55 protein-coding genes (2 of these 55 cut by a window edge) are annotated in these 56917 nt (G+C 62.7%); 28 read left to right on the top strand and 27 right to left on the bottom strand.

What is annotated here, in order from left to right:
- Window positions 1-2318: the 3' portion of a carboxyl transferase domain-containing protein gene (locus ABX74_RS17815; protein ID WP_020905703.1), read on the top strand. It extends 880 nt beyond the left edge of the window; 2318 of the gene's 3198 nt are visible here — the last part of the coding sequence; the start codon falls outside the window, past its left edge; its stop codon occupies window positions 2316-2318.
- 57 nt (window positions 2319-2375) lie between these two features.
- Window positions 2376-3746 (top strand): sulfatase, encoded by a 1371-nt coding sequence (locus tag ABX74_RS17820; RefSeq protein WP_020905704.1) that lies wholly within the window; start codon window positions 2376-2378, stop codon window positions 3744-3746.
- On the opposite strand, the gene cysC is transcribed toward ABX74_RS17820, so the two are convergent.
- The 8 genes from cysC to ABX74_RS17860 all read right to left on the bottom strand — a co-directional run bounded on the left by cysC (window position 3743) and on the right by ABX74_RS17860 (window position 10834).
- Window positions 3743-5623 carry an adenylyl-sulfate kinase gene (gene cysC / locus ABX74_RS17825; protein WP_020905705.1) on the bottom strand — a complete coding sequence of 627 codons (1881 nt, stop codon included), beginning with the start codon at window positions 5621-5623 and terminating at the stop codon, window positions 3743-3745. The genes ABX74_RS17820 and cysC overlap by 4 nt on opposite strands.
- A complete protein-coding gene (cysD, locus tag ABX74_RS17830; RefSeq protein ID WP_019746328.1) occupies window positions 5623-6537 on the bottom strand; it encodes a sulfate adenylyltransferase subunit CysD in 915 nt (304 codons plus the stop codon). Before cysD ends, cysC begins: the two co-directional genes overlap by 1 nt.
- Window positions 6534-7343: a trehalose 2-sulfotransferase gene (gene stf0, locus ABX74_RS17835; RefSeq protein ID WP_019746329.1), complete on the bottom strand. Its 810-nt coding sequence runs from the start codon at window positions 7341-7343 to the stop codon at window positions 6534-6536. Before stf0 ends, cysD begins: the two co-directional genes overlap by 4 nt.
- A gap of 122 nt (window positions 7344-7465) precedes the next feature.
- On the bottom strand, window positions 7466-8407 hold the full coding sequence (locus ABX74_RS17840) for a copper resistance D family protein (protein ID WP_019746330.1): 942 nt from the start codon (window positions 8405-8407) through the stop codon (window positions 7466-7468).
- Between the two features lie 4 nt (window positions 8408-8411).
- On the bottom strand, window positions 8412-8930 hold the full coding sequence (locus ABX74_RS17845) for a copper resistance protein CopC (RefSeq protein WP_047889358.1): 519 nt from the start codon (window positions 8928-8930) through the stop codon (window positions 8412-8414).
- Complete coding sequence (locus tag ABX74_RS17850; protein ID WP_020905708.1) at window positions 8930-9598, bottom strand: YcnI family protein; 669 nt, start codon at window positions 9596-9598, stop codon at window positions 8930-8932. The genes ABX74_RS17845 and ABX74_RS17850 overlap by 1 nt, the downstream gene beginning before the upstream one ends.
- A gap of 52 nt (window positions 9599-9650) precedes the next feature.
- Window positions 9651-10166, bottom strand: a complete 516-nt coding sequence (locus ABX74_RS17855; protein WP_019746333.1) for a hypothetical protein — start codon at window positions 10164-10166, stop codon at window positions 9651-9653.
- A gap of 14 nt (window positions 10167-10180) precedes the next feature.
- The gene (locus tag ABX74_RS17860) at window positions 10181-10834 is read right to left on the bottom strand and encodes a DUF6474 family protein (protein ID WP_003944178.1); all 654 of its coding nucleotides are present in this window, start codon (window positions 10832-10834) and stop codon (window positions 10181-10183) included.
- Window positions 10835-10958: 124 nt separating this feature from the next.
- Between ABX74_RS17860 and ABX74_RS17865 the strand changes: the two genes are divergently transcribed.
- Complete coding sequence (locus tag ABX74_RS17865; RefSeq protein ID WP_031330991.1) at window positions 10959-12515, top strand: TM0106 family RecB-like putative nuclease; 1557 nt, start codon at window positions 10959-10961, stop codon at window positions 12513-12515.
- A gap of 138 nt (window positions 12516-12653) precedes the next feature.
- Window positions 12654-14981, top strand: a complete 2328-nt coding sequence (locus ABX74_RS17870) for a putative bifunctional diguanylate cyclase/phosphodiesterase (protein WP_041814456.1) — start codon at window positions 12654-12656, stop codon at window positions 14979-14981.
- Window positions 14982-15036: 55 nt separating this feature from the next.
- Here ABX74_RS17870 and ABX74_RS17875 read toward each other — a convergent pair whose 3' ends face one another.
- Window positions 15037-15804, bottom strand: a complete 768-nt coding sequence (locus tag ABX74_RS17875; RefSeq protein ID WP_020905712.1) for an SDR family NAD(P)-dependent oxidoreductase — start codon at window positions 15802-15804, stop codon at window positions 15037-15039.
- A 158-nt stretch (window positions 15805-15962) separates the two neighbouring features.
- Between ABX74_RS17875 and ABX74_RS17880 the strand changes: the two genes are divergently transcribed.
- From ABX74_RS17880 to ABX74_RS17890, 3 genes are read left to right on the top strand one after another with little or no spacing between them, the layout of a single operon-like run.
- Entirely contained in the window at window positions 15963-16553 is a 591-nt protein-coding gene (locus ABX74_RS17880; RefSeq protein WP_020905713.1) for a hypothetical protein, read from the top strand.
- Entirely contained in the window at window positions 16546-17196 is a 651-nt protein-coding gene (locus ABX74_RS17885) for a DUF6308 family protein (protein ID WP_020905714.1), read from the top strand. The genes ABX74_RS17880 and ABX74_RS17885 overlap by 8 nt, the downstream gene beginning before the upstream one ends.
- A gap of 35 nt (window positions 17197-17231) precedes the next feature.
- On the top strand, window positions 17232-18689 hold the full coding sequence (locus ABX74_RS17890; RefSeq protein WP_047889359.1) for an HNH endonuclease signature motif containing protein: 1458 nt from the start codon (window positions 17232-17234) through the stop codon (window positions 18687-18689).
- On the opposite strand, the gene ABX74_RS17895 is transcribed toward ABX74_RS17890, so the two are convergent.
- Together ABX74_RS17895 and ABX74_RS17900 are read right to left on the bottom strand one after the other, a co-directional pair.
- A complete protein-coding gene (locus ABX74_RS17895) occupies window positions 18667-19218 on the bottom strand; it encodes a GNAT family N-acetyltransferase (protein ID WP_047889360.1) in 552 nt (183 codons plus the stop codon). The genes ABX74_RS17890 and ABX74_RS17895 overlap by 23 nt on opposite strands.
- A complete protein-coding gene (locus ABX74_RS17900; RefSeq protein ID WP_020905717.1) occupies window positions 19215-19898 on the bottom strand; it encodes a TetR/AcrR family transcriptional regulator in 684 nt (227 codons plus the stop codon). The genes ABX74_RS17895 and ABX74_RS17900 overlap by 4 nt, the downstream gene beginning before the upstream one ends.
- Window positions 19899-20000: 102 nt before the next feature.
- Between ABX74_RS17900 and ABX74_RS17905 the strand changes: the two genes are divergently transcribed.
- From ABX74_RS17905 to ABX74_RS17925, 5 genes are read left to right on the top strand one after another with little or no spacing between them, the layout of a single operon-like run.
- Window positions 20001-21191, top strand: a complete 1191-nt coding sequence (locus ABX74_RS17905; protein ID WP_007735955.1) for a lipid-transfer protein — start codon at window positions 20001-20003, stop codon at window positions 21189-21191.
- A gap of 42 nt (window positions 21192-21233) precedes the next feature.
- On the top strand, window positions 21234-21665 hold the full coding sequence (locus ABX74_RS17910) for an SRPBCC family protein (RefSeq protein WP_019746343.1): 432 nt from the start codon (window positions 21234-21236) through the stop codon (window positions 21663-21665).
- Between the two features lie 7 nt (window positions 21666-21672).
- Window positions 21673-22548 (top strand): MaoC/PaaZ C-terminal domain-containing protein, encoded by an 876-nt coding sequence (locus ABX74_RS17915; RefSeq protein ID WP_019746344.1) that lies wholly within the window; start codon window positions 21673-21675, stop codon window positions 22546-22548.
- A 41-nt stretch (window positions 22549-22589) separates the two neighbouring features.
- Window positions 22590-23456 (top strand): SDR family oxidoreductase, encoded by an 867-nt coding sequence (locus ABX74_RS17920; protein WP_007735961.1) that lies wholly within the window; start codon window positions 22590-22592, stop codon window positions 23454-23456.
- Window positions 23457-23460: 4 nt separating this feature from the next.
- Complete coding sequence (locus ABX74_RS17925) at window positions 23461-25659, top strand: acyl-CoA dehydrogenase (protein WP_020905718.1); 2199 nt, start codon at window positions 23461-23463, stop codon at window positions 25657-25659.
- 20 nt (window positions 25660-25679) lie between these two features.
- Here the strand turns inward: ABX74_RS17925 and ABX74_RS17930 are convergent, their stop codons facing one another.
- The 6 genes from ABX74_RS17930 to ABX74_RS17950 all read right to left on the bottom strand — a co-directional run bounded on the left by ABX74_RS17930 (window position 25680) and on the right by ABX74_RS17950 (window position 30906).
- Window positions 25680-27092: an amidase gene (locus ABX74_RS17930; RefSeq protein ID WP_047889361.1), complete on the bottom strand. Its 1413-nt coding sequence runs from the start codon at window positions 27090-27092 to the stop codon at window positions 25680-25682.
- A gap of 90 nt (window positions 27093-27182) precedes the next feature.
- Window positions 27183-27341, bottom strand: coding sequence for a hypothetical protein (locus ABX74_RS30450; RefSeq protein WP_020905720.1), 159 nt, complete (start codon window positions 27339-27341; stop codon window positions 27183-27185).
- 144 nt (window positions 27342-27485) lie between these two features.
- On the bottom strand, window positions 27486-28136 hold the full coding sequence (locus ABX74_RS17935) for a sterol desaturase family protein (protein ID WP_019746348.1): 651 nt from the start codon (window positions 28134-28136) through the stop codon (window positions 27486-27488).
- The gene (locus tag ABX74_RS17940; RefSeq protein WP_019746349.1) at window positions 28133-28855 is read right to left on the bottom strand and encodes a FadR/GntR family transcriptional regulator; all 723 of its coding nucleotides are present in this window, start codon (window positions 28853-28855) and stop codon (window positions 28133-28135) included. Before ABX74_RS17940 ends, ABX74_RS17935 begins: the two co-directional genes overlap by 4 nt.
- A 54-nt stretch (window positions 28856-28909) precedes the next feature.
- A complete protein-coding gene (locus ABX74_RS17945; protein WP_047889362.1) occupies window positions 28910-29881 on the bottom strand; it encodes an ABC transporter substrate-binding protein in 972 nt (323 codons plus the stop codon).
- Window positions 29882-29934: 53 nt separating this feature from the next.
- Window positions 29935-30906: a helix-turn-helix domain-containing protein gene (locus ABX74_RS17950; protein WP_053062045.1), complete on the bottom strand. Its 972-nt coding sequence runs from the start codon at window positions 30904-30906 to the stop codon at window positions 29935-29937.
- A gap of 71 nt (window positions 30907-30977) precedes the next feature.
- Here ABX74_RS17950 and ABX74_RS17955 point away from each other — a divergent pair, with 71 nt between their 5' ends.
- Window positions 30978-31991: an ABC transporter substrate-binding protein gene (locus ABX74_RS17955; protein ID WP_019746353.1), complete on the top strand. Its 1014-nt coding sequence runs from the start codon at window positions 30978-30980 to the stop codon at window positions 31989-31991.
- A gap of 12 nt (window positions 31992-32003) precedes the next feature.
- Here the strand turns inward: ABX74_RS17955 and ABX74_RS17960 are convergent, their stop codons facing one another.
- From ABX74_RS17960 to ABX74_RS17970, 3 genes are read right to left on the bottom strand one after another with little or no spacing between them, the layout of a single operon-like run.
- A complete protein-coding gene (locus ABX74_RS17960; RefSeq protein ID WP_047889363.1) occupies window positions 32004-33455 on the bottom strand; it encodes an amidase in 1452 nt (483 codons plus the stop codon).
- 33 nt (window positions 33456-33488) lie between these two features.
- On the bottom strand, window positions 33489-34751 hold the full coding sequence (locus tag ABX74_RS17965) for an amidohydrolase (RefSeq protein WP_047889364.1): 1263 nt from the start codon (window positions 34749-34751) through the stop codon (window positions 33489-33491).
- A gap of 27 nt (window positions 34752-34778) precedes the next feature.
- Complete coding sequence (locus ABX74_RS17970) at window positions 34779-35987, bottom strand: MFS transporter (RefSeq protein WP_047889365.1); 1209 nt, start codon at window positions 35985-35987, stop codon at window positions 34779-34781.
- A 99-nt stretch (window positions 35988-36086) separates the two neighbouring features.
- Here ABX74_RS17970 and ABX74_RS17975 point away from each other — a divergent pair, with 99 nt between their 5' ends.
- Window positions 36087-37106, top strand: a complete 1020-nt coding sequence (locus tag ABX74_RS17975; protein ID WP_047889366.1) for an Lrp/AsnC family transcriptional regulator — start codon at window positions 36087-36089, stop codon at window positions 37104-37106.
- Window positions 37107-37109: 3 nt separating this feature from the next.
- Here the strand turns inward: ABX74_RS17975 and ABX74_RS17980 are convergent, their stop codons facing one another.
- Complete coding sequence (locus tag ABX74_RS17980; RefSeq protein WP_019746358.1) at window positions 37110-37823, bottom strand: TMEM165/GDT1 family protein; 714 nt, start codon at window positions 37821-37823, stop codon at window positions 37110-37112.
- 292 nt (window positions 37824-38115) lie between these two features.
- A complete protein-coding gene (locus ABX74_RS17985) occupies window positions 38116-38643 on the bottom strand; it encodes a hypothetical protein (RefSeq protein WP_019746359.1) in 528 nt (175 codons plus the stop codon).
- A 165-nt stretch (window positions 38644-38808) separates the two neighbouring features.
- Here ABX74_RS17985 and ABX74_RS17990 point away from each other — a divergent pair, with 165 nt between their 5' ends.
- From ABX74_RS17990 to ABX74_RS18005, 4 genes are all read left to right on the top strand, one after another.
- Entirely contained in the window at window positions 38809-40158 is a 1350-nt protein-coding gene (locus ABX74_RS17990) for a DUF1254 domain-containing protein (RefSeq protein WP_046377720.1), read from the top strand.
- Between the two features lie 156 nt (window positions 40159-40314).
- The gene (locus tag ABX74_RS17995) at window positions 40315-40887 is read left to right on the top strand and encodes an HdeD family acid-resistance protein (RefSeq protein ID WP_019746361.1); all 573 of its coding nucleotides are present in this window, start codon (window positions 40315-40317) and stop codon (window positions 40885-40887) included.
- Window positions 40877-42025, top strand: coding sequence for an AI-2E family transporter (locus ABX74_RS18000; RefSeq protein WP_020905730.1), 1149 nt, complete (start codon window positions 40877-40879; stop codon window positions 42023-42025). The genes ABX74_RS17995 and ABX74_RS18000 overlap by 11 nt, the downstream gene beginning before the upstream one ends.
- Before the next feature lie 44 nt (window positions 42026-42069).
- A complete protein-coding gene (locus tag ABX74_RS18005) occupies window positions 42070-43416 on the top strand; it encodes a membrane protein (RefSeq protein WP_047889367.1) in 1347 nt (448 codons plus the stop codon).
- Here the strand turns inward: ABX74_RS18005 and ABX74_RS18010 are convergent, their stop codons facing one another.
- A complete protein-coding gene (locus tag ABX74_RS18010) occupies window positions 43417-44040 on the bottom strand; it encodes a superoxide dismutase (RefSeq protein ID WP_003944189.1) in 624 nt (207 codons plus the stop codon).
- A gap of 260 nt (window positions 44041-44300) precedes the next feature.
- On the opposite strand from ABX74_RS18010, the gene ABX74_RS18015 reads away from it, so the two are divergent.
- From ABX74_RS18015 to ABX74_RS18025, 3 genes are all read left to right on the top strand, one after another.
- On the top strand, window positions 44301-45479 hold the full coding sequence (locus tag ABX74_RS18015; RefSeq protein ID WP_020968085.1) for an acyltransferase family protein: 1179 nt from the start codon (window positions 44301-44303) through the stop codon (window positions 45477-45479).
- Window positions 45418-46131, top strand: coding sequence for a peptide-methionine (S)-S-oxide reductase MsrA (gene msrA / locus ABX74_RS18020; RefSeq protein WP_020905733.1), 714 nt, complete (start codon window positions 45418-45420; stop codon window positions 46129-46131). The genes ABX74_RS18015 and msrA overlap by 62 nt, the downstream gene beginning before the upstream one ends.
- Before the next feature lie 111 nt (window positions 46132-46242).
- Window positions 46243-46839 (top strand): hypothetical protein, encoded by a 597-nt coding sequence (locus ABX74_RS18025; protein WP_223257952.1) that lies wholly within the window; start codon window positions 46243-46245, stop codon window positions 46837-46839.
- A gap of 15 nt (window positions 46840-46854) precedes the next feature.
- Here the strand turns inward: ABX74_RS18025 and ABX74_RS18030 are convergent, their stop codons facing one another.
- Window positions 46855-47784, bottom strand: a complete 930-nt coding sequence (locus ABX74_RS18030; protein ID WP_020905735.1) for an LLM class F420-dependent oxidoreductase — start codon at window positions 47782-47784, stop codon at window positions 46855-46857.
- Between the two features lie 16 nt (window positions 47785-47800).
- The gene (locus ABX74_RS18035) at window positions 47801-49582 is read right to left on the bottom strand and encodes a hypothetical protein (RefSeq protein WP_047889368.1); all 1782 of its coding nucleotides are present in this window, start codon (window positions 49580-49582) and stop codon (window positions 47801-47803) included.
- A gap of 415 nt (window positions 49583-49997) precedes the next feature.
- Between ABX74_RS18035 and ABX74_RS18040 the strand changes: the two genes are divergently transcribed.
- From ABX74_RS18040 to ABX74_RS18055, 4 genes are read left to right on the top strand one after another with little or no spacing between them, the layout of a single operon-like run.
- Window positions 49998-50957: a DUF4328 domain-containing protein gene (locus ABX74_RS18040; RefSeq protein ID WP_047889369.1), complete on the top strand. Its 960-nt coding sequence runs from the start codon at window positions 49998-50000 to the stop codon at window positions 50955-50957.
- The gene (locus ABX74_RS18045) at window positions 50954-51718 is read left to right on the top strand and encodes a glycerophosphodiester phosphodiesterase (protein WP_020968088.1); all 765 of its coding nucleotides are present in this window, start codon (window positions 50954-50956) and stop codon (window positions 51716-51718) included. Before ABX74_RS18040 ends, ABX74_RS18045 begins: the two co-directional genes overlap by 4 nt.
- Before the next feature lie 11 nt (window positions 51719-51729).
- A complete protein-coding gene (locus tag ABX74_RS18050) occupies window positions 51730-52644 on the top strand; it encodes a DUF5926 family protein (RefSeq protein WP_024487903.1) in 915 nt (304 codons plus the stop codon).
- 53 nt (window positions 52645-52697) lie between these two features.
- Window positions 52698-53516 (top strand): alpha/beta fold hydrolase, encoded by an 819-nt coding sequence (locus ABX74_RS18055; protein WP_020905739.1) that lies wholly within the window; start codon window positions 52698-52700, stop codon window positions 53514-53516.
- On the opposite strand, the gene ABX74_RS18060 is transcribed toward ABX74_RS18055, so the two are convergent.
- On the bottom strand, window positions 53513-54058 hold the full coding sequence (locus ABX74_RS18060; protein WP_024487904.1) for a ferritin: 546 nt from the start codon (window positions 54056-54058) through the stop codon (window positions 53513-53515). The genes ABX74_RS18055 and ABX74_RS18060 overlap by 4 nt on opposite strands.
- A gap of 154 nt (window positions 54059-54212) precedes the next feature.
- A complete protein-coding gene (locus ABX74_RS18065) occupies window positions 54213-55139 on the bottom strand; it encodes a cation diffusion facilitator family transporter (RefSeq protein WP_019746373.1) in 927 nt (308 codons plus the stop codon).
- 179 nt (window positions 55140-55318) lie between these two features.
- Between ABX74_RS18065 and ABX74_RS18070 the strand changes: the two genes are divergently transcribed.
- The 3 genes in view from ABX74_RS18070 to ABX74_RS18080 are tightly spaced (at most 28 nt apart) and all read left to right on the top strand, a layout consistent with a single transcriptional unit that may run on beyond the window.
- Window positions 55319-55948, top strand: coding sequence for a M23 family metallopeptidase (locus ABX74_RS18070; RefSeq protein WP_021342425.1), 630 nt, complete (start codon window positions 55319-55321; stop codon window positions 55946-55948).
- A 28-nt stretch (window positions 55949-55976) separates the two neighbouring features.
- Window positions 55977-56336 carry a BlaI/MecI/CopY family transcriptional regulator gene (locus tag ABX74_RS18075; RefSeq protein ID WP_019746375.1) on the top strand — a complete coding sequence of 120 codons (360 nt, stop codon included), beginning with the start codon at window positions 55977-55979 and terminating at the stop codon, window positions 56334-56336.
- On the top strand, window positions 56333-56917 hold the 5' portion of the coding sequence (locus tag ABX74_RS18080) for a M56 family metallopeptidase (RefSeq protein ID WP_047889370.1). The gene runs 363 nt beyond the window's last position; only the first 585 of its 948 coding nucleotides appear in the window; its start codon is at window positions 56333-56335; its stop codon lies off the right edge, out of view. The genes ABX74_RS18075 and ABX74_RS18080 overlap by 4 nt, the downstream gene beginning before the upstream one ends.

Here is a 56917-nt window from a genome sequence, read left to right on the forward strand (position 1 = left end):
AGCACACGGTGACCGAGGAGGTCACCGGAATCGACCTCGTCGCCGTGCAACTCGCGATCGCGGACGGGGTTCCGTTCGAGGACCTGGACCTGCCAACCGGAATCACTGCTGTCGAGAAGGTATCGGAGACAGTCGGATCCGTGGCAAACGCTTCGGGGATTGCGATACAGGCCCGCGTCAACATGGAAACCATGACGCCGGACGGCAATGCGCTGCCGTCCTCCGGCACGCTCGACAACTTCACTCCTCCGGGCGGACCCGGCGTGCGAGTGGACACCTTCGGTACGGTCGGACTCTCGCCGAGTGCGCGTTACGATTCGCTGCTGGCGAAGGTCGTCACCCACACGCGTCGATCGGATTTTCCTGCCGCTGTGCGCAAGTCGATTGCTGCTTTGAGTGAGTTCACTATCGACGGCGTGGCGACCAACCTCGAATTCCTGCAGGCAATACTGTCGGACAAGGACTTCCGCGACGGCCTGGTCGACGTCGACTGGTTGGGTTCTCGATTGGCGGAGCTCGTTCCCGAAGCGGACCCACAAACACCCTCCGCGAGTGTGGACATCGCGCCGGACGAGGACGTGGTTCGTGCGCAGATGGCGGGAATCGTCGTCGAACTTGCCGCAGTCGGTGACGGCGTCCATGCGGGTGGCCAGGTTGCCGTCCTCGAAGCGATGAAAATGCAGCATGTTCTCTCGGCGCCCGGTGACCTCGAAGTGGTCCGGGTTCTGTCGTCGCCGGGGAGATCGGTGAGTGCGGGCGAACCGTTGCTCGTCGTCCGTAGCGCGAGCGCGGGATCGAAGCTCGCCGAGGTCGACGAGGTGGACCTCGACGACGTACGTCCCGATCTGGCGGAGATCATCGCTCGCCACGAGGTGACCCTGGACGCGGCGCGGCCCGCGGCAGTGGCGAAGCGCCACAAGCTGGGGCGGCGGACTGCTCGCGAGAACGTCTACGACCTGGTCGACGACGACAGCCTGGTCGAGTACGGCGCTCTCGCACTGGCTGCGCAGCGCAGTCGGCGAAGCGAGGAAGACTTGATCGCCAACACTCCTGCTGACGGTCTGATCGGCGGAGTGGCGACCATCAGCGGCGGCGAGAGCGTCGTGATCTCGTACGACTACTCGGTGCTCGCCGGTACCCAGGGCATGCGCAATCACGCCAAGACCGACCGCCTGCTCGAGATCGCCGATCGCAAGCGAGTTCCGGTAGTGCTGTTCGCGGAAGGCGGCGGTGGTCGCCCCGGTGACACCGATGCAGGGGCGGGAGCGGGCCTGGAACTGGGAACCTTCCGTGCCATGGCGGCGCTGAGCGGCCGCGTACCCATGGTCGCTGTCGTGTCCGGCCGCTGCTTCGCGGGCAACGCGGCCCTGGCCGGCGCCTGCGACGTACTGATCGCGACGCCCGACGCCAACATCGGCATGGGCGGCCCTGCCATGGTCGAGGGCGGCGGGCTCGGAAACTTCCGCCCCGAGGACATCGGCCCCATCGACGTGCAGCGCCGTAACGGCGTCGTACACCTGGTGGCTGACGACGACGCTCATGCGGTGGCGCTGGCCAAGCAGTACCTCGGTTATTTCCAGGGTGCGAGCGGAGAGTGGACGGCTCCGGATCCGCGGCTCTCCCGGCACGTGGTCCCGGAGAATCGCCTGCGCTCGTACGACGTTCGTGGAGCGATCGAGGCGATCGCGGACGTCGACAGCGTCCTGGAACTGCGTCGAGATTACGGTCGCGGTGTAGTGACGGCACTCGTTCGTGTCGAAGGAGTTCCGTACGGTGTGCTGGCGAACAGCAGCGAGCATCTCGGCGGAGCGATCGACGCGGAAGCCTCGGACAAGGCTTCGGATTTCCTGGAGCTGCTGGAAGCGCACCGCATTCCTCTGGTGACCCTTTGCGACACACCGGGATTCATGGTGGGCCCGGACTCGGAGGAGGAGGCGACGGTCCGAAGGTTCGGCAGATTCTTCGTTGCCGGTGCTCGCCTCACGGTGCCGTTCGGAACGATCATCCTGCGCAAGGGTTACGGGTTGGGCGCCATGGCGATGGCCGGTGGTTCCTTCCACGCACCCGAGTTCACGGTGGCGTGGCCGACCGGCGAGATCGGGCCGATGGGTCTGGAAGGTGCCGTACGCCTCGGTTTCCGTAAGGAACTCGAATCCGTCGAAGACCCGGAGGCTCGGGAAACTCTGTTCGGTCAGTTCGTGGAACTGGCCTACGCACAGGGCAAGGCGCTGATGGCGGCGACCACGTTCGAACTGGACGATGTCATCGATCCCGCCGACACCCGCGCCTGGATCAGGCAGCTCGGCAGAAACAGTTGAGATCCTGCTGATTCGAGCTGTTGCCGCACGTGGGCAGGGGCAACTAGCCTTGCCCACGTGTCGGCTGCGCGAGATAACGTCCTGATCATTCATTGGCACGACCTGGGCCGACACCTCGCGAGTTACGGTGTCGCCGGGGTCAACAGCCCCAACCTGGACCGGCTGGCGGCAGAGGGCATCCGGTTCACCGACGCACACGCGACGGCGCCGCTGTGCTCACCTTCGCGCGGTTCTCTCTTCTCGGGCAGGTATCCGCACAACAACGGTCTGATCGGGTTGGCGCACCACGGCTGGGAGTACCACGCTGAGGTGCAGACGCTTCCGCAGATCCTCTCCGACAACGGTTGGTACACCTCGCTCTTCGGCATGCAGCACGAGACTGCGTACCCGAAGCGACTTGGCTATCACGAGTACGACGTCACGAACTCGTTCTGCGACTACGTGGTTCCGCGTGCCCAGAACTGGCTACGACGCTTCCCGCCCGAGCCTTTCCTTCTCACCACGGGGTTCTTCGAAACGCATCGGCCGTACCCGGCCGATCGCTATACCCCGGCGGACACCGCAGCGCTGGAGGTTCCCGGATATCTTCCCGACGTGCCGCAGGTACGCGAGGACCTGGCCGAATTCCACGGCAGCGTAGAGGTAGCGGACGCCGCGGTGGGTGATCTGCTCGGGACGCTCGAGGAAGAGGGGCTCGACGAGAACACGTGGGTCTTCTTCCTCACCGATCACGGCGCCGCGTTCCCACGTGCCAAGTCGACGCTCTACGCACCGGGCACCGGCATTGCGTTGATCGCTCGGCCTCCGGCTCGGTATCGCAGTGGCGGAAAGGAATACGAGACACTGTTCAGCGGTGTGGATCTTGTTCCGACCATTCTCGATCTCCTTGGTATCGATGTCCCCACCGAGGTGGAAGGGCGCTCGCACGCCGATGCCCTCGTCGATCGTGGAACCGAGCCGTCCGAACCTGTCCGAACCTCCTTGTTCACGGAGAAGACCTTTCACGACAGTTTCGATCCCATTCGCGCGGTGCGCACCAAGGACTACAGCTACATCGAGAACTACGCTGTCCGCCCCGCTCTGGATCTTCCGCTCGACATCGAGGACAGTCTTTCCGGAAAGGCGCTCGGCACCGAGCATCTGGCGGTACGCGCACCCCGGGAGCTGTACGACCTTCGTGCCGACCCCGACGAGAAGATCAATCTGATCGATCGACCGGAAGTCTCGGCAATACAGGCGGAATTGTCCTCGCAGCTTCACACGTGGCGCGCCGAAACGGATGATCGTCTCCCGGACGAGGCATTGGGAAGCGCGATGGCGGTGCATCGCATGGCGGCGTACCTCGAGAAGATCGGTGTCCGACCCAACGTGCGGTCCGCCTACAGTGCGGACCGCGGTTACCTCGAGTCGGACACCGAAAACCCCTAGGGCCTAGCGGTTTCGCGCTCCTCCAACAATGCGATGACCCGCCCGACCAGTTCGTTGATGTCAGCGCCTGTCGTGTCGAAAGCCAGGTCCGGGTCCTCCGGAGTCTCGTACGGTGCGTCGATTCCGGTGAGCCCCTTCAGTTCACCGGCCCGCGCACGCGCGTACAGGCCCTTGGGATCTCGGCGTTCGCATTCTTCGACGGGAGTGGTGACGGCAACTTCGAGGAAGGTGAGCCCGGCAGCTTCGTTGAGAGCACGCGCAATTGCTCGATCCGAACGCAGCGGTGAGACCATCGACGCGATGGCCACGACGCCGGCATCGGCGAACAGCCGAGTGAGATGCCCGACGCGCCGGATGTTCTCGGCCCGGTCTCCCGGCGAGAACCCGAGATCGTCGGAGATACCGTGGCGGACGTTGTCACCGTCCAGGAGATACGCGGTTCGTCCCGCGTCGACCATCGCACGTTCGACAGCCACAGCGACGGTGGATTTTCCGGAAGCAGGTAGGCCGGTCAACCAGATCGTCGCGCCCTTCTGGGTGGTAGACGCCCACCGCCGCTGACGTTCGAGTGAAGACGGATGCCACTTGATGTCGTTGCGGGTCTGCTCACCGGGAACGACGACGCGTGGCTCGAGAATGGTGCCGGCGCCGACGGTGTCGTTACTCTGCTCGTCGATCAGAATGAAAGCGCCGGAGTCCCGATTGTGGTCGTAGGTGTCGGCGACCACCACGGAACTGGTTCGGAGCGTGACCGTTCCGATGTCGTTGAGCCCCAGTTCGACTGGGCTGTCCTGCTCGTCGAGCGTCTCGGGGTCGAGTCGGGTGTGCAGTTCTTGAACGGTCGCGCGCACGGTCCGGGAAGTATGTTTGAGCGCTATCCGATCGCCGGCTCGCAGTGGAGTGTTCGACAACCAGCAGATCGTGGCTTCGAGTTCTCGGGCCAGAACCGGCAAATGGGCCTGCGCACCGCCGCTGACCAGAACGTCGCCACGTCCGACATCGATGTCGTCGGCCAGTTCCACCGAAACCGACAGTGGTGCAACGGCAGTACTGCGGTTGTCGTCGAGAGTGTCCAGACTGATCACGGTGCTCTTCGATCCGGACGGCAGTACCACTACCTCGTCTCCGACGCTCAGTGTGCCCGCCGAAATTCGGCCGGTGTACCGGCGCCGATTCTGCGGATCGGGGCGCGAAACCCACTGCACGGGAAGCCGAAGTTCCTCGATGTGGGTCGCGGGCGCATGGAGTTCGACGCCTTCGAGATATTCGAGAAGTGTCGGCCCGTTGTACCACTCGGTGTTCTCCGAGCGGGTCACGACATTGTCGCCGGCTTTCGCGGAGACAGGGATGGCAAGTACGTCGCCTCGCCCGAGCTGGCGTGCCAATACCCGCAATTCTTCCTGTACCTGCGCGAATCTCGCTTCGTCGAAGCCCACCAGATCGATCTTGTTCACCACGGCCACAAGGTTCGGAACACCCAGTAGCGCTGCGATTCTGGCATGCCGACGCGTCTGACGCAGCACACCGGTTCTCGCGTCGACCAGCAGGACCGCTACGTGAGCGTTGGACGCGCCGGTGAACATGTTGCGCGTGTAGCGCTCGTGTCCCGGGGTGTCGGCAAGTACGTAACTTCTGGTCGGAGTGGAGAAGAATCGGTACGCGACGTCGATCGTGATGCCCTGTTCGCGCTCGGCGCGCAATCCGTCGGAGAGTGCAGCCAGGTCGGCGACACCGTCCTCGTCGGTCACGGAATCGAGGTGATCGGTAGGCAGACTGTCGGTGTCGTGCAACAGTCGGCCGATCAGCGTGCTCTTGCCGTCGTCGACGCTACCCGCCGTGGCCAGCCGCAGGAGTTGGCGAGTGATGGTGGTGGTCATCAGAAGTAGCCCTCACGCTTTCGGTCTTCCATCGCGGCGACCGAGGTTCGGTCGTCTGCGCGAGTCTCGCCTCGTTCGGAAACCGTCGCGGCCGAGATCTCGGTGACGACGTCGTCGATGGTGGTGGCGTGCGATCGAACGGCGCCGGTGATGGTCAGATCGCCGACGGTTCGATATCGCACCCACTCGGTCGTTGCCGCGGCGTTCTCGGCGTCGGTGCTGAATTCCGAAGCAGCGAGGAGCATTCCGTCGCGCTCGAATACCCGCCGTTCGTGCGCGAAATAGATGGGCGGCAACTCCAGTTCCTCCTGGGCTATGTAGCGCCAGATGTCGAGTTCTGTCCAGTTGCTCAGCGGGAAGACACGAACGGACTCTCCGCGTCTGATCCGACCGTTGTAGAGCGACCACGGTTCGGCCCGTTGCGCCCGAGGGTCCCACTGGCCGAACTCGTCACGGAAGCTCAGGACTCGCTCCTTGGCTCGCGCACGTTCCTCGTCCCGGCGGGCGCCGCCGAATGCGGCGTCGAATCGCCCGCCTTCGAGAGCGTCGAGCAGAGTTCTGGTCTGCAGGCGGTTTCGCGATCCGCTGGTCTCGGTCGACTCCTGTACTCGACCCTGGTCGATCGAATCCTGAACGGAAGCAACCAGAAGTGTGTGCCCGCCCTCCTTGATTCGGCGGTCGCGAAATTCGATGACTTCCTCGAAATTGTGACCGGTGTCGACGTGTAGGACGGGGAAAGGGAGTGGGGAGGGTCGAAACGCCTTCTCGGCGAGTCGAAGCAGGACTATCGAGTCCTTGCCGGCTGAGAAGAGCAGTACCGGTCTTTCGAGTTCTGCCACCACCTCTCGAATGATGTGAACCGCTTCGGATTCGAGAACTCGGAGTTCGTCGACAACATCGGTGACGGTGCTCATGTGACGGGGTATCCGTTCTGTTCGGCGTCGATGCGATAACGCTGCACCCATTCGCGGGAGCGTCCGTCGCTCTGACGACGCAGCGGCGGTGGTGGGGCCAGTTGTCCGTCGAGACCGAGGGAAATGAGGGTTTTTGCGACCACGGACTGCGGGTCTTCGGTGAGATCGCGGAACCCGATCTCGATGGGGGAGATGTCCTCTTCCTCGAACCAGCGCTTCCACTGTCGTTCCTGCTCACCGAGAATCGTCACCAGGTGTGCGATTCCGAGCGCGTTGTACTGCGCACCGTCCGAGAGATTCGGTGGGGTCGCGTCGTCGCGCCAGACCTGCGTCTGCACGGCTCGCCACATCGATACAGCCTGAGCGACAACATCTTCTCGATAGACGTGGATGAACTGCAGGTCGTGATCGAGAGTGTCGTGGAGTGCGGAACGTAGATCTGTCCCACTGCGCCACGGCAATCCGGCTGCGCGATCGAGCAGGAGCGGTGTCTGATTCCACATCAGCTTGCCGCCCCAGACTCCGTTGGGTGTTCGGCCGAGTTCGAGAAGTTGTGTGCGCCACTGCTCGGAGGTGCGGGTGTCCGGCGTACCCGGGTGGAACGGCGCGAGCAGACCCAAGACGGACTCGTCCGTGACGTCTTCGAACCACTGCCTCGGTTGCGGCGAACGCGAGGTCTCGGGGAGGTACTGGAAGAACTCTTCCGGCTCACCCGCGACCCCTGTTGCTCGCAGGGATTCGACCAGCAAAGTACTGCCACTGCGCTGCGAAGCGCAGACGAGAAACGAGCGTTGGGCCTCCGTCATGCGAGCAACGCTAAGGGTGGCCGGAAACCGCCGCAAGCTGGGAAAATAAACTCACGTAGAGGTTAAATCTCGACGTGAAACGTTAAATGTGCGGGTCACGAAATCTTGTGCTGAGGCACGTCTTACGCAGTTGTCGCAAGGGCCGCGGCGAGCCCGAATGCGATGGCCATGAAGACAACTTCACCGATGGCGCGGCGCAGGGATCCGTCCGAACTCATGCGGTGTGCAGCACTTGCGACCACCCATGTCCGGCGCCACCACCATCCCAGTGCGACGAGCATTGCGATCGCCACGATCTTGGCGAGGATCACCCGGCCGTAAGCGGTGTCGTAGAAGGCGGAGAGCGAGTCGAGTCGCACGACGGCGTTGACGATACCGGTGACGACCAACGCGAGGACACATCGCCAGGCGAGGGCGGAGTACCTGGGCAACCAGATCGCCCAGGCACCGCGCGACGGTACGGCAAGCGCGAGTGCGGCGAGCACGCCGAACCACAAGGCCGCAGCGAGGACGTGAACGGCGTCGAGGATCGATCCGAAGCTCTGCTGCGCCATGTGCCCGGTGATCGGGCGGGCAGCGAGCGCCAACGCGGAGACGACCAATGCCGGTGCGACGGGCACCGTCTCGGGATTGGTGAACCCGTAGATGCCGTAACAGACCACGGCAAACGCGCACGCGATGATCGCGACACCGACGCGGCCGACGTTGACCTCGGAGACGAATGCGCCGAAGTGCCCGATGGTCAGTGAGGTGACCGGGGCGCCGTCTGCCGCTGCGGCATTGAGCACGAGGAGCGTGATCTCGGCGACGAGCCAAACCGCTGCCGCCGCGGTGAGCTGAGTCCACATGATCGCAGGGGTTGTTGCCGGACGGCGTTCACTGCGGCCCATCCAGGCAAGCGTCGCGATGCCGAGCGTCAACGAGCCGCATCCGATCGCGAGAACGCGGACAGTGCTCGACGATTCGGGTCCCGACGGACTCGCGAGGCCCCAGGCGATGAGGACTCCCAGCAGAGCTGTGGGTACGGCAAACAGCAACCACCACCTGTTTGCCGTACCCGTCACGCGATCAGCTCGACTTCGGCTTACGCAGCACGAAGAACAGCGCACCGCCGAACACGACGACGCCGGCGACGATGAAGATCCACACCGGCATGCTGCCGGACTCCGACTCACCCGTACTCGACGCAGCGGCAGCGCCGGGAGTGCCCGACCCCGCCTCGGTGAGGGTGAAGGTCAGAGTTCCGTTGACGGGGTGACCGTCGGCGGAAGTGACGCGGTACGCGATGGTGTAGACGCCGGTCGGCCCGAGATCGCCGAGGTCTGCACTGACAGTGGGTCCTTCGACGGACGGATCGCTCTTGGTCCAGAGGTTGCCGTCCGGGCCGGTGACCGTCAGTGCCGCGAACTGCGCCTGCAGAGCCTCGTTGAACGTGACCGAAACCTTGTCAGGCGCAACCTGAATGGACGCGCCGTTTTCCGGGTTGGAGCCGACAACCGCGGAGTGCGCACTGGCCGTGCCCATTCCGAGCATCGTGGCCAGTATCGCGAGCATGCCGACGGCGATGACCTTGATCCGGGTACTCATCAGCGCTTGCTCCTGACCAGTGCGCCGAGGCCGAGTGCAGCGCCCAAGGCGCCGAGCACCAGGCCGACGCCGCCGAGCCAGCGCGCGGTGTTGTCTGACGAAGAAGATTCGGAAGCAGCGGACGTCTCGGCAGTGTTATCGGCAGCAGGCGCTCCGTGAGCATCGCCGGTGGATGCGGCGAGAGTCAGCGTCGGCGCGGGCTTGTCCGGCTCGCTGCCGTCGGCAAGTTCTTCCTGATCCCAGTTGACGACGTTGCCGTCGCTGTACGTCTGCACGGCCTTGAACTCGACCTCTTCCTGCTCCGGCAGCGGGCCGGCGGAAAGAACGAACTGCTGGAACTGGCCGGGGGCGATTCCGACGCCGGGGTCGGCCGTCCAGGTCACGGACTTCGCGACCAGCGAGGTGGGGTCCTTCTCGACGACGGCGGTCCAACCGGGCATCGGTTCGGTGCGTGCCGACTTGAGGTCGGGGAGGGCCACCGTCAGCTTGGTGGTCGAAGCGGTGTCGGATTCGGTGGGCACGCGGAACGTGAGAACGGAGTATCCGCCCTGCGTAGCTCCTGGTGCGACGACGCTGACGTGTGCTGAAGCAATTCCGGCGGCCAGCAGCACAGCGCTGCCGGTAGCGACGGTCGTGACAACCGCACGCGAAATCAGGGTGTTCTTCATGTCGGGAAGTGTCCTCTTGGTCTGGTGAAGGGGTGGGGAGTTCTACGAATCTTCAGACCAGGGCAGGAGGACCGCGCCGCGAGATGCTGGCGCGAAGAAGGGCGTCGACGGGTCCGTGATGGATTCCGGTCGAGACGGTGTGGCCGCGGGAAGTGACGGCGGCGGGAGCCAGGGACGCCAGGACGACGTGGAGAGCGTGGGTGACAACGCGGTAGAGGCGCTCGGCGGCCAGGACCGCCACCGCACAGGCGACGGTGGCACCGGCGTGAGCACCGAGCATCACCAATCCCGGAGCGGGCGAATGAGCGTGCTCGGAGAGCGTCATGGTGGTGTGGGCGGCAAGCTGACCCAGGCCAAGAGCCACGATCAGGGCAGCGGGCCCCCGGGAGAGGGCGGGAAGGGTGGCCGTCACGGCGCCGACGGTTGCGCAGACGGCGAGCAGCAGGGTCAGCGACGACGACTGTGGCAGCTCGCCTCCGCCGATTCCATGCGCGGCGACAGCGAGAGCAGCCGAAGCGGAACCGACAGATATCCCCCGGAGGGTCGCGGTCTGCTCGGCTGCTCTCACTGGCGTTCTCAGGTCTAGCGCACGCCGAGACGTGCGAGCAGATCTGCTTCGACGCCGTCGAGTTCGGAAGAAATTGCCTGGTGAGCTGCCTTACGGCGAGCCTGAGGCATCTGCTCGGCAGCGCGAACTGCCGTGCTGAGATCGCCGAGGCGCTCACGGATGGCGGCGGCAAAACGCTGCGTCTCCGCGTCGTCGGGCTTGCGGCTGAGGATCTCGGTGACCGAGCTCTCGGCGCCGGCGATACGAGCGCTCAACTTCGCGCCGTGACCGGTGTAGTCACCGAGCTGGTCGACGGCGATGCCCATCTTCTGCGCGCGCGTGGTGTCGAGCTGGGCGCGCACAGCCGTGGCAGCGCGGTAGGCGATCGGCAGGAGAACGGGGGCAAGCAGACGTGCCACACCCAGGTACTTACGCACCTTGGCGACAGTCAGGCCCTGATTCGCAGCGGCTTTCTCCTGCGCCTTCAGGGTCGCGATCTGCGCCTTTTCGATCTTGTGCTGTGACTCGATCTCGGCTTTCTCCAGCTTCTTGAGCGACTTGGTCTCGACCTTGTCGCGCTTACGCTGGCTCTTGGCGTTGAGCTTCGCCTCGACCTCAGCCTTGTGCTTGAGAGCCTTTGCCTCCGCCTTGCGGGTGGCACGAGACTTTCGCTTCTTGAACAACCCCATCGAAAAGGACCCCGTTTCCAGGTGTTTGTGTGTTGCCAGGTACCTGCGCTTCGGCTTCAGCCTAGGGGAGCACATAATCTTCGTCATCGTGTGTTCCGTTAACAACCCCGCGCCCCAGCTCCCGATCATCGATTCGGGGGCGTTGACCCGATGCCGTCATCGGGTGCGTCTGGACGGGTTGTTTCCCGGGAAATCGGCTTCGGAACCCGTCGACACCGGCGTCAAGCAGCGCCAGGATGCCGCGATCGCGAAGCGCGCGGAGATCGCCGAACTGGTGATCGGTGCTGCTCCCGAGCGTTGGGTGAAGATCAACCCCGATCAATCGGCGTCGGCTCAGGCTCGTGACACTCTTGCTGCCTGTGAGGCCGGCGCGGACCGGATCTGGGGCGCGGTCTTGCCCGTCGAGCGCGACACCGGACGCAAGGGCCGCTGCGAAATGCTCGTCCGTGACGACGAGGGCGGCGGGTACATCCCCGTCATTGTCGTCAATCACAAGGTGACCGATCCCGGCCAGGGCGCGATCACCTCGGGGCTCCTCGAATGGGAGCCCGCGGTCGATCCCAAGCGCAAGGTCCGCAGCCAGGTCCGCGATCAGATGCGCGTCGCGCAGGTCTATCGGATGCTCGAGCGTCGTGGGCTGGCGAGCCCGTCGCTCACGGCAGGCGCGATCGGATACAACGGAGACTGCGTCCTCGTCCACGACCTCAGTGCGATTCTCGACGACTACGACGAGCGTTTCGCCGACCGTATCGCTGTTGCCCGCGGCGAGGTGCTGACGTCTCCGTCACAGGTGAGCGAGTGCAAGTCGTGCCCGTGGTGGACCGAATGCAAGCAGGAGTTGGTTCGCAACCGCGATGTCAGCCTGGTGGCTGTCGGATCGCGCGCGGAGCTTCTGCGCGACGTCGGCTGCAACACGATCGATCAGCTGGCCGCCTGGGACGGTGAGCCGCTCGAGGACTGGCCGCACGGAAATTTCGACGACGCAGTCGTGATCGCCAAGGCGTGGTTGGCAGATGCTCCGTTGGTGCGGCGGTTCGAGAAGATCTCGGTGACTCGGGCGGACATCGAGATCGACGTCGACATGGAGAGCTATCAGGAGCACGGCGCCTACTTGTGGGGAACGCTGCTCAATGTCGGTGGCTTCTCGATGTATCGAGGATTTGCGACGTGGGATCCGCTGCCGACGCGTGACGAGGCGCGGTCTTTCGCGGAGTTCTGGGGCTGGCTGATGGCGGAACGTGCCGCAGCCGCTGCTTCGGGTAAAACCTTTGCTGCATACTGCTATTCGCGTTCGGCCGAGGACAAGTGGTTGTTGGACTCGGCGCGCAGGTTTGCCGGTGAGCCCGGGATTCCGAGCAAGGACGAGATTCGTGAGTTCATCGACAGTCCGCAGTGGGTCGACATCTATCAAGCGGTGAGTGATCAGTTCATCTGCCCGAACGGCAAGGGACTCAAGAAGATTGCCCCCGTCGCCGGGTTCAACTGGCGTGACGCCGAAGCCGGTGGTGAAGCGTCGATGGCGTGGTACCGCGAGGCGGTCGGCTACGACGGTGAGCCGGACGAGACGCAACGGACACGCATCCTGCAGTACAACGAGGACGACGTCATTGCCACCAAGGTTCTACGTGAGTGGATGACGGACCGTGCGGAGAAGGAAATTCCGCTGGCTTCCGAGTTGTAGCGCTGATCCGTTCTGTCGCTATTGTCTGAAACATCCTATTTAACAGTGTGTTTCAATTCGTAGTTTCTCGTCATCGTGTGCCCCGAACCCGCATCCGCGCTACCTTCATCTGGTCGGCTCCACGATGGAGGGTGTTGCATGCTGAGCAGGCTGACTTCGAGTGCGAGCGACGCCGATCTGTCTGACGTCGAGCGGCGCGACCTCTTCTCTCGCCAGGTCCGTCAAGTGACAACGGTAGCTCCGCTGGCCAACGTCGCGAATTTCTTCAGTGCGTGCGCTTTGTTGGCCTATGTCGTGCCGCCGGCACACGAAGAGTTCCGCCTGATCTGGGGAGCGGCAGCGCTCGCAGTCATCCTCAATTCGGTGCGTGTGTGGCTGCCGAGGGCCATTCAGGGAGAGAGGTATTCGCCCAAGCACACGACCCGGTACGACTACTGGGCACTCATGCTCGAAGTGGTACTGCTGGGTGTTTTGTACACGATCCTCGCGGCCGAGATGCTTCCGGTGATAGACGGTTCACGAAAGCTGGTTCTGATCGCGACCATCGCCGGTGTGGTGGGTGCCGGTGCAGTTGCGCTGTCGACTGTTCGGTCGCTGGGTTTGGCCTGGATTCTGGTGCACGGCCTGGGATTGTTATTCGTCATGCTTGCCGGGGCGACGGCCGAGTACTTCGTCCTTTCGTTTCAACTCGTTGTCTACATCAGTATTCTGTGCGTCGGCGTCGTGTACCTCTGGGCGTCGTTCCGAAGTCGTTGTCTTGCCGAGTTCGAGGCTGCTGCCGAGCGCCAGACGGTCAGTTTGCTTCTCGACGATTTCGAGGGCGGGTCACGCGATTGGCTGTGGGAAGCCGACACCACCGGGACGTTGTCGCACACCTCCGCTCGGCTGTCGCAGATCTCGGGAGTCTCTGTCTCCGACCTGCGAACCCTGTCGCTGCGCGGATTGTTGGATCGGCTCGACGTCGGTTCGACGAAGAGTGGACGAGCCGCGGTCCACGTCATCGGAGATCACCTCGACCGCCTCATGCCGTTTCGAGAGGTCGTCATTCCCGTTCGTGTCGGCGGCGTCGACCGATGGTGGTCTCTGTCGGGTCATCCCAGGCTTTCCGAGGCCATGGAGTTCGTGGGTTGGCGAGGCGTGGGCTCGGACATCACCGAGAAGTACAACTACGAGCGGCGAATTCTGTGGCTCGCTGCAACCGACGGACTGACCGGGCTCCCGAATCGCCGGACGTTCGGCACGGAGCTGTCCGACGCGCTCGGCGCTGTCCGGACCGGCGAGCAGGTTCTTGTCGGCATCCTCGACCTGGACAATTTCAAGTCGGTGAACGACACGTTAGGACACCCCGTCGGCGACAAATTGCTGATTTCCGTTGCTGCACGGCTCAATCGGGTGGTCGACGGTGCCATGTGTGCCCGAATCGGTGGCGACGAATTCGGCGTCGTCTTGCGGGGAACAGGGGACGGCGGCGAGGTGTTTGCTCGCTATCTGGGCGCACTGCGTGAGCCGTTTTTCGTGCGGGGGAATCGCATCGAGGTTCGTGCATCGATCGGTTATGCCAGCTCGCCGGCAGATTCCGAAGACGCGGACACGCTTGTCATGTCCGCGGACCTGGCGCTGTATGCCGCAAAATCCGCCGGCAAGAACCGGGTCGGAAAATACTCACCGGCGCTGCGGGCGCGGGCCAGGGAACGAGCATCGGCCCTGCAAGAGCTTGGGCTTGCGATCGAGTCTCGGCAGTTCGAGCTGTACTACCAACCGCAGGTTCGTGCGGATACCGGCCGCGTCGAGGGATTCGAGGCACTGCTTCGCTGGAACCATCCGGTGCGGGGAGTGCTTGCGCCGCGTATTTTCATCGATGTCGCGGAGGAGACAGGCTTGATAGTCCCGCTGGGGCTCCAGGTACTGCACATGGCGTGCGCCGAGGCGATGACGTGGCCCGATGACACCTACGTGACCGTGAACGTCTCTCCGGTGCAACTGATGTCGTCCGGCTTCGGATCAGCAGTCAACGATGCGCTGGAGGCATCCGGTCTGTCCAGCAAACGGCTTCAGCTGGAAATCACAGAGACGGGAGCGGTAGAGGAGCTTGCCGTCGCCGAGCTGGATCGTCTGCGTGCCACCGGAATTGCGATTGCCCTGGACGACTTCGGAACCGGCTATTCGTCTTTCGAGAGTTTGAAGAAACTGCCGTTGGATATTCTCAAGATCGACCGGTCGTTCATCACCGAACTGAGCGAGGGTGATTCGGCAGTTGTCACTTCGGTGGTCGAGGTGGCGAAGGCGCTCGGTATGCAGTCATTGGCGGAAGGCGTGGAGACGGCCGACCAGCTGAGGCTCTTGCTCACCGCGGGTTGCGAATTGGTTCAGGGTTACTACATCAGCCGACCGATGCCGGCGACGGAAGTGGCCGAGTACCTCAGCGCAACTGCCCAATCCAGTGGTGGGTATTTTCATTCGTTCTGACAACCGTGCGCCTTTATTAACCGCGGGCGGTTAATAAAGGCGCACAGCAGGGAGGTTAGCGCGGCGCCATGCGGAGAGCGCCGTCCATGCGGATGGTCTCGCCGTTGAGGTAGTCGTGCTCGACGATCATCTGCGCGAGCTGCGCGTACTCGGACGGCTGGCCCAGGCGGGACGGGAACGGAACGCCGGCCTCCAGGCCCTTGCGGTACTCGTCGGTGACGCCTGCGAGCATCGGGGTGTCGATGATGCCGGGGGCGATGGTGTTGACGCGGATGCCGAACTGCGCGAGGTCGCGGGCAGCCGGAACAGTCATGCCGTGCACGCCGCCCTTGGAAGCGGAGTACGCGATCTGGCCGATCTGTCCTTCGAAGGCAGCAACGGAAGCGGTGTTGATGACGACGCCACGCTGGCCGGACTCGTCGACGGCCTCGGTCTTGGAGATGGCGTCGGCCGCGAGGCGCATGACGTTGAAGGTGCCGAGCAGGTTGACGGTGATGACCGTGCGGAACAGCTCGAGGTCGTGCGGACCCTTCTTGGACAGGATGCGTCCGGCCCAGCCGACACCGGCACAGTTGACGACGATACGCAGCGGGGAGCCCGACTCGACGATCTGGTTGATCGCTGCTTCGACGTCTTCGCCGCTGGTCACGTCGGTGGGGATGAGGGTGACGCCGGCGGGGACGTTGTCGCCTGCGCGCTCGATCGACGCGGGCAGATCCAGGCCGAAGACGGTAGCGCCGGCGTCGGCGAGGCGCTTGGCTGTTGCGGCGCCGAGGCCTGATGCCGCTCCGGTGACCAGTGCTGCGGTTCCCTTGATTTCCACTTCGTGTGCTCCTCGAGTTAGCGATCGGTAAGGCGGTGGTGCGTGTCGAGAACCATAACGCGAGGGTGTATGTGAGGGCGAACGCGCGAGACCCGCGTAGGGCTGGGTACCTTGGACGCGAGGTCTGAGAGCAAAGCACCGGACGAGAGGGGACCTGCGTGAGCAAGGCGCCTGTGCGTCCCGCCGCTTCTGTCGAGAATTTCGAGCGGTTGCAGCGCGACCCGCTCTTCGAAGATCTTGCCGAGCTGATTGCAGAGGTTCTCTCCTACGCGTTCGACGCTCCGGCCGCCGTCGAGATCGAACAGTGGACGATCAGTTGCCTGCCGTCGACAAATCGATCGGCGGAGCGCCATCGCTTGTTCACACTCAACATCGGTCCGATGGAGATTCTGAGCGTCGAGTGCCATCTGGTCGGCGGTAAGCCGATCGAGCACGTCATGTCCGTGTACGTATCCAGTTCGGCACTGGAATCGCGAACCGGCTGCAGCATCGAAGAACTCGATGAGAAGCACGATCTGGTCGCCATCAGACGCACCGAGTTGGCGTCCGCCGACGGCGACGGGACCGTGATCGACTGCAGTCTCGAGGACTCGGATGCGTTGGAACAGTTCGCCCTACTGCCTGTCGATGTGACGACGGTACGTCCACTCGCGGAGCATCTTGTTGCCAAGGGCAAGGGCCCATTTCGGCAATATCACAACTCCGGGTTCGCCAAATATGTACTGGAAAGGTCGCTCGACCATGGTTGATCAGTTGCCCATCCGCCTCCCGCGTGTGCTGCGAGACGGGGACGATGCCGGCGCGGTCGACGTGCTGCAGGAATACTTCACGAGGCCGCTCCGAAAGACGGGCTATCTCCGTACCGGTGCGCTGTGGGATTCCTGGGATCCCAGTGGCAACCGCGATCGTGATGCGAACATCTTTACCGCGGAAGATCTTGTTGCGGTGACGCTTCTGTCGGTTCAGGTTCCGGCGCAAGGGGCCTTCTTCCTGCTCGGGGAGAACAATGCCGAACTGAACCGACTCCTGGCCGACGTGGGCCCCGATCGCGACCTGTCGAACGAACCCGATCCCTTCACTCCGGAATCTCCGGTGTGGCGGTTGGAGACGGCGCTTCGAGAGATTCACGGTGTCGGGCGAACCATGGCGTCCAAACTGATCGCACGTAAGCGTCCGCGGCTTCACCCGATTTACGACGACGTCATCGGGCGGGAGTTGGGAACGAAGGCTGCCCATCTGGAACCGGTACGAGAGGCCTTGCACGACGGAGAATTACACGTGCGATTGCTCGACTTGCGAGTTCGGGCCGGACTGGACGATGCCATTCCGGCGATCCGGGTGCTGGATGTGCTCGCCTGGATGCAGGGTAAGGGATACAAACCGGCACTCTAGCTTTCTTGTCGGTGGGCAGGTCTAGTCTCGAATGTATGTTCGATAATGGATCGACGGGCGGTGTGGGCGCAGTCGTAGATGACGGCCGTCCTGTCGTCGATCCACTCGTGCTGCCGGACATACTCTTTGCAACGGCGCAGAGCGAGAACATGCTGGCCGCACAGAAGGTGCTCGGTGCATCGATGTTGTCGGAGTCGAGATTCAATGCGGAACTCGACGTGTCCGGTGATGTCGACAAGGCGTGGCGGATCGCGTGCAACGAGATCGCGGTCATGCTCACGTGTTCGCGGCGCACAGCCGAAGTTCACATCGAGATCGGTGACGCCTTGCGCGAGTTCCTTCCGCTCACCAAGGCTGCATTTGCTGCCGGCGAGCTGGACTATGCGCGTGTGCGCAAGATTGTCGACGGACTCACCGGGGCCGCCCCCGAGGCGATCGCAGCACTCGAGCGCCGAGTACTTGCCTCCGCGCACCGTCTTCCGCCCGGGCAACTGGAGCGCGACATTGAACGTCAGCTCTTTGCCTACGATCCGGACGCTGCCGCCGAACGTCGCCGGAAAATGCTGGAACACCGCGATGTTCGCACGCGTGCAGACCGTCACGGACTCGCCCAGTTGCAGGCAACACTCAGCGCGAACGAGGCTGTCGAAGCGCTTGGCCTGATCAACGAGGCCGCCGGAAGCGTCTGCAACCACGATCCACGAAATGCCTCGACGCGCCGGGCCGACGCGCTGGTTGCTCTCCTGCACGGTGAGAACGGGCTGACTTGCCAGTGTGGCAGCGAAACGTGCGAGGCAGTATCCCCAGCAAGTCGATCAACTGCGCCCTCACGTCGGAAGCCGTTGCTGCACATCGTGTGCGATCTAGCGACGCTCCTCGGGTTGACGTCAGATCCCGCGAGCATCGACGGGTACGGGCCAATCGATCCCGACTTTGCTCGCGAGCTTGCCGCCGATTCCACTTGGCAGGCACTGTTTGTCGACTTTCGCTCTCAGGCCGCCGGGAATCGACCGCGTCGGCAACATGCTCCGACTGTCCTGCCGCTTGTTACCCGACGTGATCACCCAAGTCGCGAACCGAAAGGCTGCGGAGATCGGATTCGGGCGATGCAACGGTTGGTCGCGCGAGCCCCGGACATAGTTCGAAGATCGGATGGGCACGGCGCCCAGCCCGATCCAACTCCCGGCGCGCTGACCTATGCTCCGGGAGCGGCTCTGGCCGCATTGGTGCGGGCCGTCGACGGTCACTGCCGGTTCCCTGGTTGTTCGGTGCCCGCGAGCAGGTGCCAACTCGACCACATCACCGAATTCGATCCTTCCGATCCGAGACGCGGTGGGTGGACCATTGCGAGCAACCTCCAATGCCTGTGTCGTCATCACCATCAGGTGAAGACCTACAGGTTGTGGACGCCGGTAATGCTCGTGGATCGTGCCATTCACTGGACCGATAAAACCAGCGGGTTGACGACTGTCACGGTTCCGGAGAGGCGCTGACTTCGAAGATGGTCTCCAGACCGTCTTCTTCGTCCCACTGCTCACCGACTTCGCTGAAACCGTACTGGCTGATCAGATTTCGCGATGCGATGTTGTCCGGGCTGATGGTCGCTCGAACGATGTGCACTTCGGATTGGCGACTCGCGACGTCGAGAAGTATCTCGAGGGCAGTTCGTGCGTAGCCATGGCGCCGGAATGCCGGGTCGATGCGATATCCGATCTCCACCATCCCGCGCGCGTCGGGGCGACCGTGGAATCCGGCCAGCCCCACCGGCTTCGAGGTGCGGGCATCGACGGCGATGCGGGTGATCCACGCGCTGTCGAGTGGGTTCCCGGTTATCTGCGTGCTCCGGTAGCGCCACAAGCCCTGGCATTCTTCGCCGAGGAGATACGGGGTCAGGAGGTTGGGTTCGAGTTCCATTGCGAGAGTGGCGTTGTCTTCACCCAGTGCGTGTAGGGCGAGTGATGGAGCCCGGATCAGTTGAAGTCCACGTCCGTCGAGTGCCCAGGGTAGTTCGGTAACTGTCACAGGTCGGCGATCGGAGTCGACAGAGTTATGTCAACGCCGATGCTCCGAAGATTGCCGTCCAGAACCTGCCAGATGGAGCGCCCGAGGAACTCGGCCAATTCCGCACTGGTCACATCGGAACCCGGCTGGCTGAGCCAACGGTTGACGCTGACGTCGACCAATCCGATGACGCCGAAAGCCAAGGGCTCCGCCATCTTCGACGATTTGCCGCGGCTGGCGAGGATCGCACCCAACAGGTTCCCCAATTGCACGGCGATGGCCGTCTTGGTTCCGGTCACCACTTTCGAACCGGTGGCCCGCGTGCTCGGCGAGCCCTTGCCTAAAAAGTGGTGCAGTCGTGGGTATTTCACAATCCACTGGAGGTAGGTCTCGACTGCCCGTGAGATAGCCTCGCCGACCGTACCCTGCGGCGTGAGGGTGGGTGTCAGGTCGGTCATCATCATCTCGAGGATGCGAACTCGCAGCTGCTCGTCGAGGTCGGCTCGATCCTTGAAGATCCGGTAGACAACGGAACGTGGGACGTCGGCGCGCTCGGCGATCTGCTGGACGCCGACGTCGGCGCCACCTTCGTTGACTGCATCGAGTGCTGCGTCGAGGATCCGCGCTTTGCGCTGCTCCTTGTGATCGTTCCAGCGAGTGCTGCGCCCGTCGGGCTGCGCCGACTCGGCTGTTTTTGTCATAAATCGAACGATACTCACCCCGCCATTGACTGGACAAGATGTCTCACATACTTTGGTGGGACAGCGTGTCACACACAGATACCGTTCTCTTCAGGAGTGGCAATGAGTAACAGGGTTTTTGTCGTCGGCGTCGGCATGACGAAGTTCGAGAAGCCGGGAGCCCGCGAGTGGGACTACCCCGACATGGCACGCGAGTCGGGTACCAAGGCGCTCGAAGACGCGGGTATCGACTACACCGAGGTCGAGCAGGCATACGTCGGCTACGTCTACGGCGAGTCCACCGCAGGTCAGCGGGCTGTCTACGAGCTGGGTCTGACGGGCATCCCCATCGTCAACGTCAACAACAACTGTTCGACGGGATCGACCGCGCTCTACCTCGCCACGCAGGCAGTCAAGAGTGGTCAGGCCGACTGCGCACTGGCGCTGGGCTTCGAGAAGATGCAGTCCGGGTCCCTCGGATCCACCTACGACGACCGTGAACAGCCACTCATGCGGCACCTCCTCGCTCTCGCCGAGCTGCAGGAGTTCGCGATGCCGCCCGCTCCGTACATGTTCGGCGCGGCCGGCGTCGAGCACATGGAACGCTTCGGAACCACTGCAGAGCAGTTCGCGAAGATCGCCGTCAAGAACCACAAGCACTCACTGAACAACCCGTACGCGCAGTTCCAGGACGAGTACACCCTCGAGCAGATCCTCGAAGCACGCCAGATCCACGGGCCGCTCACCAAGCTCCAGTGCTCGCCTACCTCGGACGGATCCGGCGCGGCGATCATCGCCAGCGAAGCATTCGTCGAGAAGCACGGGCTTGCCGCTCAGGCGATCGAGATCGTCGGGCAGGCCATGGTCACCGACATGAACAGCACCTTCGAGGACAAGAGCGCCATCAGCCTCGTCGGCGCCGACATGACTCGTAAGGCCGCTGAGAAGGTATACGCGCAGGCCGGGATCACCGCCGACGACGTCGACGTCATTGAACTCCACGACTGCTTCTCCACCAACGAGTTGCTGACCTACGAGGCACTCGGACTGTGCGCCGAAGGTGACGGCGGCAAGCTCGTCGACGCCGACGACACCACCTACGGCGGACGCTGGGTGGTCAACCCGTCCGGCGGCCTCATCTCCAAGGGTCACCCCCTCGGCGCAACCGGCCTTGCCCAGTGCGCCGAACTCACCTGGCAGCTCCGCGGAACCGCCGACAAGCGTCAGGTCGACGGCGCGAAGGTCGCGCTCCAGCACAACATCGGACTCGGCGGCGCAGTTGTCGTGACCGCATACAAGCCCTACGCACGCTGAATCACACCCACAACCCGCCAGCTACCCACTAGGAGTTTCATCATGGCTTCCGTTTCCGTCTCCGCTGTACTGCCCGCATCCCCCGAGAAGACCTGGGATGCGCTCTCGGACCTGTCTCGCTGGGAAGAGTGGCTCACCATTCACCAGGGCTGGAAGAGTGAACTCCCCACCCAGGTTGCGTTGGGCGCCAAGTTCACCGAGGTCGTCTCCGTGATGGGTATGGCAAACAAGATCGAGTGGACCGTCGAAGAGGTCGAGGTTCCGAAGATGGTCAAGATTGCCGGTACCGGAATGGCCGGCGTCACCGTCGAATTCGTTCTCTCGGTCGAGGCCGACGGTGCCGGTTCGAAGGCAACCGTCGACGCCAGCTTCAAGGGCACCATGATCGTCGGGCCGATCGGCAAGGCAGTTGCCAAGAACGCCAAGGCTGATCTCGAGGCCTCGCTGGCTAAGTTCGCCGAGCTGGTCGGGTAACGGCTCAATGACGACGCCGAAGACCAACGCGGTCGAATTCGATACGTCCGGGCTGGACGTATGGACCGATCCGGAGCACTTCGAGGTGACAGCTGAGCGCATCGCCGAATATGCCGCTGCCACCAACGATCCCATCGAGCGACACCTGAAGGGCGAGATCGCTCCGCCGGTCTTCGCTGTGGTACCCGTCTTCATGTCGATGGCACCCGCTGCGCTGTCGGTGGCGCCGGTCGAACTGCTGATGAAGCTCGTTCACGGTGAGCAGGACTTCCTGTTCCACCGTCCGATCTACCCCGGTGACCATCTGGTCGCTCGTGCCAAGCCCATCGGATTCGAGGGCCGGGACAACGGATCCACCGTCGTCATCTACGTCGAAACCAAAACCGACAAGGGTGAATTGGTCAACGAGCAGTGGATGACGGCCTTCTTCCGCAAGGTCGACGCGGGCCCCGGACTGGGCGAGAAGGCTCCCGAACATCGATTCGACGACGCTCTTCGCGCTGGTAGTCCGGCAGCGGTGGTGAATCAGCATATCGACGAGGACCAGACGTTCCGGTACTCACCGGCTTCCGGCGATCCGATGCCGATCCACCTCGACGAGGAGATCGCTCGGATGTCCGGGCTCCCCGGAATCATCAATCACGGGCTGTGCACGATGGCGTTCACGTCGTGGGGAGCCCTGACCGAACTGGCGGGCGGAGAGACCGAGCGGTTGCGCCGTCTCGCAGTGCGATTCGCGAAGCCCGTGCTCCCGACCCAGGACATCGAGACGGTGTTCTACAAGTCGGGTTCGGCAGACGGAGCCACGTCGTACTCGTACGAAACCAGCGCGGTCGGCGACCTCGTCATCAAGGACGGCCTCGCGGTCATCGCCGACAAATGAGTCTTCATGTCCGACAACTGAACTGATGGGAATCTGAACTGATGGGAAGTCTCGACGGTCGCGTAGCGATCATCACCGGAGCAGGACGCGGCATCGGCCGTGAGCATGCGCTGCTCTTCGCTCGTGAGGGTGCGAGCGTCGTGGTCAACGATCTCGGCGGAGCAAACGACGGTTCCGGTGCAGATGCCGGCCCCGCGCAGCAGGTAGTCGACGAGATCGTTGCCGCAGGCGGAAAGGCGGTCGCCAACACCGACAACATCGCCACCTGGGACGGCGCCGAGGGCCTCGTCAAGCAGGCCGTCAGCGAGTTCGGCCGACTCGACGTTCTGGTCAACAACGCGGGCATTCTTCGTGACGCCTTCATCGCGGGTATGGACGAGAGCCAGTGGGATGCAGTCATTGCCGTGCACCTCAAGGGGCACGCAGCGACTCTGCACCACGCTGCCGCCTACTGGAAGGACCAGAGCAAGGCAGGCGAGACTGTCAACGCTTCGGTCATCAACACTGCTTCGGCTTCGGGTACCTTCATGCCCAACGCGGGCCAGGGCAACTACGGCGCGGCCAAGGCGGGCATCGCAGCTCTGACCTTGGTGGCCGCAGACGAGCTCGATCGATACGGTGTGCGCGTCAACGCAATTGCGCCGATCGCGCGTACTCGGCTGACGCTGGCGACCCCCGGTATGGGCGCGTTGTTCGCCGCCGAGGTCCCCGAGGGTGAGTTCGACGCGTTTGCGCCGTCCAACATCTCCCCGTTGGTGGCCTATCTTGCGGCAGCGGACTGCAAGCTGACCGGCAAGGTGTATGCCGTTCAGGGTGGGGCCATCACGGAACTTGCCGGCTGGCACGGTGTGAACACCATCGAGAGCGAGGGTCCCTGGACCACCGCCGACCTCGCAGAACGTCTGTAAGCGCATGGCACGCAACGCATACGAACTCGGCCTCGGGCTGAGTGAGGAGCACACGGCACTCGCAGATTCGGTGCGGTCATTCGCCGAGCACACCATCACTACCGAGCAGGTTCGCGCGGCGGTGGAGTCACGGACCGAGGACAAGTTCCCCGAGTTCTGGACGGCTTTGGTCGGGCAAGACCTTCTCGGGCTCGCGGTTCCGGAAGAACAGGGTGGTCACGGCGCCGGTCTGCTGACCTTGGCGGTGGCACTGGAAGCATTGGGCCGCACTGTCTCTCCCGGCCCGTTTGTTCCGACGGTATTGGCAAGCGCCGTTCTCGGCGGCGCCGATTCCAAGGCGGGACCCGAGTTCCTGCCCGGTCTGATCGACGGAAGTCGTACGGCAGCAGTCGCCTTGGGTGCTCCGTTGGCGGCCGAGTCGTCGGACGGCGGATACAAGATCACGGGCGCACTCGACGGTGTGCTCGGTGGTGAACATGCCGACGTGCTGCTGGTCCCGATCCAGTTGCCCGAGGGTGTCCGCTACGCGGTGCTCGAGAGCAGCGCAGTCGCGATCACCGTGCAGGACAGCATCGACGTGTTGCGCGGCAGTGCGCGGATCGAAGCTGACAATGTTCAGATCAGCGCCGAACGGATACTCGACGGTCTCACCGAGGCGCGGGTACGGTCCATTGCCGCAGTCGTTCTCGGTGCCGAAGACGTCGGCGTCATGTCCTGGTGTGTTTCCACTGCGTCGGAGTACGCCAAGACCCGTGTGCAGTTCGGGCGACCGATCGGTCAGTTCCAGGGCGTCAAGCACAAGTGCGCGCAGATGGGCATTGCGCTCGAGCAGGCACGCGCCGTTGTGTGGGATGCGGCAAGCGCATTGGACAAGGGCGACGACACGGCAGATTTTGCCGCCGATATCGCCGCAGTGATCGTGCCGGACGCCGCAGTGCAGGTAGCGCAGGATTGTGTGCAGGTCCACGGCGGCATCGGATTCACGTGGGAGCACGACGCCCACCTGTACTACCGCCGCGCGCTCTCGATCCGCGGCATTCTCGGCACCCGCGAGGATCGTGCCAACCGTGTTGCGCAGCAGGCACTTGACGGTGTCAGCCGGGCTTCGGTTCTCGAACTGCCGCCCGAGGCAGAGGAGATCCGCGGCGACATTGCGGCCGAGCTTGCCAAGTTGGTCGAGCTCGACGAGGACGACCAGCTGATCGCGCTCGGCGACGGCGGCTGGGTTCAGCCTCACCTGCCGAAGCCTTACGGGCGCAGCGCCGCTCCGCTCGAGCAGATCGTCATCTCCCAGGAGATCAAGGCTGCGGGTATCTCGATGCCACAGCTCCTGATGGGCACCTGGGCCGTGCAGGCCGTCGTAGCGCATGGTTCGGACAAGCAGAAGCAGGAATTGGCAATACCGACCCTGCAGGGTGAGCTGGTGTGGTGCCAGCTCTTCAGTGAGCCCGGTGCTGGTTCCGACCTCGCGTCATTGTCCACGAAGGCCGAAAAGGTCGACGGCGGTTGGAAGATCACCGGTCAGAAGATCTGGACCACGGTTGCTCAGTTCTCCGACTGGGCAATGCTGATCGCCCGTACGGACGCCACCAAGCCGAAGCATCAGGGCATCACCTACTTCGTGCTCGATATGTCGACACCGGGCATCACCGTCCGCCCGCTGCGTGAGATGACGGGTTCGGCGTTGTTCAACGAGGTGTTCCTCGACGACGTGTTCATCCCCGACGAGAACGTGGTCGGCGAGGTCAACGACGGCTGGAACGTCGCACGTACGACGCTGGCCGGCGAGCGCGTCGCCCTGAGCCAGAAGATGGAGGCGTACGCCTCGGACTCCGATCTACTGAAGTTCGCGAAGTCAGCAGACCTGAGCCCGATCGGGCGCTACCGCGTCGGCGAGCTGGTGGCCGAGAGCCAGGCGATCGACCTCATCGGCTCCCGCGTTGTGCTCAAGCAACTTTCGGGAATCGACGTGAGTACGACGTCGAGCGTCGGCAAGCTGTTGGCGATGAAGATCAGCCAGTCGATCGCCGAGTTCGTCGTCGCCGAACTGGGTGCTGCCGGAGCGGTCAGCATCCCAGGTCAGCCGAGCGACAAGGCGATGGAGCAGCTCATTTCGGGCCGTGCCACCACCATCTACGGCGGCACAACCGAGGTGCAGCTCAACGTGATCGGTGAGCGCATGCTCGGATTGCCACGAGACTGAGGGTATTTATCGGGTGGGGCTCAGTCCTGGATTCTTCTCCAGGGCTGAGCCTCTTCCAGTTCGAAGGCCAATTCGAGGAGTGTGCGCTCGTCGCCGAGATCGGCGGAGAAATGCGAAGCCAACGGCAAACCATTGCTGGTCTGGTGCATCGGTAGCGAAATCGCGGGACCACCGGAGATGTTGTTGAGCGGTGTGAACGATGTGTACGCGATCAGCTTGTCGAAGAGTTCCTCGAAAGGCTGAGCAGGAGAAAGGTATCCGAGCTCGGGGGTGGTGTGCCCCAGAGCCGGCGAGAGCACGACGTCGTACTTCAAGAACATGGCGCTGTACTGCTGCTGGAGCCGTCGCAGGCGGTAGAGCACGCGCGGCGTCTTCACCAGGTTCTTCCGGTACAGCGTGTACAGGCCCTTGGTGAGATTGTCGGTGCCGGACTTGTCGAAGTCAGGCCCGAGCATCTGTTTGCCACCGGTGGAGATGGCAAACGACAAAAAGCCCCAGTAGATGCTGAAGTCGTCGATGAATTCCGGTCCGACGGGCAATGCCGCGTCCTCGACGTGATGGCCAAGGCTTGCAAGGAGTTCAGCCGTAGCTTCGACGGACTTGCGTGTCTCGTCGTCGGTCTTGGTGACCGTCACGGAATCGGTGATCACGCCGACGCGCAGGCGGGTTGAGCTGGGTCCTTCGATCAGACGAACCGGTGCGAGTCGTGGATTGCGGTAGTAACTTTCGGCCGCTGACATCCATCGTGCGGTGTCGCGAACCGTGCGGGTGACGGCGCCCTGAGAGATCAGCCGGATCGGCATCGACTTGTCGGCCGGATCGGCGATGGTACGGCCGCGAGTGGGTTTGAGTCCGACCAGTCCGCAGGCAGCGGCGGGAATGCGAATCGATCCACCACCGTCGTTGGCGTGCGCGATCGGGAGGACTCCGGCAGCAACCAGTGCGGCAGCGCCACCCGAGGAAGCGCCAGACGAGTAGGCCGGGTTCCACGGGTTGTGCACGGGTTCTTCCGTCATGTACTCGGTGGACGCACTGAATCCGAACTCGGGCAGTCGGGTCTTGCCGATCGAAATGGCCCCGGTGGAGAGGAACTGCTTCGCGAAATCGCTGTCAGCCTTGGCAGGGACTGCTGTGAAGGCGGTGCTGCCCTGCTGGGTGGGAAGGCCGGCGCTGTCGGTGTTGTCCTTGATCGCGGTGGGGACGCCGGCGAAGATGCCCGCGGCCGGCCGGTTGCTCCTGGCAAGGGCGCGATCGAAATCTGTGCAGGCCAAACCGTTCAATCGCCCCTGCACTGCCTCGGCGCGCGCGATCGACGCCTCCATGACTTCCCGTGCGGTCACCTCGCCTGATTCGATCCGGGCGGCGACGCCGGTGGCGTCGAGATCGCCCAGGGCGTCATCGGTGAATGCGTGGACGGGGGTGTTGGGGCTCATGGGGATCCTTGTCAGGCGGAGGCACTCAGGTCGTCCGTCCAGCATATTGGACGGACGACCCCTGAGTGGCGCTATCTGTGGATTGCGGTATCAGCTACCGAAGATCGTCACAGCCTGCTCTGCTGCCTGCGGTGCCTGCTGGAACAGGCCCTGAGGGATGAACTGCTGAGGAATGAACTGCTGGGGACCCAACTGCTGGAAGTTCGTGACCATCGGGTGGATGACGTTGTTGAATACATCGTTGAACATGTGTTGCGTCCTTCGGTTACAGCGTTTTTCGAACTTCTGACTCCATCGACACTAAGCACGGTTCGGGTGGGTTTCAACGAAAATCACTGATACACAGTCAAGTTCAAGTTCATTGCCAGCTAGGGGCCAGGAATCGGCGTTTCTTCACAGCTTCGACGCGGTGCCGTGCAGATTCTTGGCTGTCGGGGACGTCTCGACGGATTTTGGATCGGGGTACGTGCCCAGTACGCGATCGGCCGTTCCCGCGGTGGTGACGGTGAACCAGTAGTGCTCGTTCTTGAAGTGATGGTTGCGATGGTTGCGCCAAACCGACCGGTAGAGAGCAGTTTTCGGCTTGTAGTCACTGTGGATGAGGAAATGAGTCCACTCGTAGCCGAGGCCGAGTACGGAAATACAGGTCAGGAAGGTCAGACCGAGTTCGACACGGGGAAACGCCAGGAGTGCGACGGCAGTCAGGACGGGAATCACGATCAGGAGCGTCTGCCACGGAATGAAGATGAGTGAGATGGTTCGCGGGGCGAAATGGTGCTCCCGATGGCTGCGCGCCAGGCGTGAATCGAGGGTGACGCCGGCAATGGTCCGCGGCTTCCAATGGAGAACGAAGACGTGAATAATCCACTCCACGAAGGGGAATGCGGCAAGCATCACGAGCGGAACAAGGGCGTCGGTGATCTGCCAGTTGCCCAGCGTGAAGCGCGCTGCCGCAGCGACCACCAACATGGTGCCGATCATCCACGGCGTCGGTGACTTGCGGAACGTCCGTGCTGCGTCGGCCAGAGTGAGAGGCTTGCTCATGGTTTGAGTCCTTCCAGGAAGGTGAGAGCATCGCCGATTGCCGTCGTACCGGTGTGAAGGAGCTGTGCGGCTGACGCCTCGGCAGTTGACTCGTCGTGTGAAGTGATGGCGGAGGCCAGTTTTCGATACAGGTCGGTCTGGCCGACTTCGGCGACCATGACGGAGGCAAGTGCAGTCATGGCCGGTTCGTATGCAGCGCGCAGGCTGTTGAAGATCAAACGGAAGGCAATGGAATCCGCGCTGTCGACGACGACGTCCCAGAACGCCAGAGCGCGGTCTTGCAGCTCTACCGGATCTTCGGTGGCGCCTAGTTGATCCACGGCCGTGTCGAGTTCTCGGGCAGATTCCGCGGAGATGCGACGGGCGGCCAGCACCGCGATCTGCGGTCCCATCAACTCGCGAGTTTCCAGGACGCTGCGCACCACGGTCAGGTCGGGGACGCCGTCTCGAACCAACAACTGGGGGAGAAGTTCGGGTCCGGCCTGGCGTCGAAAATCTCGCACGGACGTGGACTCGCCCTGGCGGACCTCGACGAGCCCGGCCTGGGCGAGCTTCTGAATTGCCTCGCGGACTGCGGGCCGCGAGACACCGAATGCCTCGGCGAGCTTGCGCTCGCTGGGTAGCGCCTCACCCGCGGCCAACTCTCCGGCCAGCACTTTCACCGAAATCTGGTCGAACACTGCGCCGGAAGCGGAGGTACGTGCAACGGGTTGGAACATGTACTGACCGTAAGCGCTAACTGGTGAGAGGTCAAGTGGTATGACCAGTTACCGTCACTGCAGGTTGCGAGTGGTGTCCGCCAACTTGTTCAGGAAGTCCGTGTAGGTGAGTGCGAATCCGACTTTGTCGTCGTAGTCGAGCGGTGCAACATTGCCGGCGACCACGGCTGGAACACGATCCCACGCCGGGTTGCCCGGCCAGGAGTCGAGATTCTGGGCGACGACGACATCGGCGTCGGCGAGCACATCCGCATTCTCCCAACCGAATTCGGCGCTGTAGCCGCCGATCGCGGCCGACTGGGCGGCGGTGATCGCGTCGTTGGACAAGATCGTGTAACCGAGTGACGACGCTACGTCGACGGTCAGGTTGTTCGGGGTGTTGAACACGAAGAACTTGTCCTCGATCAGCGATACGAAGGCGATCGTCTTGGTCTGCGCGACGGAACCGACGTCGTCGCGGGCAGTGGCGAGAGCGGCTTCGTACCGCGCCTGTGCTGCCGAGGCGGCGGCGGTCTTGCCCAGTAGTGCCAGTTGCTCGCCCATGAATCCCAGAGGCCCGCCGAGTGATTCGGTCTCCTTGTCGGGCGAGCTGCCGTCCTGGATCACCAGAACCGGTGCGATGTCCTCGAAAGTGAGGTTCTGTGACTTGTAGCTCTCGTACCAGCCGACGGAGATGAGGATCAGGTCCGGGTTGTAGCTCAGCACGTCCTCCTTACTGAGATTGCCGCCCAAATGCCCCGCATCGGCAGGGACCTTGGATGCGAGATGGCTCGACTCGTCGTAATCGAGGGCGACGATCGGGTAATCGGCGAGAAGTGCGAACTCGAGGGACGTCCGGGAGTCGATGACAACCACTCGCTGCGGGTCGGCAGGTATCTGGGCGGAGTACCCCGCGAAGCTGTAGTCGATGGTCTCGGCCGAAGGCGAGGGCTGGTCGTCGGACGAGCTGCACGAGGTGAGCGTGCCGATCAGGATCGCGCCGACCGCGAGCGCGATAGACCTGGCAAAACGGCGGCGGTGGTGCATCTGTGGTGTTCTCCAACGTGTTCGGGCAACATGGTTTGCCTTGCCTAACAACGCTAACGTGTCACCCGTGCGGGTTTGGTGCCATTCTGATGCGGTTTCATGACAGGTGAGAACGAGCGGAAGTACGCGGCGGGGGTGTGGCCGATGACCTGCCTGAACAGGTCGATGAACGTTCCAGGGTTGGCATACCCGAGGCCGCGGGCCACGGCGACGACAGGTTTGCCTGCGGCAATCTCGATCAATGCAACGCGGACGCGCACCAGAATTCGCCATTGAGTGAGCGTCGTGCCGGTGTCGGCCTGGAAGCGGCGCATCAAGGTCCGACCACTCACGCCGATGGTGCGAGCCCAGTCGGAAGTGGTGCGGTCGTCCGCCGGATCGGCGATGATCTGCTGGGCAATCGAAAGAAGGTCAGGCGTTCTCGGCAACGGAATGTCGAGACTCGCGGCCTGAACGGGATGGATGAGGTCGATTGCCACCTGCTGTAGCCGTAGTCGCTTCAGGTCGGGCATGGCGTTGTTCTCGTTGTGTAACAACACCTCCCGAAGTGCACCGGTCATGGGTATGCCGACTATCGAGTCCCAATCGGTGTCGATTCGATCCGGCGTCAGGTACGTCGCGAAGATGACGGCGCCGTCGTCGGAGCGGACACGGTGCGCAGTGCCGGCAGGAATCCAGATGCCGAGCATCGGCGGAACCATCCAGAGGTGTTCGGACGCTTCGAGGGTGACGGTCCCACCTGCCGACCACAGCAGTTCATGTTCGCGGTGGGTATGGAAATCCCAGACGCCAGTTGCCGTGCTCTTGAACCGGATGGTGCTGACGGACCACGGCTCCGCGACGATCCGGTTCGGGGTGGACACCGGCTCGTTCCACGTCGACGGTTCCAGGGTCGGCGCTCCCCACAACATGATGCCGGGGAAGTCCTGTCGCGAAGGCGTCACGAACCAAGAACGTACCGGCGTCCGGCCGTCGACCGAGGGGGTGCGCGTATCGATGGCTCGATCGAAACAGTGGTTGGCCATGACGCTTCACCGTAACAGTGCAGGTGAGAGTAATTTTAGGTAGCCCTAATTCGGATACCGTCAGGAAACCCATGACATCACTTCTCTTGCCTACCGCTGATACCGATGCCGAGTTCGCTCGCATCACCGCAGCACTTACCCGACGCGGTTTCCTCGGGGCCGGTGCCTTGGCGGGGATCGGATTGCTCACGGCCTGTGGAACCAGCTCCAGTGAATCGGCCGAGGGCTCGATGCGCACCATCAACACGGCACTGGGGCAGGTGGAGGTTCCCACCAACCCGCAGCGAGTGGTCAGCGCCGATTACTACACGGGCCCCGCGATGTTCGACGCCGGATTCACGCCCGTCGGATTGCCGGTGGACTACGAGAACGCCGACGGTGTCCCGGAACCGTATGCGTCTGCCCTGCGGTCTCTTCCGAAGGTGGGACGCTGGTACGAGCCCAACGCCGAGGCGATAGCGGCTTTGTCTCCCGACTTGATCGTGATGACCAACCTCCTTTCGGAGAACAACCCGGATCTTTACGAGCAGATCCGGTCGATTGCACCGACCGCAGTTTTTGCCGAAGACGGCCAGTACGCGTGGAAGGAGCGCGCCCTCGGGGTCGCGGACGCACTCAACCAGAGTGCGAAGGTTCAAGAGTTGGCAGACCGATACGAGGCGCGGATCGCGAAGTTCCGCAGCGACAACGCTGACGTGTTGAGCAAGGTGAAGGTCGTCTACACCACGTACTTCGAGGAGAGTGGTTTCTCGCTGTACTCGCCGACCAAGTATCAGACGACGGTCATCAGCGAGGCCGGGTTCCAGTTCAACGACCGCTCACTCGCAATTCCTGCCGGCAGCAACGAGTGGTTCCCGAAGGAGCAGTTGGAGCTACTCGACGAAGCCGACGTCATCATCACCAACAGTGGCAAGGGCCCCATCAACGAGAAGTTGGCGAACGACACCATCTTCCAGCGTCTGCGCGCCGTCAAGAACGATCAGGTGTACTCGTTCGACTACGAGGGCGTCGCGTCGTTCGGTTGGGCCCTGACGTTCCTCGAGCAGTTCCAGCCGATTGCTGAGGAGATCAGAGCCAAGCTCTGATCTCCTCAGCAATCAAGAGGAAGCCGGCGCCACCACGTCCAGCCTCGGTTGATGCTGGTCGGTGTATGCCCACGGGCGGATCTTCTCCAGTGCTTTGCCGATCCGGAACACGGTCGGTTCGTCGTACGTATGGCCGACGATCTGGACGCCCGTGGGAACGCCGTTGTGTGCGTGTCCACTGGGCACCGCTAGTACGGGGCACCGATTGGCGACGTTGAACGGCAACGTGAGAAGTGCTTCGGCGGTGGTGTTCACGTGCTGGTCCGCAACCGTGAGGCCGTCGAGCAAAGACTCGCCTGCCGGGAAGGCGATGGTGCCCGAAGTCGGGCAGATCAGCGCATCGAATGGAGCCATCGCCTCGGCGAGCTCTCGTTGCATCTGGGTTTCTTTGCGAAGGCCGTCCAGAAATGACATTTCCGCAGCGCCCTTCGACGTGATCGCGACGTTGTCGAGCGTGTAGTCGGCAAGAAGATCACCGTGGACGCGAGCAACTTCCGCGACGGATGCACCCATGATCGTTCCGAAATGGACTTTCACCGCTGCTGCCATCGAATCACGAGTCCACGGCAACTCGATCTCCTCGACGATCGCGCCGGCATCGACCAACGACTGTGCGAGAGCCCGGGTGTTCGCCTCGATGTCAGGCTCGATGGGGAAGTCACCGAGCCGCAGGCACAGGGCAATGCGCATTCCCTCGACCGACGGGTACTCGTGTGGCAGCGTGATCGCCGGCCTGAGGGAAGAATGGTCACGCGGATCCGGCCCGATCAGAACGTTGGCCAAAAGAATTGCGTCGTCGACAGTTCGGGCCATCGGACCGTCGCCACGGTAGGAATCCATGGACAGCGGGGCGACCCCGGGAATGCGGCCGTACGACGCTTTGAGTCCGACGGTGCCGGTGAAGCCTGCCGGGCCCCGCGTCGACCCACCGATATCGGATGCTGTTGCCAGAGTGGTAGTTCCGGCAGCGAGTGCAGCGCCCGCACCTCCGGATGACCCGCCGGGGCTGTAATCGAGATTCCAGGGATTGCGAGTCACGCCCCATAGTGGAGAGTGCGTGAACGCCGCAACACAGAACTCCGGCGTCGTGGTGCGTGCGTGAATCAAGCCGCCTGCTGCCAGAACTCGATCGATCACCGGTGCGTTCTCGCGGGCGATGTTTCCGCGCGCCGCCAGCGAACCTTCGGTCAGAGACTTTCCGGCAATAGCGTGTTTTTCCTTGGCAGCTACCGGAATTCCCTCGAGCGGCCGCGGATCGGGTCCGTGGCCGAGATATCGGCTCTCAGCTTCCCGAGCGCCGGTCAGTGCCTCCTCGAACATCTCTTCGGTGAAGGCATTGATGTGAGGTTCGAACTTCTGGGTTCGGTCGACGACTGCTTGTAGCAGCTCGACCGGAGACAATTCTCGCGTGCGAAAGTGTGCAATAGCTTCGGTGGCGCTGAGGTAATGCAGGTCGTCTGACATGGCGTTATCTCCCTGGAGAAGTATGTGTAGGAATCACGCGCTTCGCGCAAGGGCGCCCAGTGCGGCCGCAGTCATAGCCGTGACACCTTCGGGTAGTGCCGCGGCCGGATCCGGCGCGAAGCGCGGTGAGTGATTCGAGGGTGTGCCGGGAGGAATCCGTCCCTCGGCGAGTGCGGCGAGAGCTCTTTCGTCGAAACTCCGAAGCGCCGTCCCGCCGAAATGCCAGAATACGGAGGGGCATTGGGCAGCAGTGCCGAAGACTCCGAAGTCCTCGCTGCCTGAAAGTGGTTGCGGCAGGGTGTGCATTCCCAATCCGGCCCGGCGTAGGTCGGTCATCACCGTGGACGTTGCGTCCGGAGTGTTGACCGTGGCCGGAAAGCCGTTGTACGCATGAACGTCCGGCGCTTCGGTGGCGCCTGCTCCGTCCGCTTCTGCGCGAGCGATCCGGCCTACAGATTCGAGCATGTGTTCTCGCGACGATGCGCTGAAAGTTCGCAGACTGAGTAGTAGTTCGGCGTCGTCGGCAATGATGTTCGCAGCTGTGCCGGCGTGCAATGCTCCCACCGTGAGCACCGGTGCTGTCGGGGTTGCCGCTTCATGAGCGACCAGACTTTGAATGCGCAGCGCGAAAGATGCTGCCATCAACAAGGGGTCGATGCACGCGTACGGCGAGGACGCATGCCCACCACGGCCGTGAAAAACCACTCGAATCGTGTCGGATGCTGCCATCAAGATGTCGGGTTTGCTGACCAGCATCCCAGCCGGAGTCGGGCCCACGTGTTGTCCCAGGCAGAGGTCCGGTCGCGGGAAGCGGTCGAAGATTCCGTCGTCGACCATCGCACGAGCGCCGGAGCCGGTCTCCTCGGCAGGCTGGAAGACCGCGACAACAGTGCCGGTGATCGACGTCGGATCCGCGGAAAGTGCTGCGCACGTGGCAAGTAGCGCGGTTACGTGGACGTCGTGGCCACACGCATGCATGACGCCATCCGTCTTGGAGGCGTATGACAACCCGGTGTCTTCTGCGACCGGCAACGCGTCCATGTCGGCGCGTAGCAGGATCACCGGCCCGCTGCTCCCTTGGAGAACACCGACGACACCCGTGCCGCCGACTCCGATCGTGACGTCCCAGCCGCCGATCCGCCGAAGCTCTTCGGCAACAAGTGCGGCAGTGCGAGTTTCGTTGCCGGACAACTCGGGGTGTGCGTGCAGGTCCCGGTACAGATCGAACCAGTGCGGCTCGACGGTTCGCAACCGCGACGGGTCTCCGAATTCAAGATTCGAAAGCAGTTGGTTCATGGTCGATCTTCTTTCGGTTGGTGATGATCAGTTGGCGGTTTTCAGTTGCACCAGGTTCAGCATCTTTTCTCGGGTCTGCGGCGCTGCCATTACCGCGATGATCGCCACGACGGGCCCGAGCGCGAGCGATACGAACGCCGCTGACCAGGAGAGATGGTCCACGATGAATCCGAACACCAGCGGCGCGACAATCCCGGCGACCATGCCGCCGAAAATGATCATCGACGAGGCGGCTCCGACCACCGAAGAAGGCAGGCTACGAAGTGGGAGCGCAAAACACGGCATGAAAGCGAAAGAGGCAGCGGCAGATCCGAGGGTGACGAGAACGACGAACAAGGCCGTGTTGGAGGCGAAAGGAACTGAAACGAGCATCACGATGCACGCGAGCATGGACGGCACTACGACGATGCGGCTGTTGCCTGCCAGTCGATCCGAGATTCGGCCGCCGATGACGGTGGTCACGGCGGCCACCACGGTTGCCGGGATGAGAAGGAGGCTCGCACTCGAGAGGGCGATTCCACGTTCGTCATGGAGGTAGGACGGAACCCAGGACGACATCCCCCAGATCACGAAGTCGTAGCCGAAGAACATCAAGGCGAAGAGCCACATCGCGCGGGAGCGAAGTACGGTGCGCATGTTGTCCCAGGAGGAATCCGGACCGTGGTCGATCTCCGCCGGAAGTGCGGGCGGGAGCCACAACTTGATGCTGACGAGCGAGAGTACGCCGAGCGCCGCGACGGCCAGAAACATCCCACGCCAGCCGATCAACGGGAGAAGCGCTGCCGCAACGACAATGGCGAGAAGCGTACCGACGGCGTTGGAACTGTTCATCCATCCGGTTGCGGTGGCACGTTGCTCCGGGATGCTGCGTTCGGCAACCAGCTTTACTGCGGCTGCCGGAAACACGCCCTGTGCGAGACCGAAGAGAAAGCGAACAACCAGAAGCGTCCCGAACGACCACGCAAGGGCGGTGAAGCCGGTGAAGACACTCCACGCCACCAACCCGATCAGAGCCATCCGGACTGCGCCGTATCGATCGGCGAGCAGTCCACCAGGCAGTTGGGCCAGTGTGTATGCAATGAAGAACGTGGAGATGATCAATCCACGCTGGGAGTAGTCGAGATCGAACTCCTCACCGAGCAAAGGGAGGGCGAGGTTGATCGCCAGCCGATCTATGTAGTCGATCGCGTAGGCGACGAACAGCAGCGCGACCGTGACTTTGGTGGAGCGAAGCACTGGGCCTCCAAGTGGTGAACCTGTGAAGTGATTCACATATCTTTGGCAAACCGGCAGGGATCACCGGCCAGAATGCAGTAATCCAGCAATACTTGGCAGATGAAGCCGGAATCCAACGCATTTGTGATCGCGGAATCTGATCTGGAGATCATCAATGCACTCCAACTCAACCCCCGCGCGTCGTGGACGCAGTTGTCGTCGGTACTCGACATGGATTCGACGACGATCGCCCGCCGGTGGCGTCGACTCGTCTCGAACGGTCATTCGTGGGTCAACGCGGTCGCAATCGGTCGAACCCACATATTCGGCTATCTCCTGATCAGGACCACTCAGGATGCGGTTGCCGACGTGGGGGAGCGGTTACGTGAGCTGGCCTGCGCGTATCTGTTGGCCAGGACGGAAGGTGAGTACGAGTACTTCGTCGGAGTTGTGGCCGCCGACCAGAAGAGTTTGGACGCCTTGGTGTGTGAGCACCTTGCTGCCGATCCTGGAATCTTGTCGATCAGAAGCCGGGTCGGGGTGAAGGTGTACCGGGACGGCTTCAGTTGGGAGCCGGGCGCTCTGGGGCAAGCAGGTCGCGCTCAGCTGGCAACCGCTGCGGCGCCGGCAGATCCGACAGTGTTCCGTGAGTCCGACGGTGCCCTGTTGGAGGCGCTCGGCCGTGACGGACGTGCCAGCTATGCGCGTCTCGCCGCGATTTGTGGAACGAACGAGACTGCGATTCGACGGCGCTTGGCCCAGTTGACTGCATCGCGACAGTTGATTTTCCGCTGCGATGTCTCGCAACAGGCTGTCGGTTCACCGTTCGAAGTGATCTTCGATGTCGCTGTGGACGGTTCCACCGACGAACTCGGCAATCTTGTGTCGAGTTGGCCGGAGATCAGATTGTTGGTGGCGACTACCGGAACAGCGAACATGTTGATCAGCGTGTGGCTGAGCAGCCTCGCGCAGAGTCTTGTCGTCGAGGATCGACTCCGCCGAATCGGTAGTGTGCGGATCCTCGATCGACGTGTCTCGCTGTACCCGATGAAGCGGTTCGGGCAGCTACTCGGACCGAGCGGAGTGGCGGAAGGTCATGTCCCGGTCGCGATTTGGGGCGCCGGCGACGTTATTCGTTGAGCGTCAGTCGATCGGCGTCCGATTGTCGTCGACGAGGTGTGTATCGGAGTCGGTCGCACGGGAGCGCTTCCAGATCATACGTGCCAGCGCACCCAGTACGGACACTGCCAGGACAACGCCACCGCCGATGATGCCGGCCGACGAGTCGGGGAAGATGCCCTCGAGCAGCAGCCAGACACCGAAGACGAAGAACAGCACCGCGGCGCCGATCTTGATGAATCCGTCCGGGAGGTGCTTGCCCAGTACCGAGCCGACGATGATGGCGAGAGCGTCGGCCGCCACCATGCCTACCGTCGACCCGATCCAGACGCCGATCCAGTCGTTGTCTGTCGCAAGGGTGATGGTGGCGAGCATGGTCTTGTCGCCGAGTTCTGCCAGGAAGAAGGCCGACGCGACGGCGATGAAGGCGGATCGCGTGACGCGACCGGCTTTGTTCTGCTCGTCGTCGGTGAGATCGTCACCGCGCAGGGTCCAGAGGCCGAAGATCAGGAACGCGATCCCGCCGACGATGGAAATTGCCGCGGTGGGGAGTGCGACGCCCAGGTAGTGGCCGACGGCGACCGAGACAAGGTGAACAAGGGTGGTGGCGACGGTGATTCCGCCGAGAACGACCCACCAGCGATATCGCAAGGCAAACGTCATTGCCATCAGTTGCGACTTGTCGCCGAGTTCCGCGACGAAAATGACGCCGAAACTCAAAAGTATTGCGGCAAGCAAGGTTTACTCCTCCGGTCGGTGTAGGTCGGAGGAAAAATGCGAGCCTCCGGCCTGGGCAGGCGCATAGTGCGCTTGTCCGGCCGAAGGTCTCGCCCACCGAGGCCACAGGACCTTCGGTTCGCCAGGCCGGGTGCTTCGCGATCCACACCAGGCGGAGCGCGTCGAACCAGTATGTCGACACAGGCGATTGGGGGCTACTCCCCTTCGTTGCTACCCACGTTAGCGCGGTCGGCTCGAATTGGCAAAGCGCACAGCAAGTTTGGGAGTCCGAACTTATCGCTTACCGCGGCCGTCACGAAGCGAGGAGCATGGCCAAAACAGCGGTGTCGGGATCGCTGATCAAATCGATGCCGACGCGGCTGATCATGGAGACGACCGTGCCGTCCGGCTCTGCCTCCACCCAGGCCGCACGATGCTCCAAGCCCAGGTAGGGAAGTCCTGGCAGTAGTACGCACCCCGACGCGCTTCCCTCGCATTCCGGCAGGCTGGGGGTAGTTTCCGACGGCGGGTGCAGCATGATCAGTGCCGGCGGCTGATGGTCGGAGAAACGGCCGGGTGTCAGTGCAAAATCGCCGAGCACCGGACCTTCGGCAACCACCAGACCGACGGTGCCGGGTTGCGGATCCTCGGGAACGTCCTCACGCACTCCGAAGACCGTCGTCGTCGGCAACAATCCCGGCATCGAGGCCACTCGGACAGCCAGGGCGAGAAGCTGCGCCCACTCCTGGGTGGTGTCCGGCCAACGGCCGGAAATGACGAAACCCTGCAAAGACCCAGCGGCTTGGAACGGAGAAATGCCTATTGCTTCGTTTCTGTTCATTTCTGTTCCTCCCTCGGTGCTGGGGCAAATCTCGGTCTGACGCGCATGCGTCGGTCCGGCACACCTCGTTGGGTAATCGAAATATGCACCTATTCGGTACTGGCACACAAGACAGGGAGAGTGCCAGCCAGGTTTGCGCTGGTGAGAGCGGTGGTATGCGCAGGCATGACTCTGTCGAAGAACCGTTCTCGGCTCGAAGACCTGGCAACGCAGGCGTGGATCTTCGGGTATCCCCTGTTGATTGCGGCGGTATCGCGTGACGTCATGACGGCGACGCCGACCCCGGTGGCGATGAAAGCCCCGCTCAACCAGTTCGCTTATGCGCGTACGACGCCCGACGCGAGCTTCACCGATGTCGTCTCGCCCAACGCGGACACTCTCTACTCGTCGGGGTGGCTGGACGTCTCGACGGAACCGCAGGTGCTCTCGCTGCCGGACTTCGGCACCCGGTACTGGTTGGTCCCCATCCTCGACGCGTGGAGCGACGTCTTCACGGTGCCGGGATCTCGGACGGTAGGACGCACCGGGGGGCCGTACCTGGTGGCCGGACCGAATTGGAAAGGCAACGTGCCCAAGGGTTTGACGCTGCTGCGGTCGCCGACGGCGATGAATTGGATAGTCGCCCGCTACGCGACGTCAGGGGGAACAGACCTGGCCGAAGTGCACAGCCTGCAGGACCGGACGCGACTCACACCACTGTCGGAATGGACGGGTGACCCGCAGGACTACACGCCCGGAGAAGTTCCGGTGAACTCTGCTGTCGACACGCGCACACCGCCGGTGGACCAGGTGGCCGCAATGGACGGCGAGGCCTTCTTCACCACGCTCGACGCACTTCTCGACGACAATCCTCCGCGTCCGGAGGATACCGAGATGATGAAACAGCTGTCCGACATCGGAATCGGCTCGTCGCTGCCCTGGAAGTCGCGCCCGCAAGAGGTGCGTGATGCCCTCGACCGAGCTGCGCGGACCGGAATGGACGTGCTGAGCGAGATCGCCAAGGAGGCGGAAGGCAATCCGAAGAACGGCTGGACGATGCACCGCGGCTTGGGGCATTACGGGACTCATTACGCTCAGCGGGCTCTGATCGTCTGGCTCGGTTTCGGGGCCAACCTCGACGCAGATGCCGTGTACCCGCACGCTACGACGGACGTCGACGGTAAGCCTCTGACCGGTGAGAAGAAGTACGTACTTCATTTCGAGAAGGACGAGCTCCCGCCGGTCGAGGGATTCTGGTCGCTCACGATGATGAACGAGCGGCAGTACTTCGTGGACAACCCGATCGATCGATATGCCATCGGCGATCGAAGTGATCTGGTGTTCGCCGACGACGGCTCGTTGGACATCTATCTCCAGCACGAGTCGCCTGGTGGCGAGAAGGAGCGGAACTGGTTGCCGGCTCCGTCCGGTGACTTCAACGTCTTTCTGCGCCTGTACTGGCCGAAGGCTGCAGTGCTTTCGGGATCGTGGACCGCGCCCGGTATTCGGGAAGCAAGCATTCGGGAAGCAGGCTGAAAGTCCCCTCGCTTCGTACCCGAAGAGCACAACTCGGTATCAGCCGCGCGTTTCGATGGGCGGAAAGGTCACGATAGCCATACGATCTGTCGGTATTGCCCTGTTTGAAGAGCTGTTGAATCGGTCAGAGACACCCGCTTGCTTCGGAGGCTACTGATGGTCACGCAGAACCCGTTCGTGCAGTACGGCAAAGAGATCTGGTGGATGATCCTGATCCGCGGAATCTTCGGCGTGATCTTCGGAATCATTGCGCTCGTGTGGCCGGGAATTACCGTGGTGGCCTTGGTCTTCCTGTTCGGTATCTACTCCATTGTCGACGGCTTGATCACGCTCGTTCGAGCCATCCGGGACCGCGAACACCTGAGTTCGTGGGGATGGTGGGTGTTCACCGGCGTCGTTTCGGTGGGAGCCGGTATCGTCGCGCTGGTCTGGCCAGGCATCACGGCGCTGGTACTTCTGTACATAATTGCCTTCTACGCCATCATGTTCGGAATCTTCGGAATTGTCGGCGCCTTCAAGATGAAAGCGCTGCCCGGATCCAGTTGGGGATGGCTGCTCGCCGCGTCGGTGCTCGCGGTCATCTTCGGCATCATCCTTCTGATCGCACCAGGCGAAGGCATCATCAGCCTCATCTGGTTGTTGGGTTGGTACGCAATCTTGTTCGGCCTCTTCATGATCGTGGGCGCATTCCAGATCAGAAGCCGGGCAAAGGAAGCCGGTGTTCTCTAAGAAGGGCAAGCCGGCCGCCGCGGCTCCCGCTCCGATCCCCACGCTTTCCGGTAGTGCGAACTGGTCGATCCCGCGCGGTCTGATCGTCCTGCTCGGTCTCGCGGCCACCGTGGTTGCCGTCGGCGGAATGAAGGTGTTCGGCGGCATCCTCGGACCGGTATTCCTGGCGCTCGTGCTGACGATTGCCGTTCAGCCCATTCAGGATTGGTCACAGCGACGAGGATGGCCTAAGTGGGTCGGGATGCTCGGCTCACTGGTCACCGTGTACCTGATTCTGCTCGGGTTGGCGGCGTCGTTGATCGTGTCGACGGCCCAGTTGGCCACAATCCTGCCTCAATACTCCGAGGAGATGACCAACCTCCTCAACGAGGGCCGCGACAAGTTGGCCGACTTCGGAGTCAGCACCGAACAGATCCAAAGCACACTCAGCAGTATCGATCTCACGAAGGTCGTGGGCGTACTCGAAAGTGGGCTGGAGGGTCTGCTCGGCATTCTGTCGGATCTGGTGTTCATCCTCGCACTGTTGCTGTTCATGGCTTTCGACGGCATGAGTATCCGCTCACGGTTGAATGTGCTGTCCGAGCAACGTCCCGAAATCTCCTACGCGCTCTCCACCTTTGCCGCCGGAACTCGCAAATATCTGGTCGTCTCGACGGTCTTCGGCCTCATCGTGGCGGTACTCGACGGTGGTGCGCTGTGGCTGATGGGCATTCAGCTGCCCGTCCTGTGGGCGCTACTGTCCTTCATCACCAACTACATCCCCAACATCGGGTTTGTCATCGGCGTCATCCCACCGGCGCTCCTGGGACTCCTTCAGGGCGGGCCGTGGCTGATGCTGTGGGTGATCGTCGTCTACTCCGTCATCAACTTCGTGATCCAGTCCATCATCCAACCCAAGTTCGTCGGCGACGCCGTCGGGTTGTCGGTGACGATGACCTTCCTCTCGCTTGTCTTCTGGGCGTGGGTTCTCGGAGCACTCGGAGCATTGCTGGCGATTCCGCTCTCGTTGCTGGTGAAGGCCGTCCTGCTCGACATCGACCCGGCCACACGCTGGGCGGACATCCTGATCAGTGGTCCTCGAACCGAACCGGATGAAGACCCGAAAGAAGAAGCGAAACCGACCCCGGCGCCCACCTAGAACTTCTCAGTGTTTCTACAAGTTGTTGCTTTATCGTCTCGCCCATGAGCGCCGAGAACACCACCGAGAACTCCCACCGCCAGCCGTCACGCCTCGGTCGACGGCTGGCAGTGGGTGGTGTGGCCGCGATTGTCGCGGCTGCGGTGGCGGGGATCGGGTTCGTGATCTTCGCGGGCGGTGCCGATTCCTCGAACACCGTCGCGATCGTGAACGCCGACGCGGGAACCACGCTCGACGGCAAGGAACTTCGGGCCGGCGACACCCTGGTGGACACGTTGGGCAAGAACGAAGACTTCGACTTCCAGGTGGTCGACAACCCCGGCGGGAACTACTTCGCGACGTTGACGGTGCCGGAAGACTTCAGCGAAACCGTCGCGTCGATGTTCGGCACTGATCCCCGCCAAGCCAGTGTCGAACTGGCGGTGAATGGCTCGGACTCGGAGAAGGCCGCCGAGTTGACTCGGGCCGTATCGGCGCAGGTCGGCGCGGACGGAATCAAGGGTTTGCTGGCTCAGACTTCGGCCGCCAGGCGCTCGATCGATCAAAACCTCACCACCGCACAGATTCTGGTCGCCGGCACCAATGAGGCCGGAAAGTCCATCGATCAGGTGAAGGCAGGCGCAGGCACTCTGCTGCCGTATCTCGAGACCGCACGCTCGGGAGCGTTGGAGTTGATGAGCGTGGCGGACCAGGTATCCGGCGTGGTCGATCAGGCGTCGGGGTCGGCGGAAGAGCTGGCCACGCGCGCTGACTCACTGGGCCTGACGCTGGGGGAGGCGTCGTCGTCGACCGCGGAATTGAAGACACGGATCGACACGTTGCAAACTGCGTTGAACGGCCTTCCGATCCCGCCCGACGTGACAGCGCAACTGGCCGGTGTGAGTTCGGATCTCGGTGCGCTGAATGCGCAATTGGGCACCGTTCCGGCGCTGTTGGGTGGCTCGGTCGGACCCGATACGGAGCTCGGTGATCTAGTCCGCACCGCTGTCGGGCAGCTGCAAGGCGCGAGCGATCAACTGAGCAGTGCTGCCGGACAATTGAACGACGGACTCATCCCCATCGCCGATCAGGCACCGCAGATGCTCGGCGACGTGACCGATCAGATCACCCAGGGATTCACGACGCTGCAAGGGATCGCCAAGTCATTGGTCACGGGCCTCGACGGCGCAAAATCCGGTATTCCGGCGATGACCACTCCGCAGCAGGTTCAGTTGACCTCGGTGCTGTCGGATCCGGTAGCCGTGAATCAGACCAGCGCGAGCAGTGGTGACTCCGGAACTCGCACACTGGCATTGGTCTTCGGAGCCACGACGGTCCTGCTCGGTGGCGCTCTGCTGACGCGAACGGCGGCGCCCCTGGTGAGGCGCCGCCGTTCGCAAGAAGAGCTGTGACTAGACGATCAGACCTGCGGTCTGGGTACGTGCACGGTCGAAGCGAGCCGAAACGTCGTTCCAGTTGACGATGTTCCAGAATGCCTTGACGTAGTCGCCCTTGACGTTCTGGTAGTCGAGGTAGAAAGCGTGCTCCCACATGTCGAGGAGCAGCAGCGGCGTGAGGCCGATGGAGATGTTGCCCTGCTGATCGTAGAGCTGGACGATGATCAGACGCTGTCCGATCGAGTCCCACGCGAGGATGGACCAGCCGGAGCCCTGGATGGCGTTGGCGTTCGCGGAGAAGTGAGCGCGGAAGAGATCGAACGAACCGAAGTTGTCGTCGATCGCTGCGGCGAGCTCGCCTTCGGGCTTGTCGCCACCGTCAGCGCTGAGGTTGTTCCAGAAAACGGTGTGGTTGGTGTGGCCACCGAGGTGGAACGCCAGGTTCTTCTCGAGCAGGTTGGCCTGCGCTGCGATGGTGTCGTTCTCACGAGCCTCGGCCAGCTTCTCGAGTGCAGCGTTGGCGCCGGCAACGTAAGCCGCGTGGTGCTTGTCGTGATGCAGCTCCATGATCTTGCCCGAGATGTGCGGCTCGAGGGCTGCGTAGTCGTAGGGGAGTTCCGGCAGCGTGTAAACAGACACGAGGGTCCCTTCTTTGCGGGCTGGTGAGCCCTGGTGCTTTAGAGTGCGTCGATCACCGGTCACGGCGTGACGTCACTCGCGTATGTGCAAATCATTCTTCGGGTTTCCACCCAATAACATTCGTACACCGTCCGCAACAGTCCGGCTCAGGTAGTAATCACCAAAGAATAAAGTTTGGTTAACCGAACTTAGTCGGATCTAAGGGTAAGCTAATATGCGCAAATTCGTCGTAAAGGTGAACGGAACCTTAAACTTGCGCGATGCCCGCACCAGTTTTCCTCCCGGAATCACCAGAGGCGGCCGCGCCTCGGGTGAATCTTCCGGGCGCTGACCTGCTGCGAGCACTGGCGGTTGCCGCCGTGATCTACTCCCACATCTCTTTTTACGTCATCGACGATCTCGGCTCGGGCTGGTGGGTGATCGACGTCGTTTACGGCGTTCTGATCGAGCCCGCCGAACTCAACCAGCACCTCTCTTTTGTCGGCGTCGCGGTATTCATGATGCTGACCGGCGCTCTGGTGACGCGGTCCGCGATTCGTGACGGCCCCGGAAAGTTCTTGACCAACCGATTCAGCCGCCTGCTGCCCGCATTCTGGGTGGCAACCGCGATTGCCATTCTTCTGGTCCGCCTCGGAATCAACGGAATGTTCAGCGGTCAGGAAGGTATTTCCGATACCGAAGCGTTGATGAGCTTTTTTCTCGGCGGATTCTTTCTCAAGCCCGAGGTAGCGGTTCTCGGAGTGACCTGGACGCTCACCGTCCAGTTCCTCTTCTATCTCGCCTGCGTCGCGGCTCGACCGATATTGCGTCTGCGTCCAATCGTCATGCCGCTCGCCGGCGGAGCACTGTGCTCACTGGTGCTGCTCTACAACGTCTACGCGCCGTTGCCGTACACCGTGCCGATGCTGTCCAAGATCGCCGCGACGCTGCCGGCTGTCTTCCTCGGTCAGATCATGTACCTCGCGTGGGCCAAGCTCGCTCCCGGCCGCTGGCTGATCGTTGCCGTCCTCGTTCAGATGCACGTCATCATCGTGGCGACCCAGTTCCGCGTCTACTGGGCCGGCGAGCACTACCTGTGGACCATTTCGGTAGTCGCCGCAGCGGTAGTTCTCATCGGCCGCTACGACGGTGTCCCGACGCGCTGGTCAGTCGTGAAATGGCTTTCGACGCGCAGTTACATCATCTATCTCGTGCACACCCTGATCCTGTACCGCGTTGTCGAGAACACCGTTTTGTACGTCGGACCGACGCTGGCGTTCGCGCTGTTCCTTCTGGCAACGGCCGCGGTAGCAGAAATCGGCTACCGGTGGGTGGAGCTGCCCGGCGCCCGCGCGGTCACGGCGTGGCGAAACAGCCGCTCACGCGTAGCATCGAAGCATGAGCTGGTACGACGACATTCTGGGACGAGCGTCCGCAAAATCCACGCTGATCGCGCCTGAGGACGCCCTGCCCGGGCGAGAGCAGAAAATGCCGGTACCTACCGCGCACTACGTCAACGGGCATCCGTTGACGCCGCCGTTTCCGGCCGAACTGCAGACCGTCGTCGTCGGGATGGGTTGTTTCTGGGGCGCCGAGAAGGAGTTCTGGCAGCTTCCCGGTGTGTACACAACCGCTGCGGGTTATGCGGGAGGCTTCACCCCCAACCCGACGTACGAAGAAACGTGCTCCGGACGTACGGGTCACACCGAAGTGGTGCTGGTGGTCTTCGATCCCGCAGTGATCTCCTACGAGCAGATCCTGGCGCACTTCTGGGAGAACCACGATCCGACGCAGGGGATGCGTCAGGGTAACGACCAGGGCTCGCAGTACCGTTCGGCGATCTTCACGACGTCCGCCGAGCAGGAAGAAATCGCTCATGCGTCGGCCGTCGCTTTCGGTGAACGACTTGCCGAAGCCGGATACGGCGCGATCACCACCGAAATCGGTCCGCTGCGCGACTTCTTCTACGCGGAGGATTACCACCAGCAGTATTTGGCGAAGAACCCCGGCGGCTACTGCCCGGTGCATGCCACCGGCGTCAGTTGCCCGGTCGGATTGCTCCGTCAGGATCAGGTTCCGGCGCAGACGGACATCCTTCCGCCGAGTGAATAACTGGACAGGTGTTGGAGGACACATGTGATTCAGCTCGTTAACACTTGCAACTAGATCGAAACAAAGGGAATCTCGATGTAAGAGTGTGTCGTCGAGAGAACTGAGCTAATAATGTCAGGTAGTACGCGAGGAACTGCGTCGCTGCTCCGACGCACCATTCATGTAGGCCACGATCCGATGGTTCGCCGCAGTGATCGGATCGAAGGATTCATGTCCTTCGGTCTGATCATTTTCGCGATTCTTCTGCTGCCTCTCGCGGTATGGGCAGGGGCTGCGACGGCTTCGAGCCAGAACGCACTGATCGCCAAACAATCCGCCGAACTACACAGCATTTCGGCGACGACGACTGCAGACTCGACGCAGACCACCCCCTCGACAGCCGATTACATTGCACCGACCACCGAAATGGCCAGCGCGCAATGGAACTGGAACGGTGAGGTTCACACGGGTGATGTCACTGTCGACTCGGCGACGCCCGTCGGCACCGAGGTCCCCATCTACGTCAACGATCACGGCGACAAGACCGTAGCTCCGATCACGCAGAGTGCTGCCGACGTCGCAGCCGTGGTCACCGGGGTTTTCACCTGGTTCAGCGTGATGTCCCTGTTGGTCATCGCGTTCATGCTGGTGCGGGTCTTTCTCGATCGTTCCCGCTCGGCCCAGTGGGACCGAGACCTACGCGCGTTCCTCGACGCGAACGCGCTGTAGATCCCGGACCTTTCCTCACTGCAGTTGGGGCATGACCTCGCTTGCGACGAGTTCGAGATGATCCAGATCGGCCAGATCGAGAGTCTGCAGATACACGCGCTGTGAACCGGCCTCGGCGAAAGTGCCGATCTTGTCGACCAACTCCGAAGGTGTTCCGGCCAGACCGTTCTCACGTAGCTCGTCCACGTCGCGTCCGATCGCTTCGGCGCGCTTCTTGATCTCCGCCTCGTCGCGGCCGCAGCACAGGACGAGAGCGTTGGAGTACACCAATTCGTTCGGATCGCGCTCGATGTCGATGCAAGCCTGACGAACCCGCGCAAAGATGTCCTTCGTTTCCGCGAGGGACTTGAACGGGATGTTGAACTCGTTCGCGAACCGAGCGGCGAGCGCCGGAGTCTTCTTCTTGCCCGTGCCACCGATCAGGATCGGCGGACCGTCGACCTGGTGCGGTTTGGGAAGCGCGGGAGAGTTCTTGATCTGCACGTGCTTACCGTCGTAGTCGAACGTGTCGCCGACCGGCGTACGCCACAGGCCGGTCACTACGTCGAGAGTTTCCTCGAGCAGTTCGAAGCGATCCTTGAGCGCCGGGAACGGGATGCCGTACGCCTGGTGCTCTTCCTCGTACCAGCCGGCACCGATGCCGAGGTCTACGCGGCCACCACTCATCTGATCGACCTGTGCGACCGAGATGGCCAGCGGTCCGGCGTGACGGAACGTAGCCGACGTCACCAGAGTGCCGAGGCGGATGGTGGATGTTTCGCGGGCGATTCCGGCGAGCGTGATCCACGCGTCGGTGGGCCCGGGAAGGCCGTCGGAATTCATGGCGAGATAGTGGTCCGAGCGGAAAAATGCGCCGTAGCCGAGTTTTTCGGCGGTCTGGGCAACAGTCAGTAGTTGTTCGTAGGTAGCGCCCTGCTGGGGTTCGGTGAATATACGCAGCTCCATGACTTCTACTCTGCCACTATTTTGCGGAGGTCGGGACGACGGCACCGACTTGTCCGGCGCCGAAACACAGCGTCAGTCCCGGCGTTGTCGGCGTGATCTTCACACTGTTTCCGTGGCCGACCAGGCGCACGAATGCCGAGTGCAAACCCTGCGTCACGGGTACCGATACTGCGTCGCCGGACTCCAACGCAACATCGATCGTTCCGTCGGTGCTCGCGAGGTAATTGAGCTGCACCGTCCATTCCCAGCCGGCCAGGGGGCCGTCGAGGGGGAGTTCGGTCGGGCCTTCGGCACGGGTGCCGCAGTTCGGTGCTGCTCCTTCGGGAATCCTTCTCGTCCAGGTCACTTCGGCATCGACAATCCGTCCGCTGTCGTCGATGGTGCGCAGAATCGGAGTGCTGGAAGAGAATTCGGGGCGATCAGGCAGTGGCGCGAGAACATTGCTTGCCAAATTGTTCGGAAAGGCGACGGGAAGGAGCACTTCGATCGCGACGGGTTGCTCGAGCAGTGGAGCATCCTGATTCTGTGACAACGACATTCGCGCGTTGGCGAGGTAGTCGCGAGTCGGGTTCTCGCGCCAGATGTCGACGAACGTGACGGTCGAGACGAGCGAACTGACCACGAAGAGCGCCGACAGGCCGGCGGCGACTGCGACGGGTATCCGGGCCGGACGCCGCCGAGGTGCACCGAGAATCAGAGCGGCGGCGAGGGCGAACACCGTCGCCGAATCCGTGAAGTACCGCAAGGTCTGCGCCAACTCGTACGTGGTGTCGGCGTCGGATCGGGTAGCGGTCATCGCCACGACAGAGGCCAGGAAGTACAGCGCAGCGGCGGCCCAGATCCAGGCAGCGCCGCGTCGGGCACGCACGGTCATCACGACCGTCGTCAGCAGCGCGGCCCAGGCCGCGGCCACCAAGACCGTCGGCGGATCGGCCCAGGCGGGGCTGGGGATCCACCGCTCCCAGCGCCAGGGGCCGCCGAGAAGGGTGGGAAGCATCCCCAAAGACGTGCCGTGATGCAGCAGTTCGGTGGACATGGAACGGCCGTTGCCGGTGATCGGAGATTCGACAGTTGTCAGATACACCGGAATCCAGATCGCGAGCACGGCGGCGCAGGCCGTCCACAGGCGTCGGCACTTCGTGACCGCACTTCGTATCGGCGTTCCTTCACCTTGTGTGCGCAAGTACAGCACCAGAAAAGCGAGTGCCACGAACGGAACGAGCACTGCCTTCTCGAAGAACAGCAGAGAGACGACAAAAACCGCGGTGCCCGAGAACACGTAGCGCACATGTCCGGTGCGGTACAGCTTGATCGCGTCGCCGCATGCCCAGGCAAGCGCGATCTGAAGCGGCAAGGCGTTGAGTGCGGCCGCCCACCACGAGAACGACGGAAGGGTCAGCGGGACGAAGAGATACAGGATCAGCGGAATCAACAGCGCCGGTCGCCAACCAAGGACCAACCGAAGAGTGCGCAGAAGCGCCAACGACGCCGCGGCCTGGCCGATGACGAGCAGCGTTGCCGACAGCGCCCAGTTGTACGGCGCGATGCGGGTGATCAACCCGGTGAAGAAGAAGGCCGCGGGCATGAAGTGACCGTCGTGGTCGTAGAGCAGGAGTTCGCTCGAGAAGAGAGGGAAGCGTCCTCCGCGGCCCATCAGGATGAGGTCGTCCCAGTAGAAGTAATTGCTCGCGGCAACCCAGGCGCGAATGACGAGCTGACATCCGATCAACACGAACGCGAGCTGCGCGACCCGTTTCGGGGTGAACGTCAGAGTTGGCTCGGGCTGTGGAGAAGTCATCGACGGTCATGCTTCCAGGTGTGTCAAAAACCGACTTCCCGCAAAAAAGGGATAACGGTCTTTTCTGTCTTTTCGGGAGCAATTTCTGAATGGATTGTGAACTTTGCCGGGATAAATGACGCCGACGCCCAAAAGTTCACTGACCTGCGGTGTCAAATTCATCCTCGAGCCTGTGCATCGTTCGCTAACACCTGTCAGCAAATTCTCAGGGTCTTGCCCGTGACCTGTGGATAAAGCCCGATTCATTCATCCAGAACTGTGGATGAACCTGTGGAAACTGTGGATAACTCGAGTTTTTAAGTGGCGGAGGTCACATTATTCGAACAATGCAGGTGAACGCGGTGGAGGTTCGATCACAAATCGGGAGTGAATCCATTTGCTGCCGTTACCGATACGGCGTGACAGAATCGAAGTTGTGAGTGTCGTTCAGGTCTGCGCCCGGTGCGCCGCACGCTGGCCCGTAGTCGGCGGCCCCACGCAGTGGTGCCCGCGCTGCAGCGGCGTCCTGCTGATCCCCACCCGCACCGAGATCTACCAACCACCCAACCGTCGAGGCTTCCGCTGGATCGCGCGCTCACCGTCCGACCCACGCGGCGTGGGGGACGCACCAGTGCGTCGTAGCCTCACCACCCCGCGCTACGACGCCGTCCCGCAGTGGGGACTGCAGGACGTCGTCGACACCTCACCGGTGCCGCCCTCGCGAGCGGACCGGATGGCCGACCGAGTCGGGCCGTTGCTGACACTCGCGACAATCCTCTACGGACTCGCTGTGTTCGCCGAACTGGGCAGATACGCGATCCTGGTGCGTAACCGCACCACGCTGATCCCGCAGTGGCTTCTCACGGTCTCCGACGCCGCCGTGTACTTCACTCAGTTGGGTGGACTGCTGATCTCGGTCTTCGCGGCTGTCGCCGGTGTGTGCTGGCTACTTCGTCGGCGTCATGAACACTTCGCAGGTGCCGGGGAATCCGATCCGCGCACAGCGTCGGAAGTTGTCGTCGGCTGCGCTGTGCCGATCCTCAACCTCGTGATGCCGGCGGTTTATCTCTTCGAGTTGGTCCGCCGCGATCCGCGCGGAACTCTGCTGGTGAAGATCTGGTGGGGCTTCTGGGGATTCAGCGCTCTGCTGCTGGTGGTCAACGCGTACTGGCGATCACGCCCGGGGATTCAGGCAATGGCCGACGGGGTTCTGCTGAACGCCTTCATCGCATTGGTCGCAGCAGTCACCGCGGCGTTGACGCTCGTCGTGATCCGACGGATCGAGCGCAGGGGTTGGCGCGGCGAACCCGAATCGGAAACTCGATGGGTGCCAGTGCCGCGCTCGGTGCTGGAAGAGAAGACGGTGTTGGAAGAGAAGGAGACCGCTGCCCTGTGAGCCCAGATCGTCGAGGTCCACTCGTCGTTGCGCACCGAGGTGCGTCGGCTGCGCGGCCGGAGCACACCCTCGCCGCCTACGAACTGGCCCTCGAGGAGGGTGCCGACGGGCTCGAATGCGACGTCCGGCTCACCCGCGACGGGCACCTGGTCTGCGTTCACGACCGCAAGGTCGATCGCACCTCCAGCGGCACCGGGATCGTCAGCGAGATGACGCTCGATTCGCTGAACGCTCTGGACTACGGGTCGACGAGCGAACCGGCCGAACTGCTGACTCTCTCCGACCTCATCACCCTCGCCCTGGATTTCGCGCGCCCGGTGAAGCTGTTCATCGAAACCAAACACCCCGTGCGGTTCGGCGGCCTGGTCGAAGCAAAACTTCTCGCGGAACTGCACCGCTTCGGGATCGCGTCGCCGCCGTCGGCCGATCACTCTCGCGCGGTGGTCATGTCTTTCTCGGCTACTGCGGTCTGGCGAGTGCGCCGTTCGGCACCGCTGCTGCCGACGGTCCTGCTCGGTGACGCGTCGCGGTACCTCGGCGGTGGTGCGTCGACGGCTGTCGGCGCCACGGCGATCGGGCCGTCGATCAAGGCGCTGCGCGAACATCCCGATCTGGTCGATCGGGCTGCCGCTGCGGGTCGCGCGACGTACTGCTGGACCGTCGACGACAAGGCGGATGTGGACCTGTGTCGTGAGCTCGGGGTCAGTTGGGTGGCCACCAACCATCCCGGGCGCACGAAGCAATGGCTGAGCAGCGTGTAGATTTTGCCCTCGTGGCCAAGAAGAGCAAAAGAAACAGTGGACCGAAGCAGGGCAGCGCACGCGCAGAGAAGCTGGCGGCACGCCAAGCAGAGCGTGAAGCCGCTGCCGGCGCAGTGAACCGCCCGTTCGAGGGCCTTGCCGCCGAGTGCGATCTGGTCGCGCTGCGCGAATTCGTTCCGTCCGCCACGGCTCCGTTGCCGGTCATCGGCTCCGACCGTCCCGTCACGTTGGCGACGGTCCTCCCCGGCGCTGTTGCCGCCCTCGTCCGCGACGAGGGCGAGACGGCCACCGGATTTGTCGGTGTCCAGGTTCAGGCGCACTCTGCAGACCTCGGCGCAGACCTCGCCGCTTCGGTGAACTGGATCAAGGACGCGGCCCCCGGCGACGCGCTTTCTGCCGCGAACCCCGATTCCGAGACACCCGCCGTCACCGAGGTTGTCGATCCATCGGCTCTGCTCGACATCACGGTGCACCAGAACTTCAACTGGTGGATTCCGGAAGGCGTCGAAACCGATCCTGAGGTTGCCGCCACCGTGCAGCACGCCAACTCGGCGATCATGCCCTCTGCACGCCTCGAAGGAGACGGCCTCGTTGCCGCGTGGTGGGTCGACGCCGGCGAGAAGGCGCACCTGCGTTGGGTTCGCCCCGAGAGCGAAGACGACCTGATGCTCGCGTTGGCGCGCGTGCACGCGACCGGTGGACTGCACCTGGGTGAGGGCTCGCGCTACGCAGGCTCGTTCCGCACCCACGGCCTGTTGGTCCCCGTCTTCGACCTCGACCGCGAAAAACATGCAAACGAGTGGGTAGCGGCAACCGTCGAGCTCGGTGAGCGTCTTGCCGAGGCTCTGGCTGTCGATGCTCCGCTGAACTCGGCCGAGCTGCGCTCGCGCGACGGCCTGCGCGGACGCCAGGTCACGCTGCGCTGATTTTTTCGCCAGAACTATAGGCGTTACGCAAAGTTACGGTTAATGTTGGCGGCATGACTTTGTCGCACGACATCTCCGGTAGCGGTCCCACGCTTGTGCTCGTCCATGGCATCGTCCATCGACGGCAGGCGTGGGATTCGCTTTTGGACCAGCTGACGCCGTATCGCCGTGTGGTCACGGTCGACCTGCCAGGTCACGGAGAGTCCGTGCTGCCCGAACTCGGTCCGGACGTCATGGGACAGCTGATCGACGATGTCAGTGAGTTCGTCAAGGAAGTGACTCCGGCGGGGGAGCGCGCCCACGTCGCCGGAAACTCACTCGGCGGATGGATTGCACTCTCGCTGGCAGCGCGCGGAGACGTCGCGTCGGCGACAGCTCTGTCGCCGGCCGGGTTCTTTGTCAATCACCTCGATCAGGTGCGGGCGATCAACACGTTCCGTGCACTGCGCGGCACGGCCAAGCTCATGGGCGATGGTCTGCCACGTGCATTGCGGTACAAGCTGATTCGCTATCCGGCGCTCGCCGCGTTCTTCGCTCATCCGAGTCATGTCGGTTATGCGGCGGCGTTGGCCGACTGCCGTTCGCTCGTGTCCAACGAACTCGTCGATCTCGGTCTCGAGATGGACTTCGTGTTGCCGCCCATCGTGGATCCCACTGTGCCGGTGACGGTTGCGTGGGGTCGACGCGATCTCATTCTGCCCGTGTACCAAGCGCAGCGCGTGAAAAAGCCGTTCCCGCAGGCGAAGTTGATGGTTTTGCCCGGACTCGGGCACGTACCGATGACAGATGCCCCCGAGCTGATCAGTTCGATCCTGCTGGCAGGAAGCGAACCGTTCGGCTCGAGGGCAAAATCCGTGAGTGCTGCAGGCTAGATGGTTCCGCCTGCTGCGTTCGGCGCACCGGTGGTGTCACCGACGGTGCTCATCTCGCGGGACACGAAGTCTTCGAGGTCGAACAGGTTGGCGCCTGCGCGGTCCGCGATGGTGAGAAGTGTTGTCATGCTGGCAACTTCCTCGACCTGCTCCTTGAGGAACCACTGCATGAACTGCTCGCCGAGGTAGTCGCCTTCTTCGCGGGCAGTGCTCGCGAGCTGGACGATCTGCTCGGTGACCGTCTTCTCCTGCGTCAGCGCGAGAGCGATGGGCTCACGGGCATCCTTGAAGTCGGCCTTCGCGGCGTCGACGCCGGTGAGTTCGACGTTGATGTCGCGATCGAGGAAATACTGAACGATCATCATGGCGTGGTTACGCTCTTCCACAGCCTGCTTGTAGAAGTGCTTTGCCAGCTGTGGCAGGTCCGCATTGTCGAAGTAAACCGCTGTCGCGATGTACTGATGCGAAGCGTTGAACTCGTTGCGAATCTGGTCTCGGAGTAGTGCGTGGAATTTGGTCATGTGAGTCTCCCCAGAAGTCATGAATTCCAAGATAGTGCAGGTCAGAGGCCCTGTCATCCCAGTCTGACCTTATTGTGGTAAGCGTTCCCAAACTAAAGAAGACCTAATTTCTTTTCGAATTCGGTGCGGTTATCCATTGGCCCGAAAGCGAATGTTTCATTTAGGAATGTCCTTTTCACCAGGCGAGTTCCGTGCATTTACCGTCACTTCCCTGGAGTTCCACCTGCACGGTGGCGTGCTCCAGTTCGAATACCTCGGCCAGCAAGGTTTGGGTGGCCGCGAGCACCGTAGTGGGATCGGCGTCACTGGCCGCGGTGACGTGAACGGAAGCAACTTCCATCCCCGAGGTGAGTGTCCAGACGTGCAGATCGTGCGCGTCAACGACACCCGGGAGTGTGTTGATCTTCTCGAGTATCGAGGTGACGTCGATGCGATCGGGAGCCTGCTGGAGCAAGATGCGGACGGCATGGCGGCCCAGGTTGAAGGCGCGCGGCAAGACGAAAAGGCCGATGGCGACGCCGATGACGGGGTCGGCGTAGCGCCAACCGAAAGCGAGCGTGACCAAGCCGCTGACGAGGACGCCGATGGACCCGATCATGTCCGCCATGACTTCGAGGTAGGCGCCGCGGATGTTGATGCTTTCCTTCGCGCCGCTGCGGAGCATCAGGAAGGCGATGACGTTCATCGCCAAACCGACGACGGCGACTATCGCGACGGGGAGGCCCGGAACCTCGGGCGGATCCGAGAATCGGCTGGCAGCCTCGTAGAGCACCCACCCGGCGACTGCGAAGAGCAGGATCGCATTGGCCAGTGCCGCAAACACTTCCGTGCGGTACATGCCGAAAGTGCGATCCGGGCGCCGTGCTGCGCGCTGTGCGACGAGGATCGCGGCGAGCGCCATGAAGATGCCGAAGATGTCGGTGAACACGTGCGCCGAGTCCGAAAGCAGCGCCAGTGACGAGGTGAAGAAGCCGACCGTCACCTGCAGCACGAACGTCACCAACCCGAGGCCGGCGGCGATCCACAGTTTGTTGACATGCTTGCCGCTGTTGCTGGTCGCAGCCTCGGCGGGAGAGATTCCGTGCCCGTGTCCGTGTGACATCGAAGGTCCTTTCGTCGACGTCAGCCTAGACACATATGCATATATGCGCAATAGTGCATGTCTTAAAAACTATGCAACATAGTTGTAAGGTGGCGGCGTAGACCTTCATTTGTCATCGACGCGAGGACCGAGAAGTGGGAAGACATCGAAAATCCGAGCCGACCAGACCCGGCGGGCGCATGGCCGCGGTTTCCGTGGCGACGGGTGCAATCCTGGCGTCCGGCACTTCCATCGGGCACGCATCGCCGCTTCCAGTTGCAGCGGAAGGTCCAGCGCTGGTGTCGGTGCCGGAGATACTCGACCTTGTTCGGACGACGGATCTTGCCGGGATAGCCGAACAACTCGGTAAGACGAGACAACTCGAAGCCGAACGGGCGGCGTTGGCGTACGAGGCAGAAAAGCCGCGGGTGATGGCCCCCGTCAGCGGGACGATGACGTCCAACTTCGGTCCACGCTGGGGAACAACCCATTACGGTCTCGACATCGCAAACTCGATCGGTACGCCCATCGTCTCGGCGACCGACGGTGTTGTGATCGAATCCGGTCCCGCCGCGGGATTCGGGCTCTGGGTCCGCATCCAGCAGGACGACGGGACCGTCGGCGTCTACGGGCACATCAACGAGGCGCTCGTGGTTGCCGGTCAGAAGGTGCGGGCGGGTGAACTGATCGCGACCGTCGGCAATCGTGGACAATCGACGGGACCGCACCTGCACTACGAGGTGTGGCAATCTGACGGGCAGAAGACTGATCCGCTCGCGTATCTGAATTCCCGGGGCGTGTCGTTCGGGGAGAAGGCCGCGAGCGGCTGAAGTTCTGTCACGACGCGATGGAGGAGCAATGCAGGGGCTGGGCGGACTCGAAGCCGAGGTCATGGATGTGCTCTGGCAGTCCGACGACGCGCTCTCGGTCAAGGATCTGGTCGAGATCTTGGGTGAGCGTCGACAACTCGCGTACACCACCATCCTGACCGTCGTGACTCATCTCTACGACAAGGGCTGGGTGAGTCGTGAGAAGAAGAGTCGCGCCTACTTCTATCGGCCGAGTCGCAGCCGTGAAGAGGCCACATCCAGGGCACTGCGCGAATTGTTGGACAGCAGTTCCGATTCCGCTGCCGTGCTGTTGCACTTCGCGAAGACAATGACGGACGCTGAGAACGAGGCCCTGCGCCGAGGACTTTCCGGGGAAGGTGCGCAATGACACTGGCCTTGCCGATGCTTCTCGGTGCGGTATTCGTCGGATTTTTGGTTCCGAGAGCGTTACGGGCCGTTTCCTCGACGTTGTCACCGACGGTGCTGCTCGCGGCGTGGCTCGGCAGTATGGCGTCGGCTCTGTATCTCGCTCTCTCTGCGGTCTTGGTTCTGGTGTGGCCGAGCCACGCGCCGGTCGAGGGGCTGGTCGACGGTATCGCTCGGTGTTTCAGCGCCTTCGCGCACGGCACGAGTTCATGGGTGGGTGAACTGATCACCGGTACAGCCGTTGGTGTGGTGGGTTTGATCGCTGTTCGGATCGTGCTGGCCGGCCGCAAACAGGCACGTGAGCACGCGAGAGTCCGAGATTTCCATCGTGATGTTCTCTCGATCGTCGCGCGCCGCGACAACTCGGAGTCCGACGTGTTGTGGTTGGATCATCCGCTGCCGATGGCCTACAGTGTCGCCGGAAAGCCTGGATTTGTTGTTGCGACACAAGGCTTGTCATCCGCTCTTACCGGGGGCGAGCGTGACGCGGTCCTCGCGCACGAGCGTGCGCATCTGAGCGGCGGTCATCACCGAATCGTCGGT

Source organism: Rhodococcus sp. ARP2 (assembly GCF_001029585.1).
Taxonomy (GTDB): Bacteria; Actinomycetota; Actinomycetes; order Mycobacteriales; family Mycobacteriaceae; genus Rhodococcus_F; species Rhodococcus_F erythropolis.

Excerpts from the sequence above, each read along its gene's own strand:
- ABX74_RS17945 (WP_047889362.1), bottom strand. The coding sequence starts at position 29,881 with ATGCACCACCGCCGCCGTTTTGCCAGGTCTATCGCGCTCGCGGTCGGC.
- ABX74_RS18065 (WP_019746373.1), bottom strand. The coding sequence starts at position 55,139 with ATGTCACACGGACACGGGCACGGAATCTCTCCCGCCGAGGCTGCGACC.
- ABX74_RS17930 (WP_047889361.1), bottom strand. The coding sequence starts at position 27,092 with ATGAGCCCCAACACCCCCGTCCACGCATTCACCGATGACGCCCTGGGC.
- stf0 (WP_019746329.1), bottom strand. The coding sequence starts at position 7,343 with ATGACGGAGGCCCAACGCTCGTTTCTCGTCTGCGCTTCGCAGCGCAGT.
- cysC (WP_020905705.1), bottom strand. The coding sequence starts at position 5,623 with ATGACCACCACCATCACTCGCCAACTCCTGCGGCTGGCCACGGCGGGT.
- ABX74_RS17885 (WP_020905714.1), top strand. The coding sequence starts at position 16,546 with ATGGTTGATCAGTTGCCCATCCGCCTCCCGCGTGTGCTGCGAGACGGG.
- ABX74_RS18060 (WP_024487904.1), bottom strand. The coding sequence starts at position 54,058 with ATGACTTCTGGGGAGACTCACATGACCAAATTCCACGCACTACTCCGA.
- ABX74_RS18070 (WP_021342425.1), top strand. The coding sequence starts at position 55,319 with ATGGCCGCGGTTTCCGTGGCGACGGGTGCAATCCTGGCGTCCGGCACT.
- msrA (WP_020905733.1), top strand. The coding sequence starts at position 45,418 with ATGAGCTGGTACGACGACATTCTGGGACGAGCGTCCGCAAAATCCACG.
- ABX74_RS17860 (WP_003944178.1), bottom strand. The coding sequence starts at position 10,834 with ATGGGGTTGTTCAAGAAGCGAAAGTCTCGTGCCACCCGCAAGGCGGAG.
- ABX74_RS18025 (WP_223257952.1), top strand. The coding sequence starts at position 46,243 with ATGTCAGGTAGTACGCGAGGAACTGCGTCGCTGCTCCGACGCACCATT.
- ABX74_RS17845 (WP_047889358.1), bottom strand. The coding sequence starts at position 8,930 with ATGAGTACCCGGATCAAGGTCATCGCCGTCGGCATGCTCGCGATACTG.
- ABX74_RS18075 (WP_019746375.1), top strand. The coding sequence starts at position 55,977 with ATGCAGGGGCTGGGCGGACTCGAAGCCGAGGTCATGGATGTGCTCTGG.
- ABX74_RS18005 (WP_047889367.1), top strand. The coding sequence starts at position 42,070 with ATGAGCGCCGAGAACACCACCGAGAACTCCCACCGCCAGCCGTCACGC.
- ABX74_RS17990 (WP_046377720.1), top strand. The coding sequence starts at position 38,809 with ATGACTCTGTCGAAGAACCGTTCTCGGCTCGAAGACCTGGCAACGCAG.
- ABX74_RS17915 (WP_019746344.1), top strand. The coding sequence starts at position 21,673 with ATGACGACGCCGAAGACCAACGCGGTCGAATTCGATACGTCCGGGCTG.
- ABX74_RS17850 (WP_020905708.1), bottom strand. The coding sequence starts at position 9,598 with ATGAAGAACACCCTGATTTCGCGTGCGGTTGTCACGACCGTCGCTACC.
- ABX74_RS17975 (WP_047889366.1), top strand. The coding sequence starts at position 36,087 with ATGAAGCCGGAATCCAACGCATTTGTGATCGCGGAATCTGATCTGGAG.
- ABX74_RS17900 (WP_020905717.1), bottom strand. The coding sequence starts at position 19,898 with ATGACAAAAACAGCCGAGTCGGCGCAGCCCGACGGGCGCAGCACTCGC.
- ABX74_RS18030 (WP_020905735.1), bottom strand. The coding sequence starts at position 47,784 with ATGGAGCTGCGTATATTCACCGAACCCCAGCAGGGCGCTACCTACGAA.
- ABX74_RS17985 (WP_019746359.1), bottom strand. The coding sequence starts at position 38,643 with ATGAACAGAAACGAAGCAATAGGCATTTCTCCGTTCCAAGCCGCTGGG.
- ABX74_RS18015 (WP_020968085.1), top strand. The coding sequence starts at position 44,301 with ATGCCCGCACCAGTTTTCCTCCCGGAATCACCAGAGGCGGCCGCGCCT.
- ABX74_RS17870 (WP_041814456.1), top strand. The coding sequence starts at position 12,654 with ATGCTGAGCAGGCTGACTTCGAGTGCGAGCGACGCCGATCTGTCTGAC.
- ABX74_RS17950 (WP_053062045.1), bottom strand. The coding sequence starts at position 30,906 with ATGGCCAACCACTGTTTCGATCGAGCCATCGATACGCGCACCCCCTCG.
- ABX74_RS17955 (WP_019746353.1), top strand. The coding sequence starts at position 30,978 with ATGACATCACTTCTCTTGCCTACCGCTGATACCGATGCCGAGTTCGCT.
- ABX74_RS17940 (WP_019746349.1), bottom strand. The coding sequence starts at position 28,855 with ATGTTCCAACCCGTTGCACGTACCTCCGCTTCCGGCGCAGTGTTCGAC.
- ABX74_RS17925 (WP_020905718.1), top strand. The coding sequence starts at position 23,461 with ATGGCACGCAACGCATACGAACTCGGCCTCGGGCTGAGTGAGGAGCAC.
- ABX74_RS17920 (WP_007735961.1), top strand. The coding sequence starts at position 22,590 with ATGGGAAGTCTCGACGGTCGCGTAGCGATCATCACCGGAGCAGGACGC.
- ABX74_RS17935 (WP_019746348.1), bottom strand. The coding sequence starts at position 28,136 with ATGAGCAAGCCTCTCACTCTGGCCGACGCAGCACGGACGTTCCGCAAG.
- cysD (WP_019746328.1), bottom strand. The coding sequence starts at position 6,537 with ATGAGCACCGTCACCGATGTTGTCGACGAACTCCGAGTTCTCGAATCC.
- ABX74_RS17995 (WP_019746361.1), top strand. The coding sequence starts at position 40,315 with ATGGTCACGCAGAACCCGTTCGTGCAGTACGGCAAAGAGATCTGGTGG.
- ABX74_RS17890 (WP_047889359.1), top strand. The coding sequence starts at position 17,232 with ATGTTCGATAATGGATCGACGGGCGGTGTGGGCGCAGTCGTAGATGAC.
- ABX74_RS18055 (WP_020905739.1), top strand. The coding sequence starts at position 52,698 with ATGACTTTGTCGCACGACATCTCCGGTAGCGGTCCCACGCTTGTGCTC.
- ABX74_RS18035 (WP_047889368.1), bottom strand. The coding sequence starts at position 49,582 with ATGACTTCTCCACAGCCCGAGCCAACTCTGACGTTCACCCCGAAACGG.
- ABX74_RS17910 (WP_019746343.1), top strand. The coding sequence starts at position 21,234 with ATGGCTTCCGTTTCCGTCTCCGCTGTACTGCCCGCATCCCCCGAGAAG.
- ABX74_RS17965 (WP_047889364.1), bottom strand. The coding sequence starts at position 34,751 with ATGAACCAACTGCTTTCGAATCTTGAATTCGGAGACCCGTCGCGGTTG.
- ABX74_RS30450 (WP_020905720.1), bottom strand. The coding sequence starts at position 27,341 with ATGTTCAACGATGTATTCAACAACGTCATCCACCCGATGGTCACGAAC.
- ABX74_RS17905 (WP_007735955.1), top strand. The coding sequence starts at position 20,001 with ATGAGTAACAGGGTTTTTGTCGTCGGCGTCGGCATGACGAAGTTCGAG.
- ABX74_RS17960 (WP_047889363.1), bottom strand. The coding sequence starts at position 33,455 with ATGTCAGACGACCTGCATTACCTCAGCGCCACCGAAGCTATTGCACAC.